Source organism: Methylobacterium sp. J-026, assembly GCF_022829585.1.
GTDB lineage: Bacteria > Pseudomonadota > Alphaproteobacteria > Rhizobiales > Beijerinckiaceae > Methylobacterium.
Window position 1 is genome coordinate 1 of the sequence record NZ_JAKSYC010000229.1, and the last position, 51305, is coordinate 51305.

44 protein-coding genes, 1 tRNA gene and 2 pseudogenes are annotated in these 51305 nt (G+C 70.8%); 25 read left to right on the plus strand and 22 right to left on the minus strand.

Translation table 11 applies throughout. From position 1 onward, the window contains the following. On the plus strand, positions 1–558 hold a 558-nt coding region (locus tag MKK69_RS19720), incomplete at its 5' end, for a transglutaminase-like domain-containing protein (protein ID WP_243970621.1). Between the two features lie 16 nt (positions 559–574). On the opposite strand, the gene MKK69_RS19725 is transcribed toward MKK69_RS19720, so the two are convergent. Next, on the minus strand, positions 575–1342 hold the full coding sequence (locus tag MKK69_RS19725; RefSeq protein ID WP_243970623.1) for a Crp/Fnr family transcriptional regulator: 768 nt from the start codon (positions 1340–1342) through the stop codon (positions 575–577). A gap of 546 nt (positions 1343–1888) precedes the next feature. Here MKK69_RS19725 and rpsA point away from each other — a divergent pair. The 3 genes and pseudogenes from rpsA (at position 1889) to MKK69_RS19740 (ending at position 4507) form a co-directional block, all read left to right on the plus strand. Then, complete coding sequence (gene rpsA, locus MKK69_RS19730; RefSeq protein ID WP_243970625.1) at positions 1889–3601, plus strand: 30S ribosomal protein S1; 1713 nt, start codon at positions 1889–1891, stop codon at positions 3599–3601. 219 nt (positions 3602–3820) lie between these two features. After that, positions 3821–4071, plus strand: a pseudogene (locus tag MKK69_RS19735) (FitA-like ribbon-helix-helix domain-containing protein). Further along, positions 4068–4507: pseudogene (locus MKK69_RS19740) on the plus strand (PIN domain-containing protein). Before MKK69_RS19735 ends, MKK69_RS19740 begins: the two co-directional pseudogenes overlap by 4 nt. Positions 4508–4516: 9 nt before the next feature. Here MKK69_RS19740 and MKK69_RS19745 read toward each other — a convergent pair. Then, the gene (locus MKK69_RS19745; protein ID WP_243970627.1) at positions 4517–4690 is read right to left on the minus strand and encodes a hypothetical protein; all 174 of its coding nucleotides are present in this window, start codon (positions 4688–4690) and stop codon (positions 4517–4519) included. Positions 4691–4839: 149 nt separating this feature from the next. Here MKK69_RS19745 and sppA point away from each other — a divergent pair, with 149 nt between their 5' ends. Genes sppA through MKK69_RS19760 form a run of 3 tightly spaced genes read left to right on the plus strand, consistent with a single transcriptional unit; the run spans position 4840 to position 6552 of the window. Then, positions 4840–5802, plus strand: coding sequence for a signal peptide peptidase SppA (sppA, locus tag MKK69_RS19750; protein WP_243970629.1), 963 nt, complete (start codon positions 4840–4842; stop codon positions 5800–5802). Positions 5803–5852: 50 nt separating this feature from the next. Continuing rightward, positions 5853–6164 carry an integration host factor subunit beta gene (locus tag MKK69_RS19755; RefSeq protein ID WP_091785957.1) on the plus strand — a complete coding sequence of 104 codons (312 nt, stop codon included), beginning with the start codon at positions 5853–5855 and terminating at the stop codon, positions 6162–6164. Between the two features lie 19 nt (positions 6165–6183). Beyond that, complete coding sequence (locus MKK69_RS19760; protein ID WP_243970697.1) at positions 6184–6552, plus strand: LapA family protein; 369 nt, start codon at positions 6184–6186, stop codon at positions 6550–6552. A gap of 2 nt (positions 6553–6554) precedes the next feature. Here MKK69_RS19760 and MKK69_RS19765 read toward each other — a convergent pair whose 3' ends face one another. The 9 genes from MKK69_RS19765 to MKK69_RS19805 all read right to left on the minus strand — a co-directional run bounded on the left by MKK69_RS19765 (position 6555) and on the right by MKK69_RS19805 (position 16874). Beyond that, the gene (locus MKK69_RS19765) at positions 6555–7235 is read right to left on the minus strand and encodes a phosphoribosylanthranilate isomerase (RefSeq protein ID WP_243970631.1); all 681 of its coding nucleotides are present in this window, start codon (positions 7233–7235) and stop codon (positions 6555–6557) included. Positions 7236–7263: 28 nt separating this feature from the next. Next, positions 7264–8370: a DUF2125 domain-containing protein gene (locus MKK69_RS19770; RefSeq protein ID WP_243970633.1), complete on the minus strand. Its 1107-nt coding sequence runs from the start codon at positions 8368–8370 to the stop codon at positions 7264–7266. Positions 8371–8508: 138 nt separating this feature from the next. Continuing rightward, entirely contained in the window at positions 8509–8955 is a 447-nt protein-coding gene (locus MKK69_RS19775) for a hypothetical protein (protein ID WP_243970635.1), read from the minus strand. Between the two features lie 137 nt (positions 8956–9092). Further along, on the minus strand, positions 9093–9872 hold the full coding sequence (locus MKK69_RS19780) for a lysophospholipid acyltransferase family protein (protein ID WP_243970637.1): 780 nt from the start codon (positions 9870–9872) through the stop codon (positions 9093–9095). A 76-nt stretch (positions 9873–9948) separates the two neighbouring features. Continuing rightward, on the minus strand, positions 9949–10467 hold the full coding sequence (locus tag MKK69_RS19785; RefSeq protein WP_243970638.1) for a hypothetical protein: 519 nt from the start codon (positions 10465–10467) through the stop codon (positions 9949–9951). An 88-nt stretch (positions 10468–10555) separates the two neighbouring features. Further along, the gene (locus tag MKK69_RS19790) at positions 10556–13753 is read right to left on the minus strand and encodes an efflux RND transporter permease subunit (protein ID WP_243970640.1); all 3198 of its coding nucleotides are present in this window, start codon (positions 13751–13753) and stop codon (positions 10556–10558) included. Between the two features lie 107 nt (positions 13754–13860). Continuing rightward, the gene (locus MKK69_RS19795; RefSeq protein WP_243970642.1) at positions 13861–15015 is read right to left on the minus strand and encodes an efflux RND transporter periplasmic adaptor subunit; all 1155 of its coding nucleotides are present in this window, start codon (positions 15013–15015) and stop codon (positions 13861–13863) included. 143 nt (positions 15016–15158) lie between these two features. Further along, on the minus strand, positions 15159–15479 hold the full coding sequence (locus tag MKK69_RS19800; protein WP_243970643.1) for a rhodanese-like domain-containing protein: 321 nt from the start codon (positions 15477–15479) through the stop codon (positions 15159–15161). Positions 15480–15590: 111 nt separating this feature from the next. Next, the gene (locus MKK69_RS19805) at positions 15591–16874 is read right to left on the minus strand and encodes a glycosyltransferase family 4 protein (protein WP_243970645.1); all 1284 of its coding nucleotides are present in this window, start codon (positions 16872–16874) and stop codon (positions 15591–15593) included. Between the two features lie 141 nt (positions 16875–17015). Between MKK69_RS19805 and MKK69_RS19810 the strand changes: the two genes are divergently transcribed. The 3 genes from MKK69_RS19810 (at position 17016) to MKK69_RS19820 (ending at position 18386) form a co-directional block, all read left to right on the plus strand. Beyond that, positions 17016–17092 (plus strand) — tRNA-Pro (locus MKK69_RS19810). Positions 17093–17332: 240 nt separating this feature from the next. Then, on the plus strand, positions 17333–17989 hold the full coding sequence (locus MKK69_RS19815) for a carboxymuconolactone decarboxylase family protein (RefSeq protein ID WP_243970647.1): 657 nt from the start codon (positions 17333–17335) through the stop codon (positions 17987–17989). Between the two features lie 97 nt (positions 17990–18086). After that, complete coding sequence (locus MKK69_RS19820; RefSeq protein WP_243970649.1) at positions 18087–18386, plus strand: hypothetical protein; 300 nt, start codon at positions 18087–18089, stop codon at positions 18384–18386. Positions 18387–18532: 146 nt separating this feature from the next. On the opposite strand, the gene MKK69_RS19825 is transcribed toward MKK69_RS19820, so the two are convergent. From MKK69_RS19825 to MKK69_RS19865, 9 genes are all read right to left on the minus strand, one after another. Next, the gene (locus MKK69_RS19825; RefSeq protein ID WP_243970651.1) at positions 18533–18706 is read right to left on the minus strand and encodes a hypothetical protein; all 174 of its coding nucleotides are present in this window, start codon (positions 18704–18706) and stop codon (positions 18533–18535) included. Between the two features lie 138 nt (positions 18707–18844). After that, positions 18845–19669 (minus strand): alpha/beta hydrolase, encoded by an 825-nt coding sequence (locus MKK69_RS19830; RefSeq protein WP_243970653.1) that lies wholly within the window; start codon positions 19667–19669, stop codon positions 18845–18847. An 89-nt stretch (positions 19670–19758) separates the two neighbouring features. Beyond that, entirely contained in the window at positions 19759–21066 is a 1308-nt protein-coding gene (locus MKK69_RS19835) for a hypothetical protein (RefSeq protein WP_243970655.1), read from the minus strand. Further along, a complete protein-coding gene (locus tag MKK69_RS19840) occupies positions 21063–22841 on the minus strand; it encodes an alpha/beta hydrolase family protein (protein WP_243970657.1) in 1779 nt (592 codons plus the stop codon). Before MKK69_RS19840 ends, MKK69_RS19835 begins: the two co-directional genes overlap by 4 nt. Next, entirely contained in the window at positions 22831–25266 is a 2436-nt protein-coding gene (locus MKK69_RS19845) for a glycosyl hydrolase 2 galactose-binding domain-containing protein (protein ID WP_243970659.1), read from the minus strand. The genes MKK69_RS19840 and MKK69_RS19845 overlap by 11 nt, the downstream gene beginning before the upstream one ends. A 9-nt stretch (positions 25267–25275) precedes the next feature. Next, a complete protein-coding gene (locus MKK69_RS19850; protein WP_243970661.1) occupies positions 25276–26211 on the minus strand; it encodes a DUF1839 family protein in 936 nt (311 codons plus the stop codon). 39 nt (positions 26212–26250) lie between these two features. Next, a complete protein-coding gene (locus MKK69_RS19855) occupies positions 26251–27207 on the minus strand; it encodes an amino acid--[acyl-carrier-protein] ligase (RefSeq protein ID WP_243970663.1) in 957 nt (318 codons plus the stop codon). Further along, on the minus strand, positions 27207–28370 hold the full coding sequence (locus MKK69_RS19860; RefSeq protein WP_243970665.1) for an acyl-CoA dehydrogenase family protein: 1164 nt from the start codon (positions 28368–28370) through the stop codon (positions 27207–27209). The genes MKK69_RS19855 and MKK69_RS19860 overlap by 1 nt, the downstream gene beginning before the upstream one ends. Then, positions 28367–28621, minus strand: coding sequence for an acyl carrier protein (locus MKK69_RS19865; RefSeq protein WP_243970667.1), 255 nt, complete (start codon positions 28619–28621; stop codon positions 28367–28369). Before MKK69_RS19865 ends, MKK69_RS19860 begins: the two co-directional genes overlap by 4 nt. A 374-nt stretch (positions 28622–28995) precedes the next feature. Between MKK69_RS19865 and MKK69_RS19870 the strand changes: the two genes are divergently transcribed. From MKK69_RS19870 to rpoN, 15 genes are all read left to right on the plus strand, one after another. Next, the gene (locus MKK69_RS19870) at positions 28996–30138 is read left to right on the plus strand and encodes an acyltransferase family protein (RefSeq protein WP_243970669.1); all 1143 of its coding nucleotides are present in this window, start codon (positions 28996–28998) and stop codon (positions 30136–30138) included. Positions 30139–30602: 464 nt separating this feature from the next. After that, on the plus strand, positions 30603–31772 hold the full coding sequence (locus MKK69_RS19875) for a glycosyltransferase (RefSeq protein ID WP_243970671.1): 1170 nt from the start codon (positions 30603–30605) through the stop codon (positions 31770–31772). Positions 31773–31783: 11 nt separating this feature from the next. Further along, positions 31784–33979: a GumC family protein gene (locus MKK69_RS19880; protein WP_243970673.1), complete on the plus strand. Its 2196-nt coding sequence runs from the start codon at positions 31784–31786 to the stop codon at positions 33977–33979. Between the two features lie 20 nt (positions 33980–33999). Continuing rightward, a complete protein-coding gene (locus tag MKK69_RS19885) occupies positions 34000–35196 on the plus strand; it encodes a glycosyltransferase (RefSeq protein WP_243970699.1) in 1197 nt (398 codons plus the stop codon). Positions 35197–35240: 44 nt separating this feature from the next. Then, positions 35241–36377, plus strand: coding sequence for a glycosyltransferase family 4 protein (locus tag MKK69_RS19890; RefSeq protein ID WP_243970674.1), 1137 nt, complete (start codon positions 35241–35243; stop codon positions 36375–36377). Further along, complete coding sequence (locus tag MKK69_RS19895) at positions 36358–37605, plus strand: glycosyltransferase family 4 protein (protein WP_243970676.1); 1248 nt, start codon at positions 36358–36360, stop codon at positions 37603–37605. The genes MKK69_RS19890 and MKK69_RS19895 overlap by 20 nt, the downstream gene beginning before the upstream one ends. Positions 37606–37715: 110 nt before the next feature. Beyond that, on the plus strand, positions 37716–38939 hold the full coding sequence (locus MKK69_RS19900; protein WP_313900872.1) for a glycosyltransferase family 4 protein: 1224 nt from the start codon (positions 37716–37718) through the stop codon (positions 38937–38939). Next, positions 38936–40459, plus strand: coding sequence for a lipopolysaccharide biosynthesis protein (locus MKK69_RS19905; RefSeq protein ID WP_243970680.1), 1524 nt, complete (start codon positions 38936–38938; stop codon positions 40457–40459). The genes MKK69_RS19900 and MKK69_RS19905 overlap by 4 nt, the downstream gene beginning before the upstream one ends. Before the next feature lie 123 nt (positions 40460–40582). After that, the gene (locus tag MKK69_RS19910) at positions 40583–41833 is read left to right on the plus strand and encodes a hypothetical protein (RefSeq protein ID WP_243970682.1); all 1251 of its coding nucleotides are present in this window, start codon (positions 40583–40585) and stop codon (positions 41831–41833) included. Between the two features lie 144 nt (positions 41834–41977). Further along, positions 41978–43567 (plus strand): putative bifunctional diguanylate cyclase/phosphodiesterase, encoded by a 1590-nt coding sequence (locus tag MKK69_RS19915; RefSeq protein WP_243970684.1) that lies wholly within the window; start codon positions 41978–41980, stop codon positions 43565–43567. Between the two features lie 160 nt (positions 43568–43727). Beyond that, a complete protein-coding gene (locus MKK69_RS19920; RefSeq protein ID WP_243970686.1) occupies positions 43728–44393 on the plus strand; it encodes an SCO family protein in 666 nt (221 codons plus the stop codon). Positions 44394–44553: 160 nt separating this feature from the next. Further along, the gene (locus MKK69_RS19925; protein ID WP_243970687.1) at positions 44554–46143 is read left to right on the plus strand and encodes a glucan biosynthesis protein; all 1590 of its coding nucleotides are present in this window, start codon (positions 44554–44556) and stop codon (positions 46141–46143) included. Between the two features lie 82 nt (positions 46144–46225). Continuing rightward, positions 46226–46480 (plus strand): hypothetical protein, encoded by a 255-nt coding sequence (locus tag MKK69_RS19930; protein ID WP_243970689.1) that lies wholly within the window; start codon positions 46226–46228, stop codon positions 46478–46480. Between the two features lie 4 nt (positions 46481–46484). Continuing rightward, positions 46485–46865 (plus strand): hypothetical protein, encoded by a 381-nt coding sequence (locus tag MKK69_RS19935; RefSeq protein WP_243970691.1) that lies wholly within the window; start codon positions 46485–46487, stop codon positions 46863–46865. 436 nt (positions 46866–47301) lie between these two features. Then, positions 47302–48876 carry an RNA polymerase factor sigma-54 gene (gene rpoN / locus MKK69_RS19940; RefSeq protein ID WP_243970693.1) on the plus strand — a complete coding sequence of 525 codons (1575 nt, stop codon included), beginning with the start codon at positions 47302–47304 and terminating at the stop codon, positions 48874–48876. Positions 48877–48924: 48 nt separating this feature from the next. On the opposite strand, the gene MKK69_RS19945 is transcribed toward rpoN, so the two are convergent. Then, the gene (locus MKK69_RS19945; RefSeq protein WP_243970695.1) at positions 48925–50949 is read right to left on the minus strand and encodes a M23 family metallopeptidase; all 2025 of its coding nucleotides are present in this window, start codon (positions 50947–50949) and stop codon (positions 48925–48927) included. A 107-nt stretch (positions 50950–51056) separates the two neighbouring features. Continuing rightward, a partial coding sequence (locus MKK69_RS19950; RefSeq protein ID WP_409564846.1) for an ABC transporter substrate-binding protein occupies positions 51057–51305 on the minus strand: 249 nt, incomplete at its 5' end.

A 51305-nucleotide genomic window follows, 5' to 3' on the forward strand; every position in this document is an offset into this window, starting at 1 on the left:
CCGGACGCGGTGCTGATGTTCCTGCTCGGCTCGCGCTACTGCGACACCGACAAGCTCTCGCAGACCGCCTGGTCGCTGTTCGGCTCGACCCCGGAGGGCTGGGCCCGGGTCCAGGCGATCGTCGACTACGCCCACGAGCGCCTGCGCTTCGACTACCAGCGCGCCGATGCCACCCGCACCGCCCATGACGGCTTCATGCAGCGCGAGGGCGTCTGCCGCGACTTCGCCCACCTCGCCATCACCCTGTGCCGGTGCATGAACATCCCGGCCCGCTACGCCACCGGCTATCTCGGCGACATCGGCGTGCCCAAGGACCTGGCGCCGATGGATTTCTCCGCCTGGTTCGAAGTCTATCTCGACGGGCCCGGGGGACCGCGCTGGTACACCTTCGACGCCCGCCACAACTGCCCCCGGATCGGCCGCATCGTCATGGCCCGCGGACGCGACGCCACCGATTGCGCCCTGACGACGAGCTTCGGCGCGGCGGCCCTGGTGCGGTTCGACGTCCACACGGACGAGGTCCCCGGCGCCGCCGACACGCTGGCCCGGGCTGCCTGAGGCGGTCCGCGCTGCGTCAGACGGGGTCGGCGGCCTCGCGGATAGGCACGACGCTGCGATCCAGGTTCAGGAAGGTCGGGTCGAACTCGGCCACCGCCGCCAGTTCGTCCCAATCCTCGATCGTCAGCGTACCGCCGCTCAGGCTGACGAGGCCGCGCGTCCGCAACGTCCGCAGCACCCGATTCAGGTGGACGCTGGTGAGGCCTAAGGCGTCGGCCATCTCCGCCTGCTTGGGCGCCATGGGACAGCGCAGCCCGCTCGCTAGACCCACGGCGCGCTGACGGAGATAGAGTTCGCAGAACAGGTGGGCGACCCGGCCGAGGGCCTGCCGCCGGCCGAGGCTGGTGATCCGTTCGCGATAATGCGCGGCATCGATCAAGGTCTCGCGCCACATCGCGCCGGTGAGGGTCGGGTATCGCCGGAAGACCCGGTGCAGGGCGTCGTGCGCGATGAACGCGATCGTGCAGGACGTCAGGCTGGCGATGTGATGGTCCATCCGGTGGAGGTGCAGGCTCTGCAGATCAGGCATGTCGCCGGCGACATAGAACGACAGGATCTGCCGCCCCCCCTCCGACAGGGCGGCATAGCGCGACACCCAGCCCTGGAGCACGAGGCAGCATTGGCTCGGCTGGTCGCCGAACCGGACGATGTCGTGCCGGGCCGGCAGGCTCCGGATGCTATGGGGCAGGTTCAGGACCGCGGCCCGCTCGGCCTCCCCCAGGCGCCCGCTGCTGTCGAGTTTCCGTGCCAACATCTCCATCGGCGTGCTGTATCCGGCGGGCATCGGACGCTCAGCCTTCCATTTTCCGGGATGCGGGACGCAGGGTATTCTGATGCCTTAGACGTGCATACTGCTATCGAAGCGACGCACGGTTCGTTCTCCGATCGCCGGCTCTCAGGCAAGCCGCTGACGGCGCCGACCCTTCCTCGACTGGGCGATCGTGTCCAGGGGGCGCGTGTCGCCGCGTCCGGACCATGCCTCCATGGACCCGAGGTCGTACAGCGCTCCCGCGGCAGCCGGCAAGACCGCCACGGCTTCGTCATCACCCGCCGCGGCAGCGAAACCGCCTTCGGTTGAAGTCCCGGTACTGTTGCTGTAAGGCACCCGGTGTCTTTCCGGACCCGCTCTCGCGCGCTCGTCTTCTGGCGCGCCCGCTGAGCCGCCGGACGGACCGTCCTCGTCATCCGTATCGACGCGTCGGCAAGCCGGTTCTTTTGGGACCGGTCGCCTCTCCCGGAAAATGCAGGGGGTGGCCGCGGCGGACGGGGGTGTCTGCAACGCGAGCCGCCGGCGCAACGGGCCTCCGAGGGAGGCCGTTCAGGAGATGGAATGACCGCAGGTACCGCTCTGGGGCATAGCCCGAGCCGCGACGATTTCGCCGCACTCCTCGAGGAGAGCTTCCTCGAGCACGAGATCACCGAAGGGTCCGTCGTCAAGGGTCGCGTCGTCGCGATCGAGAAGGACGTGGCCGTCATCGACATCGGCGCCAAGACGGAGGGCCGTGTCGCACTCAAGGAATTCACCGGCCCCGGCCGGGAAGGCGAGCTGAAGGTCGGCGACGAGGTCGAGGTCTACGTCGACCGGATCGAGAACGCGCTCGGCGAGGCCGTCATCTCGCGCGACAAGGCGCGCCGCGAGGAGAGCTGGGTCAAGCTCGAGAAGTCGTTCGAGAACAACGACCGCGTCACCGGCACGATCTTCAACCAGGTCAAGGGCGGCTACACCGTCGACCTCGACGGCGCCGTGGCGTTCCTGCCGCGCTCGCAGGTCGACATCCGCCCGGTCCGCGACGTCACCCCGCTGCTCGGCACCCCGCAGCCGTTCCAGATCCTCAAGATGGATCGCCGCCGCGGCAACATCGTCGTGTCGCGCCGGACCGTGCTCGAGGAGAGCCGCGCCGAGCAGCGCTCGGAGCTGGTGGCTAACCTCGAAGAGGGTCAGGTCATCGACGGCGTCGTCAAGAACATCACCGAGTACGGCGCCTTCGTCGATCTCGGCGGCATCGACGGCCTGCTGCACGTCACCGACATGGCGTGGCGCCGCGTGAACCACCCGTCCGAGGTCGTGACCATCGGCCAGACGGTCAAGGTCAAGATCATCAAGATCAACCACGAGACGCACCGCATCTCGCTCGGCATCAAGCAGCTTCTGGCCGATCCGTGGGAGGGCATCGCCGCCCGCTACCCGGAGGGCGCCAAGCTCAAGGGCCGGGTGACCAACATCACCGATTACGGCGCCTTCGTGGAGCTGGAGCCGGGGATCGAGGGCCTGATCCACGTCTCCGAGATGAGCTGGACCAAGAAGAACGTCCATCCGGGCAAGATCGTCTCCACCTCCCAGGAGGTCGAGGTCCAGATCCTGGAGGTCGATCCGGTCAAGCGCCGCATCTCCTTGGGCCTCAAGCAGACCCTGCAGAACCCCTGGGAGGCCTTCTCCGAGAAGCACCCGGTCGGCTCCGAGGTCGAGGGCGAGGTCAAGAACAAGACCGAGTTCGGCCTGTTCATCGGCCTCGAGGGCGATGTCGACGGCATGGTCCACCTGTCGGATCTCGACTGGAACCGTCCCGGCGAGCAGGTCATCGAGGAGTTCAAGAAGGGCGACATGGTCCGCGCCCAGGTCCTCGACGTCGACGTCGAGAAGGAGCGGATCTCGCTGGGCGTGAAGCAGCTCGGCGGTGACCCCTTCGCCGAGGCCGGCGAGATCAAGAAGGGCCAGATCGTCACCTGCGAGGTGATCGAGGTGAAGGATGCCGGCGTCGAGGTGAAGATCGTCGACACCGACATGACCACCTTCGTCCGCCGCGCCGAACTCGCCCGCGACCGCGGCGACCAGCGCCCCGAGCGTTTCGCCGCCGGCGAGAAGTTCGACGCCCGGGTCGTGCAGTTCGACCGCAAGGCCCACCGCGTCCAGGTCTCGATCAAGGCCCTGGAAGTGGCCGAGGAGAAGGAGGCGATGGCCCAGTTCGGCTCCGCCGATTCGGGCGCCTCGCTCGGCGACATCCTCGGCGCGGCCTTCAACAAGAAGCGCTCCGACGACGATTGAGACCGACGGTCTCGCCGCCCGGCTCGGCCGGACGGCGGCTTCGGAAGGATCCAGAGGAGCCCGTGCGGGACACCTGTCCCGCGCGGGCTTTTTCATGCGTTTCCTGCGGCTGCCGCTTCGCTCGGAGGGCCTGATCCGCCCCCTCCCAGCTCGATCGCCTGACGTGATCGCACTGTAGAAGACTGCAATCATTACCGTCCGGGTCCGGAGGTTGGATCGATGCCGTCCATCACGATCCGCAATGTCCCCGGGCGGTGCATCGCGCCCTTCGCACCCGGGCCGCTCTGCACGGTCGCAGCACAGGGGCGGAAATTCGCAGTCTTCTCGCGCAGGCCGCCAAGCCCAAAGGTCGTCTGGAGCTAGGGTCGCTGCTGGTGTCCATCGCGCGCGAAGCCGTTGGAATGACCGAAGCGAAGCATTTCAGAGCGGTGCGCGATCAAACGGCGGTCGGACCGATGCGCTTTGAATGATCGTCCTCGATGCCAGCGTGATTTGCGAGCCCTGGAAGGTCGAACCGGATCCCAGGGTGGTCGCCTGGATCGATGGGCAGAAGATCGAAACCCTCTACCCGTCCACGATCACCATGGCTGCACTGCGCTTCGGCCCTGCGGCGATGCCGGACGGCCGACGGCGCGCGATCGATCAGGAGCGCCTGGAACGCGAGGTCCTGCCCGCCTTCTCGCGGCGGATCCTGTCCTCCGATCTGGGCGCGTCCCAGGCTTATGCCGCGCTGAGGGCACGGGCGAGGACGGCCGGCAGAGCCCTCACCGGGCGGACGGCTCTAGCGCCGCCACGGACGCTGCACGCGGCATGATGGTGGCCACCCGCGACACCGGTCCGTTCGAGGCAGACGGCCTGACCGTTATCAATCCCTCGGATGCGGTGTCGTGCTGCGATAGACGCTGACGATTCTGGTTACACTTGAGTTTCGTGCGGATTGCTCACGTCGGCGTCGCATTCGATCGGCCGTACGGCGGCGATCGACATTTTGATCTGCCCCTTGTCCGGAAACGCGACGCTGCAGGCCACGTAAGACCAGGCTGGCTCGACGGCCGGGGCCGGGTGCCGCATTTTCTTCGCGCGGCCCATATCCAGGCCTGCGGAAAATGCTCTAGAACACCGGCCTCGTACGGCTCCGGCCGCGCGTGGCAAAGGAAACCAAGGACTTGCCCGGCGCGGAGCCTCGCCTCCGCACCCCGTCACGGGGCCAGCCCAGGCAGGCAAGGGGAAGCGTGAGCATGGCAGCCGACGCCGAACTGCTGATTGACCGGCGGCGCCTCCGCCGCAGGTTGTCCCTCTGGCGCGTGCTCGGAATCGGCGGCCTGATCGTGGCGGTCGGCGCCCTCGGCTACCGGGTGCGGACCGGTACGGAAGGCGGCTTCGCCGTGCAGCCGCAGATCGCCCGAATCTCGGTCTCGGGTTTCATCGCCGGCAGCGAGTCGACCGCCAAGCTGATGAAGCGCGTCGGCGAAGCGGATGCCGTGAAGGGTGTGATCGTCTCGATCAATTCGCCGGGCGGCACCACCACGGGCTCGGAGGAGATCTTCCGCAACCTGCGGGCGCTCGCCGCCAAGAAGCCGCTGGTCGCCTTCGTGGACGGCACCGCGGCCTCGGGCGCCTACATCACCGCCATCGCGGCCGACCATATCGTCGCGCGCGAGACGAGCCTCGTCGGCTCCATTGGCGTGCTGTTCCAATATCCGGATCTCTCGGGCCTCCTCGACAAGGTCGGCGTCAAGGTCGAGTCGGTGAAGTCGTCGCCGCTGAAGGCCGAGCCCTCGGGCTTCACTCCGACCACGCCGGAGGCGCGCGCCGCCCTGGCCGCGGTGGTCGGAGACACCTATGCCTGGTTCAAGGGCCTCGTCGCCGAGCGCCGGGGCATGGATGCCGGCCAGGTCGCGGCGGTCTCGGACGGACGGGTGTTCAGCGGGCGCCAGAGCGTGCCGCTGAAGCTCGTCGATGAACTCGGCAGCGAGCGCCAGGCGGTGGCGTGGCTGGAGGGCACCAAAGGCGTCCCGAAGGATCTTCCGGTCAAGGACTGGAAGCCCGCAACGGAGAGCGGGTTCTCGCTCTGGTCCGCCGCCGGCCTCGGGGCGGATCTCCTCGGCTTCGACAGCGTCGCGGCGCGGTTGAGGAGTGTCGGAGCGGAGGCGGAGGCTGCCCGCGGCGGGCTCCTCGCCCTGTGGCACCCGGAACCCTGACCGGGCCGCCGCACGAAGCCCGCCCCGATCCCGCGAGAAGATTAGGCGCCATGATCAAGTCGGAGCTCGTCCTCAAGATCGCCGAGCAGAACCCGCATCTCTACCAGCGTGACGTGGAGATCCTGGTCAACGCGATCCTCGATACCATCTCCGACGCACTGGCCCGCGGCGACCGGGTGGAGCTTCGCGGCTTCGGGGCCTTCTCGGTGAAGCGCCGCGAGGCGCGCCGGGGACGCAACCCGCGGACGGGGGCGGCCGTTGCCGTGTCCGAGAAGGCGATCCCCGTGTTCAAGACCGGCAAGGAGATGCGCCAGCGCCTCAATGCGGCGGGCATCGGCGAGAGCGCCTCGGCCGCAGAGTAGGAAGAGAGCTGTGAGCGCGATGATCCGTTTTCTGAAGAGCCTCGTGCTGCTGCCGGTCGCCGCTCTGGTGATCCTGCTGGCGGTGGCCAACCGTGCACCGGTCCGGCTCTCCTTCGATCCGTTCAACGCGGACGCGCCGGTGTTCAGCGTCGACCTGCCGCTCTACGCGATCCTATTCGGCGCGGTGGCTCTGGGGATCGTCGTCGGCGGTATCTTCACGTGGCTGGGCCAGGGCAGGACCCGAGCCCGGGCCCGTCATCACCGCCGGGAGGCCGTGCGCTACGAGCGCGAGGCGTCACGGCTACGGACCTACGCGCCGGAGAGCGAAGTGCCGGGCCCCTACACCGTGCCGAATACCGGCCGCGCGGCGCTGCCCGCGCCGCGGTAAGGTCAGCGCGCCGCCCGCGCGGCCGCCACGAAGGCCGCGATCCGCTCCGGATCCTTGACGCCGGGCTCCGATTCAACCCCCGAAGAGACATCGACGGCGCCGAGGCCGGTACAGGCCAGGGCCTCGGCGACGTTGGCGGCGTCGAGCCCCCCCGACAGCATCGTGTCCCGCGGCAAGTCCAGGCCAGCGAGGATCGTCCAATCGAAGCGCCGGCCATTGCCGCCCGGCAGGATCGCCCCGGGGGGCGCCTTGGCATCCAGGAGGATCCGGTCGGCCACGGCCGCGTAGGCGGCCAGCGGCGTGAGATCCGCGGCCGTCGCGACGCCGATCGCCTTCATCACCGGACGCCCGGTCAGGGTGCGGATCGCCGCGACCCGCTCGGGAGTCTCACGCCCATGCAACTGGATCAGGTCCGGATCCACGACCTCGACCGCGCGAATCAGGAGGACGTCGTCCGGATCGACCAGCAGCACCACGCGCTCGGCCCGCCCCCGGGCGCGGGCCGACAGCGCTGCGGCCCGCGCGAGGTCCACATGGCGGGGGCTGCGCGGGAAATGGACGAGGCCGATCCAGTCCGCGCCCGCCCCTAAGGCGGCATCGAGGGTGTCCTCGGTGCTCAGCCCGCAGATCTTGACGCGGGGCGGGAAGACGGTCTCGGAGGCCATCGGCACCTTATAGCGCATGATCCCGCCCGCCGCGCGCGCGCCGGCGTCAATACAGCGCCGGCACGTGGACGTTGGGGATCGGGAAGCCGCTCAAGACGAGCTTGCCGTCGACGAGGCGGAGCGGGGGCAGGTCCTTCAGCGGCACGGTATCGGCCTGCGCGTCCGGCTGCGGGCGCCGGCTCAGCCCCAGCAGGCCGCCGACGAGCTGGCCGACCAGGGCGCCCCGGTCCGAACCGAAGCGCTGGCCGACGAGATTGCCGACGAGCGCATCGATCCCGGCCGCCCGCAGGTCGATCTGGCCCGCCGGCCGGTGGGCGGCATCGAGGGCCAGCGTGCCCTTCGCCTGGACGCGCTGCGGCCCCTTGGCCAGGGACAGGGCCGTGATGTCCAGGGTGCCGCCGGCCTGACGCCAGCGCTCCAGCTCCCGAGGCAGCGGCCCGGTGCGCAGCACGGTGGCCTGGGCCAGCGTCGCGTCGAGGGCGAGGTCGGCCGGATCCTGGGTGCCGGTGAGGGCGTCGAGCTGCGGAACCGCGGCCTGCGCGAGGCGCAGGCTGACATCCACCGCGCCCTCGGACGCGTAGCGGCCGGGATCGGGCCGGGCATGCAGTTCCAGATGCTGGCCCGAGATGGCGATGGGTCCCGGATCGGCACCCGCGACGGTGACCGTCGGATCGTCGATCACCACCGAGGCCCGGGTGAACCCGTCCGAGGCACCGTGGAAGCTGCCCTGCAGGGCGCGCCAGGCGGCGTCACCGATCAGGGCGCCCTGCTCGACATGGAACGGACCGGCGCTCTCGAACACGACGAGACGCGGCTGATAGACCTGCGCCACCGCGATGCTCGGCCCCAGACGGAAGCGACCGTCCGACCGCTCCAGGGTCACGGTGCTGCAGCGCAGCTCGATGCGGAAAGGGTACCCGGTCAGCGATCGGTCGGCGCAGGCCCAGTTGCGGCCTGCGGTGGCCTCCCGCGCCATCCAGCCATCGATCTCACTGGCCGCCCGGCTACGGATCCAGATCCAGCCGATCGACCACGCGACCACCACGACGGCGAGGAGGATGTAGGGCAGGAACAGCCCGCGCCGCGACCGACCTGCGACCCGCCCCGGGGGCGTCTGTGCCGCGCTCTCCGGCCGCGTCCGATCCTGCGCCATGCGTTTCGCTCCGCACCCCGGTCCCGTCGGGGCATTCCGACCCCGGCTTGAAGCCATGCAAGGGGCGAAACTGGGGCGGCGGCTTTCCCGTTCGATGGTTGCCCGGACCGGACCGCGCGAAGACTCGGGTTTTCCGGCTCAGACCTGAGCCGGCTCCGCCGTATCCACCCGCAGGTCCGCCACGATCGCCACCCGCTCGGCCTCGTTCTCGGCAAGGCGATGCACATGCATCTCGGTGGCGCCGCTGTGCCGGACACGGTCCAACCAAGTCCGGCGGAGATGGTCGCGCGGGCTCTCCTTCGAGGTGGCGACCGACAGCATCTCGGCGATTCCGGACACGTCGCGGCGCACCGCGATCACCACCGCCTGCGCCATCTCGTCGAGGTCGAATCCCCCGGCCGGATGGACCCCGACCACGTAGCGACGGCCGGAGCGGCCGCGCCAAGCCGAGAGCGGGAGCGCGGGCGTGCCGCGCAGGCCGGCTGTCGTCTTGAGACGTTCTTCGCGCACATCCTGCCTCCGGCTGCGATCGTCCTTCAGGTCGCGGAGCGCGGCCGACCAGGACAGGGCTCTTCTGTTCGCCATTTGTTCCAACCTAGCGCGGTCTATCCACAGCCGTCAAGGACGACGTCGTTAGGTCGGAAAATGGGATCTGTACCCGTTATCCACAAGCCTGCACCGCCCGTGCGTGAGCGTTCCTGTACGCCGGTGCAGGCGGGACTTCAGTGGCGCCGGGCCGCCACCGCGCGGACCTCGGTGTCCGGAATCGGCTGGCCGGCAGCGGCCGATCCGCCGAGGCCGCCCTCCACGAGGGCGTTCGAGGCCGCCTCCAGGCGCTCCTGCGCGAGGGCCTGGAATTCCTGCCGGGACAGGCCCGGGGGAATGATCGGCAGGAACGCGATGACCGCGGTACCGGGCCGGCGGACGACGCTGTTGCGCGGCCAGAACAGGCCGGTGTTCAAGGCCACGGGAAGGCAGGGCACCTGCAGGGCCGTGTAGAGGTGCGACAGGCCCTGCTTGTAGGCCGGCGGCGCCCCCGCCGGACGGCGGGTCCCCTCCGGGAAGATGATCAGCTGGCGGCCCTGGCGGATCGCCGCCCCGGCGGCGGCGTTCATCAGGCTCATGGCCCGGTTGCCCTTGGACCGGTCGATCGCCACCATGCCGCTGCGCGACAGGTACCAGCCGATCAGCGGGATGAACAACAGCTCCCGTTTCAGGATGTAGGCGAAGTTCGGCAGCACCGTACCCAGCGCCAGGGTTTCCAAGGCCGATTGGTGCTTGGCCGCGACGAGGAGCGGCCCCTCCGGGATGTTCTCGAGGCCTCGGAACTCGACCCGCGTGCCCGCGACCACCCGCAGCAGCCACAGGGTGATCTGTCCCCAGAGGCGCGCCAGCCCCAGCACCGCCCGCCCGGAGATCAGCGTCGGCAGACCGCCGACCGCCAGGACGGTCGTGACAGCGTAGAAGCAGATGTTGAAGGCGAGGGAGCGCAGGGCGAGCATCGGAATCCGAGGGGTGGCGGCCTCCCTGTAGCGCGCCCGGACGCCCGGGGCCAAGGGCGCCCGGCGCCGGTGCGCCTCACGCGGCCCCGGCCGGGCGGTCGTCCCGGGCGGGACCGGCCCCGCGACCGGCGACCAGCCAGTAGACCAAGCCGGCGCAGGCTCCGGCGACGAACAGGATCAGGGTCAGTCGCGCCTCAGCGGCCAGGCGATTCGGGTCGAGGCCGGCCTCCCCGGACCGCGTCGCGCCCCGGGCAAACCAGGGGAGGGCGGCCGTCAGCGCCCCGCAGCCGGCGCCGTACCACAGAAGGCCGCGCCGCCCGAGGATCTCGCCGCCGAGGCCGATGAGCGCCGGGGGCACGACCAGCAGCACGAACAGCGCCTTGGCGAGGCCGGCGATCAGCAGCGCCAGCGATTCCGGCGGCAGGCCCGCGGAGATGTCGGACAGGGCCATGTCGAGCCCGGCGAGCGCCCCGCCGGTCAGCCATGCCTGTGCGGTCGGGTCGACGAGGAGCGCCAGGGCCAGGACGGCGAAGCCCGCCGGGACGGCGAGGAGGAGGGCGAAGGCCCCGAGGAACAGGCGGCCGAGGGCGTGCATGGTCCGAGCCTGTACACCCGGCGGGCTTGTCCGTCGCGCGCGTGCCGCGCCCGATCCCCACGGATCCGGCGCGGCTGCGAACGGCGTATCAGCCGTGGGCGGGCGCGGCGTCCCCGTGATCCCCGTGCGTGTGCTTCTTGCGGAACCGGCCGAGCCAGTTCGAGAGGTGCCGGATCACCACATAGAAGACCGGGGTCAGGAACAGGCCGAAGAAGGTCGCACCGATCATCCCGAAGAACACCGCGGTGCCGAGCGCCTGGCGCATCTCGGCGCCGGGACCGGTGGCGATCACCAGCGGCAGGGTGCCGAGGATGAACGCGAAGGCGGTCATCAGGATCGGGCGCAGGCGCAGGCGGCAGGCTTCCACCGCCGCCTCCACGGGGCCGCGGTGCTCGCGCTGCTCGATGTCGTGCGCGAATTCCACGATCAGGATCGCGTTCTTGGCAGCCAGGCCGATCAGCACGATCAGGCCGATCTGGGTCAGGATGTTGTTGTCCTGCCCCCGGAACTGCACGCCCGCCAGCGCGGCCAGCACGCCGGTCGGCACCACCAGCAGGATCGCGAGCGGCAGGGCCCAGGATTCGTACTGCGCGGCCAGCACCAGGAACACCAGCAGCACGCCCAGCGCGAAGACGGCGCCGGCGGTGCCGCTCGCGGCCTTCTGCTGGAAGGCGATCTCGGTCCAGTCGTAGGCGAAGCCGTCGGGCAGGGCCTTCTTGGCGATCGCCTCCATGGCGTCGAGGGCCTGTCCGGTGGAGACGCCGGGCTTGGCCACGCCCTGTACCGGGACCGAGTAGTACAGGTTGAACCGCTGCACGATCTGCGGGCCGGTCACGTCGCGCACGGAGGCCAGCGTGCCCATCGGAACCAGCGCGCCGGTCGAGGAGCGCACCTTGATCTGCGAGATGTCCTGGATCGAGGTGCGGAAGGCGGCGTCGCCCTGCAGGCGCACCTGGTAGATCCGGCCCAGGGTGTTGAAGTCGTTGACGTAGGTGCCGCCGAGATCGGCCTGGACCGACGAGAACACGTTGGCCAGCGGCACGTTCAGCATGCGCGCGATGGTGCGGTCGATGTCGAGGAAGAGCTGCGGCGTCGAGTTGTCGAAGGTCGTGAAGACGCGCTGGACATCGGCGCTCTGGTTGGCCTGACCGATCACCTCGCCGGCCGCCGCCATCAGTGGCCCGATATCCGAGGATTGGCGGCTCTCGATCTGCATCTTGAAGCCGCCGCCATTGCCGAGGCCGCGGACGGGCGGCGGCGGAATGACGATCACCCGCGCCTCCTGGATGTCCGCGGTGGCCTTGAGCACCTCGCCGGTGATCACCCCGGCACTGCGCCCCTGACCGGCGCGTTCCTTGGCCCCCGTGAGGGTGAGGAACATCACGCCGGCATTGGTGGTGTTGGTGAAGGTCGCCCCGTCGAAGCCCGCGATGATCACCGCGTTGGCGACGCCGGGCACCGTCCTGGCCTGCTTGGCGGCCCGCAGGATCACCTCCGTGGTGCGGTCGAGGGAGGCGCCGGAGGGGAGCTGCACGACGCCGATCAGGTAGCCCTGGTCCTGGTCCGGGATGAAGCCCGTGGGCGTGGTCTGCGCGAGGTGCAGCGTGCCGGCGATCACGGCGGCATAGACCAGCAGCATCACGCCGATGCCGACGATCCCGCCGGTGAGGACGCGAATGGCCCGGCCGTAGGCGTTCGACGTGGCGTCGAAGGCACGGTTGAAGCCGTTGGCCAGCCAGGCCACGAACCGCGTCAGGAAGAACTTCGGCTCCTTGCGGGCGTGGTGCGGCACGAGCAGCAGCTTGCAGAGCGCCGGCGACAGGGTCAGCGAATTGAAGGCCGAGATCAGCGTCGAGGCCGCGATGGTCAGCGCGAACTGCTTGTAGAACTGGCCCGAGATGCCCGGGATGAACGCGGTCGGCACGAACACCGCGGCGAGCACCAGCGCGATGGCGATGACCGCGCCGCCAACCTCGTCCATGGTCTTGTGGGCGGCGTCGCCGGGGGAGAGCCCCTCGGCCATGTTGCGCTCGACGTTCTCCACCACCACGATGGCGTCGTCGACCACGATGCCGATGGCCAGCACCAGCCCGAACAGGGTTAGGTTGTTGAGCGAGAAGCCGAAGGCCGCCATCGCCGCGAAGGTACCGATTAGCGACACCGGAATCGCGATCACCGGGATCAGGGCGGTCCGCCAGCTCTGGAGAAACACCAGCACCACGATGACGACCAGGCCGACCGCCTCGAACAGGGTCTTGTAGACCTCCTGGATCGACTCCTCGATGAACTCGGTCGGGTTGTAGGCGATCCGGTACTCGACGTCCGGCGGGAAGTTCTTCTTGACCGTCTCCATCACCTTCTTGACCGAGGTCGCCGCGTCGAGCGCGTTTGTGCCCGGCCGCTGGAAGGCGCCGATGCCCACCGCCGGCGTGTCGTTGAGGTAGGAGTTGGTCGTGTAATCCTTCTGGCCCATCTCGACGCGGGCGATGTCCTTCACCCGGACGAGGCGCCCGTCCTGCGCCTTGATGATCACCTCGGCGAACTGCTCGGGCGTCTTGAACCGCGCCTGCGACTGCACAACGAGCTGGAACGCCTCGCTGGGTGCCGCCGGGGGGCCGTTGAGCTGGCCGGCCGCCACCTGGACGTTCTGCTCCTGCAGCGCCGTGGTGACGTCGGTCACCGACAGGCCGTAGGCGGCGAGCTTGTTGGGATCGACCCAGATCCGCTCGGCGTATTCGTTACCGCCGAAGATCGTGATGTCGCCGACGCCGTCGAGGCGCAGCAGCTCGTCGCGGATGTTCAGGTAGATGTAGTTGGCGAGGTAGTTCTGGTCGTAGGTCTTGTTGGGCGAGAGCAGGTGCACGACCAGCATCAGGTCGGGCGAGGCCTTGCGCACGGTGACGCCGAGGTTGCGCACGTCCGGCGGCAGGCGCGGCTGGGCGACCGAGAGACGGTTCTGCACCAGCACGTTGGCGATATCGAGGTTGGTGCCGACCTTGAAGGTCACGGTCAGCAGCATGTTGCCGTCGTTGGTCGACAACGACGTCATGTACAGCATGTTGTCGACGCCGTTGACCTCCTGCTCGATCGGCGTCGCGATCGTGGCGGCGACGGTCTCGGCGTTGGCGCCCGGATAGGAGGCGCGCACGGTCACGGTCGGCGGCACGATCTCGGGGTACTGCGAGACCGGCAGGGTCTCGTAGGCCACGAAGCCGAGGATCAGGAAGACGATCGACGTGACCGACGCGAAGATCGGCCTGTCGACGAAGAAGTGGGCGAAACGCATCGGTCAAACCTCTGAGGCCCGCCGGTCACCCGGCCGGGGCCCTGCGTCATCGGTGCGGCGCGCGCCGTGCGGCGCGCTCGTAGGCAGTCGCGGCGAGCCCGTCGGGCTCACGTCTTGCTCGGGGGCAGCTCGACGGTCTCGGGGGTCACCTTCGCGCCGGGCCGGACCCGGGCGATGCCGTTGACCACCACCGTCTCGTCGCCCTTCAGCCCGGACTGAATCACCCGGTAGCCGTCGACCTTCGGGCCGAGCACCACGTCCTTCTGCTGTATGACGTTGTCGGCGCCGACCAGATAGACGATCCGCTTGTCCTGGTTGGCGGCCACCGCCTCGTCGGGAATCATCACCCCCTGGAACGGCTTGGTGGCGGGCATCGACACGATGCCGAACAGGCCGGGCTTGATGAACAAATCGCCGTTCGGCACCGTGGCCCGCAGCAGGATCGTGCCGGTGGCGGTGTCGACCCGGTTGTCCACGAAGTCGAGGGTGCCCTTGCGGGTCGGTTTCGCCTCGCCCGACAGCGAGATCAGGATCGGCACGCCCTTGCCCTGCTGGGTCTGGCCCATGCCGATGCCGAGGCTGGTCTGATATTTCAGGAACGCCTTCTCATCGACCGTGAAGCTGAAATAGATCGGGTCGAGCGACACGATCGTCGTCAGCATCGTCTGGTCGGCGCTGACGATGTTCCCCTCCGTGACCAGCCGCCGGCTGATCCGGCCGTTGATCGGCGCCTTCACCTCGCTGAAATCGAAGTTGAGCTGGGCGTTGTTCAGCGCGGCCTGGGCGCTGTCGACATCCGCTTGGGCGGTCTGCGAGGCCTGCCGGCGCTGGTCGGTCACCTGCTCGGAGATGTTTCCGCTCTTCGAAAGGGTCTGCGCGCGCTCCAGGTCGGTCTGCGAGAACGACTGGCGCGCCTTGGCCGAAGTCAGCGCCGCCTGGGCCTGCTCCAGCGCGGCCTTGTAGGGCCGCCGGTCGATGACGAACAGGACGTCGCCCTTCTTCACCGTCTGGCCGTCGGTGAAGTTGATCTTCTCCAGGTACCCGGTGACCCGCGCACGGACCTCGACGTACTCGATCGGGTCGAAGCGGCCGGTATATTGGTCCTGCTCGACGATCTGACGCACCACCGGCTTCGCCACGGTGACCTTCGGCGGTGGACCGCCCGGGGCCTGGGCGTGCGCGGGCGTCGCGAGCGAACCTGCGGCGAGGCCGGCGGCCAGTCCTGAGAGAACGGTGAGGAGGCTGGTAAGCCGGCTGCGCATCGGGTCCTGCTGTCCATTGGCCGACCGAGGGTCGCGCCGAGCTTGACGATAGTTCCGCCGCAGACGCGCCGTAACCCGCGGGCAACGATGTTGCTTGTGCGCGAGCGCACATGACGGCGGCACAGTCCGGATTGATCCGGCCGCTACGCGATCGTTTCCCCCGCCCCGTACCAGTCCTTGAAGCCGCCCTTGTAGTGGCGGGTGATGTCGAGACCGGCATTCTGCGCCGCGATCAGCGCGTGGACCGAACGCACCCCGGAGGCGCAGGAGAAGACGGGCTGCCGCCCGTCCTCGGCGACGAGGGCAGCCACGGCCTCCGGATCGAATTCGGAGAGCGGATGCGAGACGGCGCCGGGAATATGTCCAGCGCTGTATTCGTGCGGTTCGCGTACATCGATGATCAGCATTGTGCCGTCATCGAGCCCGCGCTTGACCGTATCACGATCGAGGTCGACCACCTGCATCGGCAGGATCTCCGTTCCACCCGAGATTGTTCGGCCGACAGGCTGCATCCGCCTCGCAGACCGACGCTTTTCCTTATTGATCGGGCCGGGGCGGCGCAACTCGGGCCATGGTCAGAGCGCCGCCAGGGTCGGTCCGACCGCGTCGAAATGGGCCGTCCAGTCCGGCGGCACGTAGGCGTCGAGTCGGGCGGCCAGGTCCCGCCGCAGCGGCGACGCCGGAGCGGCCAGCGCCTCGATCGCCGCGAGCCAGCCCGGACCGTCGAGGGGATCGCGGAACAGGGCGAAGCCGTCGGCGATCTCCCGATGGACGGGGATGTCGGAGGCCACCACCGGCAGCCCGGAGGCCGCAGCCTCGACCAGCGGGATCCCGTAGCCCTCCGTGAACGACGGCATTAGCAGCGCGGTGCAGCTGCGCATCAGCGCCGCCAGGCCGTGGGTGGACAGCCCCGTGGCCTCTATCACGTGGGCGCGCACGCCGGGGCACCGCTCCAGCATGTCGATGGCGCTCTCGGCCTCCCAGCCGCGGCGCCCGACCACGACGAGGCGCGGCGCGGCGGCGCCGTGGCGCTCGGCCAGGAGCCGCCAGATCTGGAACAGCAGCAGGTGGTTCTTGCGCGACTCGATCGTGCCGCACACCAGGAAGGTCGGCCGGTCTGGCCGGAACCGCGGCCCCGCGCCCCCGAAGGCGGCCTCGACGCCGAGATGGCCCACCGCCACCGGCGGCCGGCCGAAGCCTTCGGCGGCCAGGTGTTCGAGGGTGCGCCAGCCGGTATCGTCCGAGTTCACCAGGATCGCAGCGGCGTGCCGCCCGATCGTGCGCAGGCGCGCCCTGTGGCGCTCGGCCTCGCCGGCGCGGCCATATTCGGGATGGGTGATCGGGATGAGGTCGTGGACGAAGAAGGCGGCGCGTACGTCCCGGCGCGTGTACAGCCAGTCGAAGCGCCGGGGATCGTCGAGGCGCAGGTGCGAGGTGTGGAGATAGAGCGTGTCGCGGGGGAGCGCGGCCACCGGACGGCCGCGCAGCACGATATCGGCCGCCGTCCGGGCCTGGATCCGGCGCCGCGCATGGGTGCCGGTCCGCCGACCCGAGGCCTCAGACGCCGCATCGAGCCCGGCTGCGCCGCAGCGCGAAGCCAAGCGGCGGTAGATCGGATCCGCCTGCGCCTCCCGGTCCTCGATCCAGCCGGCCGCCACGGCCTCGACGATGGCGAGGGACCGGTCGCGGTCGAGGACCCGCGGCCCGAACGCCGTGGAGACGACGCCGAAGCCGGTTCGGTCACGACCGAGGAAAGCGCGGGCGTAGGCGAGATCGACGCGATCGATTCCCGAGGGGCTGGCGTGGCGCAGGCGCGTGACGAGGCGCGTGAGATCGAAGGCGATCGGTCGGTCGGTCATGATCCTTGGGCGAAACCGGGGGCAGGCGCTCCCCGTAGCGGCCGGAGACGGCGAGCGCCAGCGCGTCCGGCCCGGAGCAGCGGTTCGAAGGGGTTGCACCGGCGGGGCACGAAGGCTATGAGCCCGGAGCCCTTGGGGCATCGGAGTGTAGCGCAGCCCGGTAGCGCACCTGTCTGGGGGACAGGGGGTCGTCGGTTCAAGTCCGGCCACTCCGACCATTTTTGATTTGCTCTGGCAATGCGTTAGCAGAGGCGGTCTTCGGGCCGCCTTTCTCATGTCTGAACCCCGGATGGCTCACCGCCATCCGAGGATCACGACGGAGCCGGAGACCGCCACGGCCGCGGCCCTGACGGTGGGCGGCTCGCGCCACGCCGGGCGACTGGATCTTCGCAGGGGCATGGCGGACTATCCCCGCCCAGAGAGGCGCGCCAGAGCGTGCCCGTACCAGGGAGGGATCGATGGGCCTGTTCGGAGCCAAGGGGCATGCGGCCGCGGCCATCGTAGCGGCGGCCGGCGGATGGCTGGCGGTACAGACGTCCTGGGGCGCGCCTGGCCAGGAACCGCGGTTCCCGCAACTGACGCTGGATCAGCTCACGCCGGCCCAGCGTCCGGTCGGCGAGATGATAATGAAGGTCTCGAGTGTCGGGATCGGCGGACCGTACAACCCGATGATCCGCAGCCCCGAGATGGCGCAGCGGATGTACGACCTCCTCGATTACCTGCGCTGGCACACCTCGGTCCCGACGCGGCTGAACGAGTTCGCCATCCTGATCCAGGGGCGCCTCTGGCGCTCGCAGGTCGAGTGGTATGCCCATTATCCGCTCGCGATCAAAGCCGGGCTCTCCGAACAGGTCGCGGCCGACCTCAAGGCGAACAGGCGGCCGGAGGGCATGACGCCCGACGAGGCCGCCGTGTACGACTTCTGCATGGAGCTCTCCACGAAGCAGGCGGTCTCCGACGAGACCTTCGCGCGCGCCAAGGCGGTGCTGGGTGACCAGGGCGTCGTCGACCTGACCACGCTCACCGGCACCTATGTGACGATCGCCATGCTGCTGAGCATGGCGCAGGAGGGCGTGCCCCCCGGGAAGGAGCCGCCGTTCAAACCGGGCGAGTAAGCGGCAGTTGCATGAGAGTGTGGCGCCTGGGTTCGGCGGGCTGAACTTCGCTGAGCGTCAGCCGTTCCCGAGGCGCAACACTCGTACGGATGAGCTCATGACCCGCACTCTCGTAGCCCTGGCGAGCGCCGTCGGCATCGCCCTGGCCGGTCCTGCCGTGGCGCAGGTGGTCACCGGCGGCGCCGGCAACACCGGCGTGGCCCCGCCGGCCACCACGGGCGGTGTCGCCCCCGGGGCACGCGATCTCGGGCCCAGCCCGATCACCCGGGGGAACGAGGCCAATTCGAGCAACTCGTCCGTCCCTGGCACAACGCCGGATGTGAACATCGGTGGCACGCCGACCGGTGGGCCGCCCGGTACCGGAGGCACGTCGGGCGGCCCGTCGCTCGGCCGATAAGGCCGCCCGGATATGCGCCTCACGGAACGCGTAAAGCGCCGTGATGGCGCCCAGGTCGACATCGAGGCCATCGGGCGCCGCAGCAAGGAGCGCCGGTGCCGTGCGAGGCCGGCGCGGGCGCGACGCCCGGAATGCCCGGTGACCCGCTACTCGTCGGACGCACCGGCCGCCTCACCGCCGACCACGGCGGCGGCATAGGTCATCTCGCGCGCGGCGCGCTGCAGTTCGGAATGCGCGATGCTGTCGGCGAGCTTGATGAGGCTCACGAGCAGCAGCGCGAGCAGCAGAAAACGGCGGAGCGTGAGCGCGGCGACGGGCATGGGGAGCGCCTCGTGGAGACGCCTGAACGCTATCCGAGCCGCCGCGCGATGGCTGCAACGGCGAGAGCACAGCGGCACGAAATGACAACGGCCATGATGTGGCGGCGATCCGGCGCGACGGTGACGACGGCCCGTGCGCTACGGTCCGGCATGCGCGCCCGCCACGAACCGCGCGACGTCGTCCGCGGTCGGGGCCATGAGGCTGAAGGGAAAGCTCAGCGACCGGACGATCTGGCCGTGACCGAGCCCTGCATAGATGTGCATCTCCTGACGGGCGTGGTCGTCGCGCAGCCGGTCCGCGAGCGCCATCGTTCCGGACGGCCGGACGTCCTGGTCCGCGGCGCCGGTCAGCAGCAGCAGCGCCGGGTGCGGGCCGGCGGCGTGATTGATCGGCTGCAGGGTGGGGTCGGCGCCGGTGAAGACCTGCGCGTCCAGCGGATCGGTCAGCGCGGTGACCGCGTAGGGTCCGGCGAGGCCGACGATTCCGGCCAGATCCTCCGGGCTGGATCCGGCCTGCTTGAGCCATGTCGCGTCGAGCCCCAGCATGGCCGCGGCCCAGGCGCCGGAGGAATGGCCCGCCACCACGACGCGGTGGGGATCGCCTCCCAACTCGGGCGCGTGGGCGATGGTCCAGGCGACCGCCGCAGCGTTGTCGGCCAGGATACCGGACAGGCTGGCGGCCGGGAAGTGCCGGAACTCGGGGATCACCACGACGAAACCCCGGCGCGCGAAGGCGGCGCCGACATAGGCGACCTCCTCCTTGGAGCCCGTCCGCCACCCGCCCCCGTAGAGGAACACCAGGACCGGGCTCGGACCGGGCACGCTCGGCCGGTAGATGTCGGCCTCGTGCCGGATCCCGGGGGCGTAGGCGAGGTCCCGGTCAACGTGGACCTCCACCGGGGCGAGGAGGTTCAGGAGCACCAGGGTCGCGCTGACGAGCTTGTCGCAGAGGAGGCTCAACATGGGATGCGCACCGCCCTCGACGCCGGGTCCGGGCACCGGACCAAAGCTCCGGCGGCCGCTTTCGCAAAGGAATGTCGCCCCATCGCCACTTACAGCACCTCCAGCACGCCGAGCCGGTCGGTGACCTGGAGCGGGACGCGCCGATCGGGCGGAAGCGCATGCACGCTCACGGAGCCGTCATCCGCGAAGCGATGCAGTCGCAGCGCCCGCGGCTGCTGCGACAGGCGGATCTCGACCGCCCGCGGGGGAGCGTCGGGTCGGGGGGCGCGGCTGCGCCGGTCCCACCCGTCGAGCCCGAGCCAGACCGGCACCAGAACGGCGCCGTCCCGCCGGGCGAAGCGGGCGGCCACGAGGTCGGGGGTCGCGGCGGGGGCCGCGACCTCGACCGCCCCGGCGAAAGGCGCGCCGGCCGCCTCGCCGCCACCGAACAGCCGGACGAGGCTGCGCAGGGCCGCGAAACCGGGGGTCGGCCGGCCGTCATGGGCGAGGAGGCCGAAGCGGCTCTCCGGGTCGCCGTCGCCGTGATCGAAGCTGGAGATGAGTTCGTAGAGGTAGGTCCGGCGCACACCCTGCAGGTAGCTCCACAGGAGCAGGCGCGGGATGTAGCGCGCCCGGATGCCCTCGGAGACCGGCAGGTGGGCGCTGCCGGTGGCGAGCGCCGTGTGGTAGCCGTTCTCGGTGGCGATCACGGGCGCGGGCCCGAAGACCGGCCGGGCTGCCGCGACGAAACGGGCGAGGCTGCCGCCGCCGCTCGTCTCGGGGTGCTCGGCCCCCGGATAGGCATGGATGTTGGCGAGATCGACCACAGCCGCGAGATCCTGCGCGGCGGCGACGTTGCCCTGAATGTAGCTCGGTCCGGCGACCCTCACGGATCGATGCCGGGCATCCGCACGCACCGCCCGGAACAAAGCCGCCTGATGGTCGGCGGAGAGGCGTGGCAGGTCGGGCCGGCCGGCGATCGGGGGCTCGTTGCCGCCCTCGGCCACGACGAGCCCGCCGCCGGCCCAGCCGGCGAACTCCGCGAAGCGCTCCGGGGGAACCCGCGGCCCCGGCGTCAGACCGTCATAGAAGACGAGGCTGAAGCGATAGCCGCGTTCGGCCAGGGCGGCGATCCGCGCGAACTGCCCGGCGGGCTCGCCGCCGGTGAGTACGATGTCGTCGCGCAGATGGCGCAGGCCGAGCTCGTCGAGAGCGGCCGCGCAGGCGGCGAAGCGCTCGACATAGGGGCTGCCGCCGTGGCCGAGATGCACGTTCACGCCGATGGAATCGATCAGGTCCTCGCACCGGTGCAGGGGCGCGGCTGAGGCCCCCGTGGCCAAAGAGCCCGCTGCCAGGGATCCAACCGCCAGGGACCCTGCGGCCATCGTCATGGCCGACCGGCGCGTGAAGGCCGTCATGTCGCGACCATGTGCCAGGTGGCCACGGCTCGATCCGGCTTCCTGGAGCGCGCCGCGGGAACGCGCCGTGCCGCGCGCAGGAGGTCGCGCACCGCGAGGCCGAGCACCGCCTGCGCCGCGGCCGAACCGAGGTTGTGGTCGGCATCCGGCACGATCGTCACCGGGGCACCGAGGCGCCGTCCGGCGCGGCTCGGCGAGCGTCCGAGGTGTCGGCGCAGGGCGGCCAGGCCGGGATCGCCCGCGCTGTAGACCAGGCGGATCTCGGCGCCGCGGCGCCGGATCGCGGCCACGCGCCGGGCGACCGACCCGCCCGGAGCCTGCACCCGCCAGGCGCGTCGGACCCGCCGCAGCGCCGCGTCGAACCCGCGCCGGGCCAGGACACCGGCGATCGCCCCGACCCGGATCTGGCCGCGGAACAGGCGGCGCCACGTGGCGCCCTGGGTCAGGAGCGCTGCGTAGGTGGCGGCGCTGCCGTAGGTCTGGCGGATCACGCTGTCGACATCCTGATCCGGATCCCAGTCGAAGCAGTGGAGGTTGACCAGCAGCGCCCCGTCGATCCGCGGATCCCGGCAGAGCGCGTGGAAGGCCGCGTAGGCCCCGCTGCAGCCGCCGACGAGCACGATCGGCCCGCCTTGGGCGAGATGGTCGACCGCCCGGACCACGTCCGCGTAGCCATCCGGGGCGAAGAGCGGCCGGCCGCCGTCCGCACGCCCGGCGCTGTCGCCGATCCCGCCCAGGTCGAGGCGGAACGAGCCGACGCCCTCGGCGGCGAGATTCCGGGCGAGCCGGGTGGTCTGCCGCCCCCACCCCGAGCGGACGGTCATGCCGGTGGAGACGAAGAGAATTGTCGGCGTGCCGGGTTCCGGCCTGTGCGGGGTGCAGCGGATGCCGAACAGGCCCGAATCGAGCCGGATCGGCTCCTCGGTCCAATCCGCGCCCGCCAGGCGCGCCGGGGGCGGGACCGTCGCGGCCGCCTCCGCCGGGGCGACCCCGTCCGCCACGAAGGCGGTGATGCGCTCGAAATCCCCCTCCGGCACCTTCACGAAGATCGGATCGCCCACGAGATGCGCCAGGCCTAGGAAGGGTCCCGCCTCAACGGCGCAGCCGATCGCGCCAAGGCGGGCAGCCAGCGCCGCCGGGTCCGGGGCGAGGAGCAGCACGCGGGGGGCCGGGGGCTTGGCGATCCGCGCGAGATTCAGCCCAGCGAGTTCGGCCAGGAAGGCCGCATCCATGCGGAAGCCACCGACGGTGAGACCCTCCAGCTCCGGGGGCGGAGCGGAGCCGTCCGGGAGGCGCCCGATCGTCTGCGCCCGCATCCGCATCTCGCGCAGGTAGGCCCGTCCGGTGGCGACCGGCGCGAGCAGGACGAGGCGGTCCACGGGCTCCGCCTCCGCGGCCAGGGCCGCGAAGGTCGCGCCGAGCCGTAGGCCGACGAGGACGATTTCGGCGACGCCGGCCGTCTCGCGCAGGAACCGGATCGCCTGGCCGATCGCCGCGACGGAGGCAGCGACCCCAGCGGCATCGAGATCGGCGGAATCGCCCTCGCCCGGGGCGTCGAAGCGCAGGGTCGGGCAGCCCGCACCGGCGAGCCTCTCGGCCAGCGCCCGCCAGGGGCGGTACGCGGCCATCTGCTCGAAGCCATGCGCGCCGCAGAGGACCACGCCGCGCCGCCCGGGTGCCGGATGAAACCAGCCGAACAGGCCCGCAAAGGTCACCGGATAGGGATCGAGCGGGCCGGGGGCGGGGGCGATCATAGCCCGGGCTTCAGATGTCATGACCGAACTCCGCGCTCTCGCTGCTGTTGATGGCCCGGACGCTGCCGCGGGGGAGCCGGGTCCGGCCGGGGAAGGCGATCAGCCGCGCCGTCCCCGGCGCCAGATGGAAGCCGGTATCGGCGGGGCGTGCGCCGGGGGCCTGGATCTGGACGCCGAGGGCGAGGCGCTCCGTGGCGATGCGCAGGGCCGGACCCGACTCGGTCATCACCGGCTCGGCACGAAGCCCGATGGCGCCTTGGGCGATCGGGCGCGGGCCGGGGAAGTGGAAGCTCTCGGCCATGATACCTCCGTCCGCCCCGGTCAGGCACGCATGGGCGACATCGTGGATCCGCGGCCCGAACCGGTAGCTGTCGGTGGCGTCGAAGAAGCGGCCGAGCAGTTCGGCGGAGGTCAGGGTCAGCGCGGCGCGAGCACCAAGCGTTACGCCGCGCTCGGCCCGCGCCGCGACCCGGCCGCCGCAATCGGCGAACGTCAGCGTGACGGTCAGCGCGCGGATGTCCGCAGTCTCGTTGAGGACGTGGAGGTGCAGGCCGTCCAGACCCTCGTCGGTGAGGAGAACCTGCACCGGGCGAAAGGCGCGCTTGAGCGCGTACCATGCGGATTTCGGCTGCTGCCGCCAGTCGATCACGCCCCAGCCGGCCCCCGGCCCGAGATCGCGCAGGGCCAGGACGAGGCCGCCCGCGGTCGGCGAGCGCGGCCGGCGCCACTCCGCGAATGTCGCCTCCATCACCTCGGCGACGGCGGCACGCCCGAGTTCGAGATAGCGCTCCGGGTCGTCCAGGCGCAGCGCGGCCGGATCGACCCCGTAGAGGAGGCCGACGTAATGGTCGCGGACGGTCTCGAAGTCCCAATCGGCACCCCGATCGCGGGGGATGCCCGCCGCCCAGGCCGGATCGGTCGGATCGACGGGCCCGGGGGTCCCCGGCTCGGGCGGGTTGGCGAAGGCGAGGCACTCGCTGGCGAATCCGACCTCGGCCCGGCGGGCATCCGCGAGGGGCCGGCGATAGGCACCGACGCCGAAGTAATGCGTGCAGCCTGCGCGCGGGGAGAACGGCAGGGCCCCGCCGGAGGGCGAGTTGGGCACGACCACGAGGTCGGGCCGCTGGGCCGCCGCCAACGTCGCGAGGGTCGTCTCGCAGAAGGTGTCGGCCCAGACGGCACGCGGGGCGCCGAGCATCGCGGCCTGCTGCCAGACCTCGCTGCCTCCGCACAGGACGCAGAGCGACGGCGCGGTCTGGGTGCGGTCGAGGAACGCCGTGACCTCCCGGGCGAGGCCGGCGGCGAAGTCCGGATCGTCGTGCGGATAGTCGAAATTGGCCAGCATCAGGTCCTGCCAGACCAGGATGCCGAGTTCGTCGCACTGATCGTAGAAGTCGGTCGATGGATAAAGCGTCGTGCCCGGGACCCGCAGCATGTTCATGCCGGCTTCCCGGGCCAGCGCGAGCAAGGTCCGGGTTCCATCCGAGCTCAGCCCGACGAGGTCCGGCGGCGTCCAGTTGGCGCCGCGGCAGAAGACCGGCACGCTGTTGACGGCGAGCGACAGGCCCTCCGCGAAGGGGCGGGTCAGCGACAGGGATCGGAAGCCGACCCGGCCGAGATCGACAAGCGCCCCATCGACCCGCGCCTCGACCCGGTGGAGATGCGGCGCGCCGTGGGTATGCGGCCACCACGGGGCGACCCCGGGCAGCACGAGTTCGCCGGCGAACAGGCCGGGCGCGATCTCGGAAAGCGGCGTCTCGCGCCCGTCGCACAGGAGCACCGCCGCACCGGCCCGGCCCTCGATCCGCAGGCGCGCGGCCAGGCGACCGGTATCCCCATCCAGGGTCGCACGCAGGTCGGCGGACGCGAGTCCGGGGCGCACGGCCTCGACGGTGATCGGCCGGTAGGGGCCGACGAGGTCGATCTCCGGGCACCAGCCCGGCATGAAGCCGAGGGCGCTGGTGCGCATGTGGCGCAGCGATCCCGGCGTGATCATCCGCGGCCGCCAGCGCCCGCGCTTGGCCGGCCTGTCGAGCGCCGGGCGCAGAGCGCGGAAGCAGAGCGCGAGATCGGACTCGGCGCCGAGTTCGGCCTCGACGGCGTGCGGCTCGAACATCGTGCGGGCGCTGAGGAGCGGGGCGCCGTCGAGCCAGACCTCGGCAAGCGTCGCCAGCCCCTCGAACCGCAGGCGGACAGGGCCGGGACCGGCGAGGCGGGTCCGATACCAGACGTCGCGGTCGTGGATCGGCGTGGGGGCGGTCTCGGTCCAGCGCCCGGCCGCCGTGAGGGCGGACGCGGCGGTTCCGGGAACGTGGGCCGGGATCCAGTCGGTGATGCCGCCGAGATCGCCCGGACCGGCGCAGGCCCCGGGCGGCGTCAGGGCGAGCCGCCAGGGGCCGGCCAAAGCCTCCGGCGCCCGCCCGTCGACGCTGCGGATGAGGGCCATCGGGCGACCCTAGCGGCCGAGGGCGCCGTCGAGGGACGCGAACACGCGCTCGTAGGTCGCAGCCAGACGGTCGAGGCGCGGGGCCAGTCCCTCGGCCTGGCGGCGGTGGAAGGCACGGGCGAGCTGGAACTGGAACGCCTTCGCCTCGCGGCTCAGGCCGGCGGCCGCCTCCGCGGCGGGCGCAAAGGCGCCGGCGCCGGACGCGTCGAGCCAGGTGAGGTGGCTCGCCAGCATCTCGAAATTCGCGCCGAGCTGGCGGGTCGTGTTGAACGCGTAGGCGTGGAACACGCCGAGCGGCTGGCACACAAGCGCCCCGGCCGTGGCCGCCAATGCCTCGCGGAACGCCAGGATCGGGTTCCGCTCCGGCGCCCGGGCGCGATGCTTGGCGAGCAGGTCCAGGGCAACGCCCGGAAGCTCCGACGCGGGCAGGGGCGGGGCGACAGTCTTCACGAACTCGGCGTAGGGCGGCAGGGTCGCGGGGCCGAAGATCCCGGCATAATCCGCCCCCGAGAGGCGGAAGCGGCCGGCATTGTGCAGGTAGTCGAGTTCGCCCGCCGCCGGGTCGAGGGCGAGGATGCCGATCGTCGTCTTGCTGTGGTCGCGCCCGTAAGTGGTGCCATGGGTGTCGGGCAGGTAGATCGCGTCGACCTCGACCAGCACTGGCCGGCCGGCCGCCATCTGGGTCAAGGCGTGCGCCTCGAGACCGGCGTAGACCGCGAGTTCCAGCACCTCCAGGCCGTAGAGCCGCTCGATGTCGCCGGGCGGCGGCTTGAAGAAGGTGAACTGGTCGCCCTCGAAATCCTGCCGGAGCGTGAAGCCCAGCATCGCCTCCGGGACGAGGCCGCGACCGTGCAGCAGCTCGATCCAGAGGTCGACGTAGCAGTTGGTCTCCGGCCAGTCCCGGACCCCATCGTGGAGCGGATGCGGCACGTAGGGGCCTGCCATTCCGAGCCCCGAGGGCAGGCGCAACGCGGCGGTCACCGCTCAGCCCCAGAGCGCGGTGCGCACGGAATCGGGCCATGCGGCGAGGTCGAGACCGTGATGCTTCAGGAGCGCCAGGGTGATCCGCTCCAGGCCGAAGCCGACGCAGGCGGTGTGGGCGACGCCCCCGTCCGCCTGGCGCAGCTCCCAGGTGCTGCCGAAATGGTCCTGGTGGTAGTTGAAGCTCAGGCAGGCGGTCGGCTTCTCGACGCTGTTGACCGGCACGTTCAGCTCGAACTTGAGGCCCTGCGCCCGCTGGTTGTTGGCGAGCATCCGGCCGGCCCGCCCGAAGAACGGGTCGTTGGCGGCGTCGATGGCGACCGGCAGGCCGAGATCACGCATCATCGCGGTGCCGCGCTCCAGCCAGGATTCGCGGAAGGCCAGCACCTGCTCCGGGCTGCCCATGCGCACGTATTCGCGCATCCGGAACAGCTGCATCCGGGTCGGCTCCAGCGAGGGCTCGCGCCGGAAGCAGTAGGATTGCAGGTCGAACAGGCGCCCTTCGGCGGGCAGCGCCCCCCGGGCGGCGGCCACCGGATAGAGCGGGTAGCAGGCGGCCGGCGTCAGGACGACGTCGGTGGCTTCCTGCTGCCCGGTCCAGTCGCGGCCCTCCTCGACGCAGGCCAGGATCTCGGCGTGGCCGGCGCCGTCGCCGCAGAAGCTGTGGATCGTGCCGGCGAGGTTCGGAAAGCCCTTGAGATAGCCGCTGCGCTCGAAGGCCGGCCGGCTCATGCCGGGCGGGAAGCGCATCACCTCGGCGTCGTCGGCGGCGCCGAGGCGCGAGATTAGGCGGTCGAGGGCCTCGACCACGCTCTCGAAGGCGCCGCTGCGGCCATAGAGGCCGTCGACGCCGGTGCGGATCAGCAGGCCGTGGTCGAACAGCCGGTCGAGGAAGGTCGGGCCGCCCTCCGGCTCCTCGTCGAGGATGAGGTCGCCCTGGGGAGAAGAGATCGATTCCATCACGCGCTCATGAGCTGGCCGCTGCCCTTCTGCACGAGCAGGAGCTTGGCGGTGTTGGCGAGGATGCGGTCGTTGCCGATCATCAGCGGCGCCGAGAGGACGTCGCGCAGGGATCGGCCGAGGCTGTAGGGGGTGTCGTTCTTGTAGCCGGAGAGCCCGACGATCGAGAGGGCGCGCCGCACGATGTCGACCGCCATGTCCGAGACGGTGACCTTCAGGTTGTTGAGCATCACGCTGAAGCCCAGAGACCCGATCGTGTCGGCATCGCCGTGCGCGTCCTCGAACCGGCGCAGGGCCGACACGACGGTGCCGCGCATGGCCTGATGGGCGTTGACGACCTCGGCGAGCCGCAACGCCGTGGGCGGCACCTTGCCGGGGGCGCGGCGCGCCTCGGCCTGGACGAAGGCCCGGGCGCGGTCGACCGCGTAGGTGGCGATGCCGTACCAGACGCTGCTCCACAGCAGGTGCGACGAGGCCAGCATCGAGACGGCGGCGATCTCGGCGAAGGGTTTGGGCAGGATCTGCTCGACCGGCACGCCGCGGGCCTCCAGCCGGAAGCCGTCGCTGCAGGTGCCGCGCATGCCGAGCGTGTCCCACTGGCTGGTGCGGTCGAGCGAGATCTGATCGGCCATAAGCGCGACCAGCACCTGGTCGGAGGTCGCGGCCTCCGGGTGGCGCCGGGCGGTGGCGAGGATCAGGTCGGCCTGGGCGCCGTAGGAGATCACGGAGGCGTCCTTGCCCAGCGAGAAGGTCTCGCCGGTCGTCTCGACCGCGCAGAGGGAGTTGCGCAGGTCGCCGCCGATGCCGGCCTCGGTGGTCGAGGAGGCGACGAGCAGCTGCTCGCGGGCGATCCGCTCCATCAGCCGGCAGTGCCACGCGCTGTCGAGCCCGTGGGTCACGAGGCTCGACACCTTGATGTGGTGCATGGCGAAGACCATCGCGGCCGCGCTGCAGGCATGGCCGAGCGTGCTGCAGACCTCGGCGATCTGCACAAGCCCGGCGCCCTCGCCGCCGAACTGTCCCGGGATCTGAAGGCCCAGAAGGCGCTCGTCCTTCAGGGCGGCGACCGCTTCCGCGGGGAAGCGGCCCTCGCGGTCGACGGCATCGGCGTGGCGCGCCGCCACCGCCGCCGCCCGCTCTGCACGCGCGGCCAGGGTGCTCATGCGGCTTCCTGCCGGACCAGGGTGGACACCGCTTCGCTGATCGCGCGGATCGACGAGAAGGACTTGCGGTTAAGGAGCTCGTCGGGGAACTCGATGTTGAAGCGCTCCTCGAGCGCCAGCATCAGCTGGACCGAGCCGAACGAGTCGAGGCCCATGTCGAACAGGCTTGCGTCGTCGGAGAGCTGATCGGACTTCCCCGCGAAGGCTTCGTTCGAGCCCAGGATCTCACGGATGTCTTGGGAGATGTTCAAGGGGGAACTCCTTAATTCAGTGCGCGGCACTTTATTGATCCGCCCCGCTGGGCGTCAAATATTCTATTGATTAATAGTAAACAATCACACGATGCGCAGCGCGAAGCTGGGAAGCGTGGCCATGAGCAACCGGACTGCACCGGTTTGGCTATAATGGACGTCGGCGCCTTTATAATGACTTTCCATCGCATATTGACGCGTGTTTCAGCCCGGACATGTGGACAACACTGTTCCGATCCCCGTGTCGGGCCGGGCCTGGGCAGCTTATTCAGCACGAATCGCGAGTCTCCGTGACTCGGCGGAGCCGGTTCCGGCATGGTGGCACGTCCTCGCCCCACCCCGGCGGGCGACCTCCCGCGGCTAGCCGGCGCGCCATGCTCTACAATCTCCAGATCCTGCGTGCCCTCGCGGCCTACCTCGTCTTCCTGACGCATTTCGGCCTCTACGCGGGACCGGTCCTGCCGCGGCCGGATTTCCTCGCCTTCGGCGCGGCCGGCGTCGACGTCTTCTTCGTCCTGTCCGGCTTCATCATGTTCGTGAGCACAGGCGCGCGTTCCGCCCGAGGGGAGGGGGGGCCGGCGCAGGCGGGCGCGTCGCGCCGGGACCGAGGCGAGGGGATCGGCGCCTTCCTGGTGCGGCGGGCCGCGCGCGTCATTCCGGTCTACTGGCTCGTCACCCTGGGTCTCGCCCTCATGGCGCTGGCGGGCCTGAGGCCGATCGGCATCATGGAAGTCCGGCCGGAATACCTGCTCCAGTCGCTGCTGTTCCTGCCGTTCTCACGGGGCGGCTACGTCGAGCCGCTGAATTCCGTGGGCTGGACGCTCAATTACGAGATGTTCTTCTACGCGGTCTTCGCCGGGCTGCTGCTGGTGCCGACCCGGGCCATGCGCGCCCTCGCGGCGGTCGCGATCTTCCTCGGCCTGAGCCTGCTGGGGCAGCTGCCGGTTCCCGGACTGTACTGGGCCTATTACACGAAGCCGATCGTGCTCGAATTCGCCGCGGGCATCGGCCTCGGCTATATGTATTTGCGCTTCGGCGCTCCGCCGGCCGGCTTCCCGGTCCGGCGCGTGGCCGGCACCGCCGTCGTGATGGCCGGACTGCTCGTCCTCGGCGGCCAGGCCGGCGCCTACGCCCTCGGCGCGCAGCCCGAATTGACGGGGTTCGTCCGCCCCCTGGTCTGGGGCTCCGCCGCCAGCCTGATCGTCGGCGCGATGCTGCTGCTGGAGCGGGGGGGCATCACCCTGCGCTCCCGCTGGCTGCTGTCCCAGGGGAACGCCAGCTACTCGTTCTATCTGGTCCACAACCTGCTGCTCCACGCCGCCTCCAAGGTCGCGGCTGTTCTCCCGGTCGCAGGCGGCGTACGGGCCGTGCTGATCTTCCTGCTGGCCTTCGCCGCTTCCGCGGCGGTCGGGGAGGTGCTGTACCGGCGCGTGGAAGCCCCGATGAACGCGGCCCTCCGGCGGCGCTTCGACCGCCGCCCGCTCCCCGCACCGTTGCCGAGCGCCCTGACGCCGTAACGGCGATCCCGACATCCGACTGCGCATACGCGATTCACGGCGGGGATCAGCGGCCGTGGATGGGGGGAGGGCGGGCACGTGGCCGTCCTGGACCGCCACACGCGCCGACCATGCGATGATCCCGAACGCGAAGCGTGACGGCGCTGGCCCGCACACGATGGGGCAGGGCCGTTGCTGTCCTGCCGGGCGATGCTGTCCTGTGCCCGCGTCCGGCCGATGAGACCACCACCGACGGATGCGGCCCAACCAATATATTAACCATACTTACAAATGAAAATTAAGTCTGTTACCGATCACGGTCGCCCGCATAAGCACTAATTTCCGCGGCGGCTCCCGTATTCACTCCTTTTTTAAAGGCGATGTCCCATCTAGGGTCCGGTCTGTGCCTCTGCTCACCGTTTCCTGTGAGGTCGGCCGGCGGAAACTCTTTCTCCCGGCCGCGGCGCGTCGACGAGGTAGCTGTGATGCGTGTCGCGATTGTTCACGACTGGCTGTACGTCGTCGGAGGGGCCGAGCGCGTCCTGGAGCAGTTGCTGAAGCTCTACCCGGACGCGGACGTCTTCACGCTGTTCGACTTCCTGCCGGCGGCGGACCGGACGCGGATCGGCTACGAGAACGCCCGGACCAGCTTCATCCAGCGCCTGCCCTTCGCGCGCACGCGGCACCGGGCCTACCTGCCGCTGATGCCGATCGCGATCGAGCAGTTCGACCTGTCGGCCTACGACCTGATCATCTCCAGCAGCTACGCCGTGGCCAAAGGGGTGCTGACCGGGCCCGATCAGTTGCACGTCTCATATGTGCATTCGCCGATGCGCTACGCCTGGGACCTGCAGCACACCTACCTGCGCGAGAGCGGCTGTGACGCGGGCGTCAAGAGCCTGGTCGCCCGCCTCATCCTGCACCGCATGCGCCTCTGGGACGTGCGCACGGCCTCCGGGCCGAACGCGATCGTGGCCAACTCCGCGTTCGTCGCGCGGCGCATCCAGAAGGTCTACGGCCGCACCGCCGAGGTGATCCATCCGCCGATCACCCTGTCGAGCCAGCGCTTCGATGGCCCGCGGGGCAACCACTTCCTCGTGGCGAGCCGGCTCGTTCCCTACAAGAACGTGGAGGCGGTGGTCCGCGCCTTCGCGCTGCTGCCGGATCTCCACCTCGTGGTGGCCGGCAGCGGCCCCGATGCCGCCCGGCTGCGGGAGATCGCCGGGCCCAACGTCTCGTTCGTGGGCTTCGTCTCCGACGAGGGACTGCGCCAGCTCATGGCCACCGCCCGCGCCTTCATCTTCGCCGCGGAGGAGGATTTCGGCATCATCGTGGTCGAGGCCTCCTCGGAGGGCACCCCGGTCCTCGCCCTCGGCCGCGGCGGTGTGCGCGAGACGGTCCAGACGCGCGGCCCGCAGCGGACCGGCATGTTCTTCGACACGCCCGATCCGGAGGCGATCGCGGCCTGCGTGCACGGCTTCATGCAGCAGGAACACCATTTCACCCGCGAGGCCTGCCGGGCGCAGGCCGACCTGTTCTCGGCCGAGCTGTTCCGGAGCCGGTTCTCCCGCTTCGTCGATGAGCAGATGGCCCTGCACCGGGCGGCCTGCGAGCCCCGGACACGCACCCTCCCGCGCCTCGAAGCAGTGGGCTGAGACCGATGTCCATGTCGCTCGTCACCGTCGATCTGGCCGACCGGACCCCGGTGCGCGCGGTCGCGCCTGAGCAGCCGCGGGGCGCATCGCTCGCCGCGCCGCTCTTCCGGATCTGGCGCCGCCGCTACCTGTTCGCGACGGTCTTCGCCCTGGTCATGGGTCTCGCGATCGCCGCGCTGATGAACATCACGCCGCAATACGTGGCGACCGGCTCGGTGATCGTGGCGGAGGCCGAGCCGGGCGCCCACAACGCCTCCATGGCCTGGATCCAGAAGATCGGCGACCCGGCCGACATCGAGAGCCAGATCCTTGTGATCCGTTCGCCGCGGCTCCTGCGGCTTGCGATCGATGCCGGCCTTGCCGCCCCCGTCCTGGCGGAGTGCCGCTACGCCGCCGGCGGCGGGCGGCCGGGGCCCATCTCCGAGAAGAAGGACGCCGCCTGCACGAAGCTCACGAGCGACCGCAACGCCTTGGTCGAGTACCTGCAGAAGCGCTACAGCGTCCTCAGCTCCGGCCGCTCCCGGATCATCACCATCGGCTACCGGTCGCCCCTGCCCGAGACCGCGCAGACGATGACCAACGCCCTGATCGAGGCTTTCCTGGACGACCAGCGCGAAGCCCAGGCCTCGAGCCGCAAGGCCGCCTCAGACTGGCTGCACACCGAGATCAACCAGCTCGACGCCTCGATCCGCGCGGACGAGACCCGGATCCAGACGTTCCGGCGCCGCAAGGGCCTGGTGAAGGGCACGAACGCGCCGATCAGCGCCGAGCGTCTGACCAGCATCAGCCAGCAACTCTCCGCCGCCGAGGCCGCCAAGGCCGACGCCGCCGCGCGTCTGGGCGAGATCGAGAGCCGGGGCGCGCGCGGCGCCGAGACCGCGCCGGCCGTCCTGGCCAGTCCCACGATCGGGGCCCTCAAGCAGCAACTGAGCGGCGTCGCCGCGCAGCTCGCCAACCAGAGTACCCTCCTGGGCGCGAACCACCCGGCCATCCGGGCCCTGACGACCGAGCGGGCAAGCCTGCGCGAGCGCATCGATCAAGAGGTCAGGAACGTCACCCAGGGGCTGCGCAAGTCCTACGACGCCTCGAACGCGCTGGCCCAGGCGCTGCGCACCCAATTGGACAATGCCAAGACCGAGGCCGCGGCCGCCATGGACGACGAGGCCTCGATCGAGGGGATGGTGCGCAACGCTGAGATCCAGCGGACCCGCTACGCCGACCTCGTGAAGCGTGCCGGCGAGCTGGAGACCGAGCGGCGCATCCTCACCGGCAGCACCCGGCTGGTCAGCCTGGCGGAACTGCCGCAGGAGCCGTTCTCGCCCAAGGCCGTGCCGTTCCTGGCGGGGGGCATCGTGCTCGCCGGCGTGCTGGCGGCGGCGGCGGCCCTGCTGCGCGACTACACCGACCAGCGGGTCCGGACCCCGGGGCAGCTCATGGCCGGCACCGGCGCCCCGGTCTTCGCCCAGCTCCCCCGTCTGGAACCCCGCGGGCTGATGGGCCGCCTCTCCGACCGTCGGAGGGACCTCGACCTCCCCGAGGCCCTGGCACGGGCCCGGGTCGATCCGGTGATGCAGACCGTGCTGCGCAATCTGCACGCGCACCTCGTCCTGGCGGGCGGGGGCGAGTCCCGGGTCATCCTGGTGACCTCGTCGAAACCCCGCGAGGGCAAGTCGTTCACCGCCTTCGCCCTGGCCGGCATCGGCGCCGCGAGCGGGCGCCGGGTTCTGGTGATCGAGTGCGACCTGCGCCGACCGAACTTCGATGCCTCGCTCGGACTCGGGCGCGGGCCGGGCCTCGTGGGCGTGCTGCGGGGCGAGATCGCCCCCGCCGAGGCCGTCGTCTCGGCCGGCCGGTTCGACGTGATCCCGGCCGGCACGCCGACCTCGGAATCCACCGACCTGCTGATGAGCGAGCGCATGGTCGAGTTCCTACGCTGGACCCGCCGCTACGACCTCGTCCTCCTGGATTCCCCGCCGACCAGCGTGCTGATGGACGCCTCGATGCTCGCCCGCCACGCGGACGGCGTGCTCTGCTGCGCGCGCTACGGCCGCTCGCAGCTGTCGGACATCGTCGAGACGGTGGGCAACCTCCGCCGCGCCGGGGGCGTCGTGCTGGGGATCGCCATGACGATGGTCCGGGCGGGACGCCAGCCGACCTACGATGTGATGCGGCTTCCGGAGCCCCGCCACGCCGGTGACGCGCGATGACCGAGGCCCTGTCCGTCGGCATGCTCGCCGAACCTGCGCCGCTTGGCCCTGCCCGAACGGCCGAGCCCCGGAACCGCCCCCGCGTCCTGTTCGTGACTCATACCGGGACGATGTCGGGGGCCGAGCTCGTCCTGCGCGATGCCGTGGCCCCCTGGGCGGGCTCGACGGCGTTCCTGTTCGAGGACGGCGCCTTCGCCGGCATCCTGCGCGGCCTCGGCCTCGAGATCCGTCTCGCCCGCCCGGGGGCGGGCCTGTCGGGCCTGCGCCGGGACGCCTCGGTCCTGCGGGCGCTGCCCAAGCTCGGGCGGCTCGCCGGCCTCGCCCTCGACATCGCCCGCGCGGCGCGGACCTGCGACGTGGTCTATGCCAATTCGCAGAAGGCCTTCCTGCTGTCGGCTCTGCCCGCGCGGCTGGTCGGGCGGCCGATCATCTGGCACCTGCACGACATCCTCGACGGCGCGCATTTCGGCCGGGCTCAGCGGATCGTACAGGCGCGGCTGGCCAATCTGTGCGCGACCCGGGTGGTCGTGCCCTCGCGGGCTGCGGCGGACGCCTTCATCCGGGCCGGCGGCCGTGCATCCCGCGTGAGCGTCGTGCCGAACGGTCTCGATCTGGATGTTGATCCGCGATCCCCGGCGGCCCTGCGGGCGGAACTGGGGCTGCCGGCCGGACCGCTCATCGGGGTGTTCAGCCGCCTCGCACCCTGGAAGGGGCAGGACGTGGTCATCGAGGCGCTGGCGCGCCTTCCCGGCCTGCGCTGCATCGTCGTGGGCGCGGCGCTGTTCGGCGAGGACGCCTACGCGGCGCAGCTGCACGCGCTGGCCGCGGCGCACGGCGTCGCGGACCGGGTGCTGTTCCTCGGCCAGCGGTCGGACGTGCCCCGGCTGATGCAGGCGGTCGACGCGGTCGTGCATCCCTCGGTCGATCCCGAACCGTTCGGCCGGACCCTCGTCGAGGCGATGCTGGCCGGGATCCCGGTGATCGCCACCGATACCGGCGCCGCCGCCGAGATCCTCGACGGCGGTGCGGTCGGCACCCTCGTGCCGCCGCGGCGGCCCGACCGCCTCGCCGCCGCCCTCGCCGTGCTGCTCGACGACCCGGACGCCGTCGCGGCGCGCACCCGTCTCGCCCGGGACCGGGCGCTGACCCTCTACGGCGCGGATCGGATGCGGGACGCCCTGACCCAGCTGATCCTCGACGCCGCCGCCCGCCCCTGACCGATGGGCCGTCATCAACCGCGATCGGAGCTTTCGGAGCCGCCATGCCGCGCGTCCTCGTGAACATGCCGACCCAGTTCGGCGGTCGTCCGTCGGGCGTCGCCCTCGTCGCCTTCCGGGTGATCGCCGGCCTCATCGAGCGCGGCACCTTCACGGTCGTGCTGCGCTCGCCCTGGACCCGCGCGCAGCTGCCCGAGGCGATCCGCGACCGGATCGAGGTCGTGACCGTGCCGCGCCCGCGCATCATGCTGTTGGACGTCCTGCGGCAGGCCGTCACCGTCCCGCGGCTGTGTCGAGCCTTCAACATCGACGTGGTGCTCAACGCCGATCCCTACGGTGCGGCCTTCGGCGGCCGGGCGCGGGTCAGCGTCGTCCACGATCTCTACTTCCGCACGATGCCCGGCCGAAGCCGCTCGCGCGAGGCGCTGACCACCGATCCGATCTTCCGCCTCGTCCTGGCCAACAGCGCCCGGGTGATCGCCGTCTCGGAGGCGACGCGGCGCGATCTCGGGCGCTTCTACCCGACCCTCCGGGACCGGACCCACACCGTCCCGTCGGCCGCGATGATCGACCCCGATGCGGTCGATCCGGCACCGGAACTCCCGCCGGGACCCTTCGTGCTGGCGGTGGGCAACGCCATGTACAACAAGAACTTCGCGACGCTGGCGCGGGCCCTGGCCGCGCTGGGCCGCCCGGAGATCGGCATCGTCCATGTCGGCGAGGATCCGGACGAGGCGATCGCCGAAGCGCTCGGCGGCGCACCGGTCCGGCTGACGCGCCTGTCCCGGATCGGCGAGGGCCGGCTCGCGGCGCTCTATCGAAACGCCCTGTGCCTGTGCGTCCCGTCCTTCGCGGAGGGGTTCTGCCTGCCCGTGCTGGAGGCGCAGGCGCTGGGCTGCCCGGTGATCTGCTCGAACCGGTCGGCGACCCCCGAGATCGCCGGCGCGGGCGCCCTGACCTTCGACCCCACCGATGCCGGGGCGCTCACCGCGTGCCTGCGCCGCCTGCTGGACGAGCCCGGCCTGCGCGCGGCGCTGATCGACCGCGGCCGCGACAATGCCGGCCTGTACGATTGGGCCGAGACCGCCCGCCGCTACGAGACGCTGCTGCTCGACGCGCTCCGGGATTCCGCCCGCGCGGAACCGGCCGGAAAGGTGCCGCATGCGCATCCTGCACCTTAGCTCGCTCTACCCGCCCGAGCAGGTCGGCGGGGCCGAACTCATGGTCGAGACGCTGGCCCGCCTGCAGGCGGACCTCGGCCACGCGGTCGCGGTCGCCTGCGCGGCCCGGCAGGCCGCAGCCCCCGTCGTCCAGGACGGCGTCACCGTCTATCGGACCGGGTACGGGACCCCGTTCCACATCCTCGACTGGCCGCAGCGCGGGCGCCTCGACCGGATGCGCTACAAGCTCGCCACCCAGTGGAACCGCCAGACCCTCGCCCGGATGGCGGCGGCGGTGCGGGACTTCGCACCGGATCTCGTCAACACCCACTCGATCTCGGAGCTGACGCCGGCGCTCTGGCCGATGCTCCGCCGGCTCGGCGTGCCGGTGGTGCATACACTGCACGACTTCACCAGCCTGTGCACCAACGGCGCGATGGTGCGGGACGGCCGGGCCTGCACCGGCCAGCACCTCAAGTGCCGGATCTACGCGGCGCCGCACCGGCGCTGCCAGCGCGCGGTCTCGGCCGTCACCGCCGTGGGCTCGGACATCCTGGCCCGCCACCTCGCCGCCGGCTTCTTCGATGCGGTGCCGCCTTCGCTGCGCCGGGTGATCTGGAACCCGATCGCGCCGGGCGCACCGTCGACCCGCCGGCTGCTCGCTCCGGGGGCACCGGTGACCTTCGGCTATCTCGGCCGGATCGAGGCGTCCAAGGGCATCGACGTCCTGCTCGACGCCTGCCGGAGGCTGCCGCCGCAGGGCTGGCAGCTCACGATCGCTGGCCGGGCCTTGGACGGACTCGACCGCTACCGCGCCAGGGCTGACGGGCTGCCCGTCTCCTTCGCGGGCTTCGCCGGGCGCGACGCCTTCCTCGACGGGATCGACTGCCTCGTGGTCCCGCCGATCTGGCCGGAACCCTTCGGCCGCACCGTGGCGGAAGCCTACGGTCGCGGCGTTCCGGTGATCGGCACGGCGGCCGGCGGCATCGGCGAGCAGATCGGGCCGGGACCGTGGCTCGTGTCCCCCGGCGACGCCCCCGCGCTCGCGGCCGCGATGGCCCGGATCGTCGCCGAGCCCGGCCGCCTCGCCGAGGGACTCGGCCGGGCCGCCACCATCCGCGCCGGGACCGATCCGGACGCCGTGGCGACCGCCTATCTCGACCTCTACGCGGCGGCCCGCGACGCCGCCCGCCCCGAATCGCGCTCCGCGCCCACGGAGCGCCCGCAGCTCAGCGAGTGCCGCCCATGATGACCCCGTCCCTGTCCCAGCCCTATGCCCGCGTCGCGTCCGCCACCCCGGCCTCCGAACGGCGCGACCGGCCGGTGGACGGCGCCGCCCTGCGGGCCGCGACCGGGCCCCTGCGGATCCTGCATCTCAGCGCCCTCTATCCTCCCTACATCGTGGGCGGCGCGGAGCGCTCGGTGGAGCACCTCGCCGAGGAGCTGGCGGCGGCGGGCCACACCGTGGCCGCGGCCTGCATCGCCCGGGAGCCCGAGCCGAAGGCGGTGCGGGGCGGCGTCACCGTCTACCGCATGGCGCACCACAACGATTTCTGGCTGGAGGACTGGCCCAAGGCGAGCCGGTTCGGCCGCGCCTGGGCGAAGCTCAAGCAGCAATGGAACTTCGCCGTCGCGGCGGAATTCGGCCGCGTCCTCGACGATTTCCGCCCCGACATCGTCAACACCCACTCGCTGCTGGACGTCTCGACCCTGGTCTGGCGGGAGGCGGCCAAGCGCGGGATCCCGATCGTCCATACGGTCTGCGAGTACGACCTGATCTGCGGCAACGCCGCCATGTTCCGGGACGGCAAGCCCTGTGAGCGCTGGCACCTCGGCTGCAAGGTGGTCAACGCGGCCAAGCAGATCACCAACCGGTCGGTGGACGCGGTCGTCAGCGTCGGCACCGAGATCCTCAAGACCCATGTGAACCACGGGCTGTTCGCACATCTGGCGCCCGAGCGCCGCCGGGTGATTTTTTATTCGTGCACCGTCCCCGAAGGAGACCCGGAGGCGCGGCGCCGGATCGACCGGACGGGCCGGCCCATGACCTTCGGCTATCTCGGCCGGATCAACACCGAGAAGGGGGTCGGCACCCTGATCGACGCCCTGCGCCGGATCGGCCCCGGCGACTGGCGCTGCCTCGTCGCCGGCCAGGCGATGGACGATTCGATCGCGCGGTTCAAGGCGCAGGCTGAGGGCCTGCCGGTTGAGTTCGTCGGCTGGGCCAAGCCCGCCGACTTCCTCAGCGAGATCGACGTGCTGGTCGTGCCCTCGTTCTGGGCCGAGCCGTCCCCGCGGACGATCTACGAGGCCTACACGATGGGCGTACCGGTGATCGGCGCGGCCTCGGGCGGCATTCCCGAGCTGATCGGCGAGGACAACGCCGACTGGCTGTTCACCCCGGGCGACGATGCCGACCTCGCCGAGCGCCTGCGGACCGCGATCGCCCGCGGCCGCACCGACCTGCCGGACGAGCGCGCCTTCCAGCACGTCATCCGCGAATCGACCTCCGAGCGCGTCGCCGAGAAGTATCTCGACCTCTACGCCGAGCTCGTCGCCGAGCGCCGGGCGGCCCGTTCGTGACCGCCGGCACGCCGACGCTCACCGAGGCCGGGGCGGCCGCGGACGCCTCCGAGATCGTCCCGGGGCTCCCCTCCGGCGCCGAGGTCACCGGCCGCTCCTTCGACGCGGCCCGCTGGGTGGCGCTCGCGTCCGTGGGCAACGTCGTGCTGAGCTTCGGGGTGTTCCTCGTGCTCGCCCGGCTCATCGCCCCCGCCGAGTTCGGCATGGTGGCGATCGCCGTCGTCTTCATCGACATCCTGCAGATCGTGGCGCGCTGCGGCCTGCCGGATGCGGTGGTTCAGCGGGTCGACCTCGACGAGGACTTCGCCGCCACCGCCTTCTGGGTGATGCTGGCCGCCGGCGGCCTCTGCGGCGGGGCGCTCGTGGCCCTGTCCGGCCCGATCGCCTGGGTGTTCGATCTCCCGGAACTGCGCCCGGTCCTATGCGCCCTCTCGGCCTGCTTCGTGATCACCGCCGCGGGGGCCATCCACGAGGCCCGCCTGCAAAGGAGCTTCGGGTTCCGCAAGCTCGCCCTCCGGGCCCTGGGCTCCAACCTCCTCGGGGGCGGGGTCGCCCTGGCGATGGCGTTTGCCGGCTACGGCGTCTGGAGCCTCGTGGTGCAGCGCCTCGTCGCCGCGACCGCGACCACGCTGCTCACCTGGGCGGCGTCCCGGTGGATGCCGGCCCGGCGCCTGGACCTCGCCGCCGCCCGCGCCCAGATCGCCTTCGGGTCGCGGGTGTTCTGCACCTACCTCCTGCTCGTCCTCTCGATCCGCAGCCAGGAGGTGATCGCCGCCTACTTCCTGTCGGCCGCCGATGTCGGATACCTGCGCCTCGCCTGGCGCTGCATCGACCTCGTCAGCCAGGTGGCGGTGATCCCGCTCACGACGGTGGGCCTGACCACCTATGCCCGCCTCCAGGATCGGCCGACGGAGCTGGCCACCGCCTTCTACGGTTTCACCGAGGCCTCCTCCTTCGTGGCGGTGCCGGCCTTCTTCGGCATGGCGGCCGTCGCCCCGACCCTGATCCCGTTCCTGTTCGGCGATCAGTGGCACGAGGCCGCCCCGGTGCTGCGGATGCTGGCGCTTCTGGCGCCGGAATTCGTCGCGACCTCGATGCTGTGGATGATCTTCACGGCGCTGGGGCGCAACGGGACGGCCCTGCGGCTGGCGGGCGCCCAGTTCGGCCTCGGGGCCGTGGCCGCCCTGGTGACCGCGCCCCTGGGCCTCGCGGCGCTCGCCGCCGGGCACGTGCTGCGGGCCTACCTGTTCACGCCGGTGATCGTCGCCGGGATCGGACGGCTCGTCCCGATCGGCAACCGGAGCCTGGCCCGGGCGCTGCTGCCGGTCACGGCCTGCTCGGCCGCGATGGCGGGCCTCGTGCTGGTGGTCCAGGAGCCGATCCACGCCGCACTGGGCGACCGGATCGGCCTGTTCGGCGCGGTCGGGATCGGCATCCTGGCCTATGCCGGCCTCGCGCAGCTGTTCATGCGTGACACGGTCAGCACCGCCCTCGGCTTCTTCCTGCGCCGGACGACCTGATCTCCACCCTCCGCCAACCTTTGTGCGCGAGGATGGCCGCCCGGGGGGGGGGCGCCGGGCCGGCTTGTCCGACGCCGGCTTGTCCGGTGGCGGCTTGCCTCGGCGTTCGAACGGATCGGGACCATGACGGGACAGGCGTTGCCGATCGGAGTGGGTGCCCCGGCTGTGTCGGTCGGGGCCGACCGCGCCGCCGTGTTCGTGCTCGGGGTGGCGCTGCAGTTCAACGTGCTGACCTCGAGCTTCGGCCTGCCGTTCCAGCGCCTGTCCGACCTCCTGCCGTTCCTCCTCATCCCCTTCCTCGGGATGCGCCGGGCCGTCATCGCGGAGGTCCTGCGCAACGTCGCCCCGCTCGCCGGGATCGTCGTGCTGATCGGTGCCTCCCTCGTGCTCAAGGCCCACAAGGAGGCGGGTGACGTCTACCTGACGCTGGTGCTGCTGCTCTACGTCGTGCAAGCCTTCATCCTGCTCGTGCATTTCCAGGACCGGCGCATCGAGAACGCCTTCTGCATCGGCCTGCTCGTGGGCCTCCTGGCGTCCCTGGCGGTCCTGCTGCTCGCCTCCTCGGGCCTGTCGCTGGAACGCTACGGCCTCGCGGTGCCGACCGACGGGCTCGACGAGGAGCTGAAGCTCTTCGTCGAGGACAAGCAGGGCGGCCTCTGGGCATCCGGAAACGAGACCGGCCACGTCTTCGGGCTGTGCGGTGTCGCCGCCCTGGTGCTGAGCCTGCGCTACCGGCTCAAGGCGATCTATCTCGTCTATTTCGGAGCCCTGCTGGCGAGCTTTCCCCTGACCAACAACAGGGCCGGCCTGTTCATGCCGCTGCTGGTCTTCGCCCTGCTGATGCGGCGCAACCTCCGGGCCTCCGCGGTCCTGAGCGTGCTCGGGATCCTGGGCGCCGTGCTGATCGCCTGGTCGCTGACGGGGGAGCTCCCGCTGCCCAACACCCTGGCGCAGGCGATCGAGCGCCGCTTCGCGGAGGACAACAACGTCACGAGCAACTTCGACGAGCGGTTTCTCTCGGGCATCACCGCCCTGCGCCTCGTCGTCGCCTACCCGTTCGGTCTCGGCGAGGTCGCCCGCCGGGAGGAGCTGCGGGCGCTGACCGGCCTCGTGACGCCGCATAACGGCTTCGTCTCCATGGCACTCCAGAGCGGCGTGGCCGCCGCGCTGCTCCTGATCGCCGGTCTCGTGCGGATCCTGCTGGACCCGGCGCGAGCCGGCCCGTTCCTGACCTACAGCGCCCTGTTCCTGATCCCGTCGATGATGTTCGAGGAACTCTCGGTCAATCAGTACTTCCTGTTCTTCATGGCCTTCGCCCTGGCCTCCCTGGCCCGGCCGGGCGACCCCGGACCGCGGCCTGCAGGGACGAAATGACGGGGTCGGCCGGCCTACATATTTGGACAGCATCGCCACATCACGTCTCGGATTTCTAAATCTTCACGATTTGATGAGGGTCGAATTTACAGCGCCTTAGCACTTGGCATGCTTCCATTACGGACCGAAAACTGGACGCACGATATGCCGAGCGAGACGTCAAATGCGTGGGGCCGCGGCGAGCTCTACGAGACCCTGTGCCTGCTCGTCATCGGCGCGGGGATCTGGTTCGTCGGCGTCACGCTCGGCACCTTCGACTCCCTGACCGGCTTCGTCTTGGCCTACGGCCTCAACGACCTGCTGATGCTGGCCGCCTGCATGGGCGTTGCCCTGTGCGGGGCCGTCATCCGCAAATCGATCCTCCTGCGCCGGCTCATGCTGGAGCGCGACGCGGCGGCCGCGCAGGCCGAGGCGATCGCCCGGCACGACGGGCTGACCGGACTGGCCAACCGCCGCCGCTTCATCGATGCCGTCGCGCGGGCGCATGCCACGGCCGGTGCCGAGCCGTCCTCGGCGGTCCTGCTGATCGACCTCGACCGGTTCAAGCCGGTCAACGACCTCTACAGCCATGCGGCCGGCAACGCGGTGCTCTGCGCCGTGGCCGAGCGCCTCCACCAGCTGCTGCCGTCCGGCGGCGTGGCGGCGCGGCTCGGCGGCGACGAGTTCGCCATGCTGGTCCCTGTGGAGCACGGCAGCGAGGGCCTCATGCGCCTGGCCCAGGCGGTGATCTCCGCCATCTCCGTGCCGGTCAGCTGGAACCAGAACGATCTCAAGGTCGGCGCCACGGTCGGCGTCGCCGTCGTCGCCGCGGACCACGCGGATTCCGACGCGGTCCTGCACGCGGCCGATCTCGCCATGTACCAGGGCAAAAAGGACGGGCGCGGCAATTACCGCTTCTTCCGCAGCGCCATGGACGAGGAGCTGCGCGCCCGGGCCCGTACCGAGGCGGAACTCCGCGTCGCGATCGAGACGGGCGCGATCGAGCCCTATTACCAGCCGGTCGTGTCGCTGCCCGAGAAGGAGATCGTCGGCGTCGAGGTGCTGGCGCGCTGGCGCCATCCGATCCGCGGCCTGATCGGCCCGTCGGAATTCATCCCCGTCGCCGAGGAGACCGGGATGATCGCCGATCTCAGCTACAACCTGATCCGCCGGGCCTGCCTCGATGCCCGGGCCTGGCCCTCCCACCTGATCCTGGCGGTCAACATCGCCCCCCACCAGTTCCAGGATGCGTGGCTGGCCGAGCGCATCCTCGCGATCCTCACGGAGACCGGATTCCCGCCCCGGCGCCTCGAGGTTGAGATCACCGAGAGCGCCCTGATCCAGGATCTGGAGGCGACCCGCGCGACCCTCCTGTCGCTCCGGCAGCTCGGCGTGCGCATCGCGCTCGACGATTTCGGCACCGGTTATTCGAGCCTGTACCACCTGCGCAAGCTGAAGTTCGACAAGCTGAAGATCGACCGGAGCTACGTCGACGCGATCACCATGAGCGACGAACGCGCCAAGCTGGTCGATGCCATCATCAAGCTCGGCACGAGCCTCGGCCTCACCACGACCGCGGAGGGGATCGAGACGGATGCGAGCCTGGACTGGCTGTCGGACCAGGGCTGCCATTTCGGCCAGGGCTACCTGTTCGGGCGGGCGATGCCCAAGGCCGAGATGGACGCGGTCCTGAACGGTGCCGAAGCGGCGGAAGAGCCGCAGGTCCTGATCGCGGCCCTGGCGCAGGCCTCCTGAAGGCGCGCTGCAGTCGGCGCGACGGCATCGGACAAGACCCGCCTCCGGTTCGCTGCGCCCCGGGGCGGGACCGAGCCGTCCGACGACACGATCGGGATGCGGCCTCGCGCCGGTCGATGGGCGCCCCATATTCGGGCCTCGACGCGCCGCAGGTCATAGCATGGCACCCAGCCCGATCGCCCTTATCGCCTCCGCCGTCCTTGTCGGCATGGTCGCCGCCGGAACGGGGGCGATCGTCCTGCAGCAGGGCGCGCGCTTCAGCCATCCGCGCCGGGTCGGCGGTGCCTTCGCGATGGCGGACCTCGACGGCCGTCCGGTGAGCCAGGCCGATCTCCTGGGCAGGCCGACCGCGCTGTTCTTCGGCTTCACCCATTGTCCGGACGTCTGCCCGACGACGCTGGCCAGCCTCTCGGGGGCGCTGGGCCAGATGGGCCGTGACGCGGACCGCCTGAACCTGGTGTTCGTCACGCTGGACCCGGAGCGCGACACCCCCGACAGCCTGCGCGACTACCTGGCCTCGTTCGATCCGCGCATCCGCGCGTTCACGGGCACGCCGGATCAGGTCGCCCGGATGGCGGACGCCTACCACGTCGCCTACCGGCGCGTGCCGCTGAAGGACGGCGACTACACGATGGAGCATTCGGCCACCGTGGCGCTGTTCGACAGGACCGGGCGCATGGTCGGGGAGATCGGCTATGGCGAGGACGAGGCGCGGGTCCTGTCCAAGCTGATCACGCTGGCGCTGCCCGGCCAGTGCGCCCCCGGCGGCGGCGCAGACCTCTGGGCGAGCGACGGCGCCACCGGCACCTGCGGCCCGCGCAGCTGATCCCAGGGCCGACACGGATCGGACCGGCGCTGTTCCCGCGCGGGTGCCCGTTGCAGCTTGCGGCGGGTGGCCGTCAGGTCCCGTGTTGCAACGCCCTCGGGCTCGGCTCTACAGGGCGGCGCGGGCCAGCGAAGCTTGGCCGAATCCCGGGGGTCTCACCTTGATCACGCGTCGCGTCCTGACCGCCCTCGGGCTCCTCGCCCTCACGCCGTTCCCGGGCGCCGCCCGGGCCGCCTCCGGCGGGCCGCGGCTCGGGCCGCCCGAGCCGATGGATCTCGACCGGCTGAAGGACCTCGCCCGCAGCCTGCGCGACCAGCCCTACGCGCCGCCGCCGGAAGCGCCCGGCGCTGCGGCCCTCGATGCCCTGACCTACGGACCGCTGCAGGAGATCCGCTATCCGCCCGGCCGGGCCCTGTTCGCCGACAGCCCGTACCCGGTGACCTTCTTCCACCTCGGCAACCTGTTCCGGCATCCCGTGAGCGTCTACGCGCTGGAGGGCGGACAGGCCCGCGCGGTGCTCTACGCCAACGACCTGTTCACCTACCCGCCGGGCAATCCGGCCAAGGATGTCCCGGACGGCGCCGGCTTCGCCGGGTTCCGGTTCCAGAAGGCCCCGGCCGGGCAGCCCGGCGACGACGCCGACTGGCTCGCCTTCCTGGGGGCCTCCTATTTCCGCGCTGGCGGCGACGGGCAGCAATACGGCGCCTCGGCCCGCGGCATCGCCATCGACACGGCGCCCGGGGCCGGCGGGATCGAGGAGTTTCCGGTCTTCACGCGCTTCTATGTCAGCCCGGCCGCGGAGGGTGCGGTCACCGTGCTCGCCCTGCTGGAAGGGCCGAGTCTGACCGGGGTCTACCGGTTCGTCGCCCGGAGGGAACCGCACGTCGTCATCGACGTCGCCTGCACGGTCTACATGCGCCGGTCCGTGGAGCGGTTCGGGATGGCGCCGCTCACGTCGATGCTCTGGTACTCCGAGGGGATCAGCCGCTTCCGCGCCAGCGACTGGCGCCCAGAGGTCCACGATTCCGACGGGCTGCTGATGCAGACCGGGGCCGGCGAGATCATCTGGCGCCCGCTCAACAATCCGCCGCGCCTCAGCGTCAGCGCCTTCGCCGACCGGTCGCCCAAGGGCTTCGGCCTGCTCCAGCGCGACCGGAGCTTCGACCACTACATCGACGACGGCTTCGAGGAGAACCGGCCCGATATCTGGGTCGAGCCGCAGGGGGATTGGGGCTCGGGCAGCGTCCAGCTCGTGGAGATCCCGACGCACCAGGAGACCGACGACAACATCGGTGCGATGTGGGTGCCGGCCGATCCGCCGAAGGCGGGGGATGAGCGCAGCTTCGCCTACCGCCTGCGCTGGACCGTTCAGGAGCCGGTCGCGACCGATCTCGCCCGGTGCGTCGCCACCCGGGCGACAAAGGCCGCCTGGCTCGCCGAGGCGGATCGCCGCCCCGGCCGGGCCAACCTGGTGCGGCAATTCGTGCTGGAATTCGAGGGCGCGGCCCTGGCCGGGCTCGATCCCGAGAAGGCCGAGGTCGCGCTGACGCTCACGCGCGGCAGCGCCGAAGAGGTCGGCGCGACCTGGGCGCCCTACGGCAAGCCGAGCCCCTGGCGGGTCTTCCTGAAGGTCTACGCCGAGGGGCCGGAGCCGGTGGAGATGCGGCTGCTGCTCAAATCCGGCGGCCGGCTGCTCTCCGAGACCTGGGCGTACCAGCTCTATCCGGAAGCGCCGGGCACGGTCCTGTAGGCCCCCGGCGGATCGGACACATTGCCGGGACCGGGCCGGCCTTATTAGAGAAGTCTGGTCCCGGGCCGCCGCCGCGGCCGGGATGTCCACCGCCGCAGAGGTCGTCATGGACGGCGAAGGCCCGCCCGGCCCGCACCTGCCCGAGACGCTGACGCGCCTCCTGAAGGCACCCAAGAACGCGATCTGGCCGACGCCCGAGGATCGGCACCGCCCGCGCCTCGGCCGGCAGCGGCCGCGCAAGCCGAGCCGCGCCATCCTGGGTGTCTGGCTCTGGGCGATCCTCTACAATGTCATCGGCTTCGCGATCCTCGCGATCCTGTGGCGGACGATGCACTGACCCGATGACCCGAGCCACCCATCCCCGTCCGCGCCTCACGCGCCCGACGATCGCGGCGCTGCTGTCGCTCACCTTGGCCACCGGATCCGCGGCGGCGCAGGCGCAAGGCGACGCCCTCAACGCGGATGACGGCACCGGTGCGGTGAAGGTCTGCGCGCCGGTGGCGATGCCGCGGTGGCGCTCCATGAGCCCGGTACCGAAGACTTGGACGTTCCTCGATTGCATGGCCTTCTCGGGCGAGATGGGCGCCACCCATTTCCAGCTCGGCTGCCTGTTCACCAACGTCACGCCCTACGCGCAGAAATACGCCTGGGGGGCGATGGTGCAGATCGACAAGTCGGCGCTGGCGAAATCCCAGCCCCCGGTCCCCAATTGCGGCTGGTGAGCGGCCCGGGCACGCGGCGGGGGATTGCCAGTCGAGATCCGGCGCCAGAGGGGATGCCGGTCCGGTGCAAGCGAGCAGGTTGCATCGAGAGCGTCGTGCGGCGCGCGCCACGCAACATCCGCCCTGAAAAGCGCCCGTAACGTGCTTCACGCAAGCCGGGCAGAATCAGCACGCCAGGATCAGTCCCGCGCGGCCGCGCGCGTCAAGCGCAAAGCTTCTTTAAAGGCCGGACCTCAGACTAGCCACGCCCGCCGCCGGTTTGTCCGGCGCGCCACGCGACGCGCATCGCCGTCACATGGCCAGGGACAAACCCACCGACCCGCTTTGACGCGCGGCGACGAAGGGGCTACAGAGATCAGAGCGATTTAAGCAAGATTCATGCCGCCGATCCTCGGCGGCTGCCGGCAAACCGCGCAGGAAGGACATCGGGGCCTCCATGAGTTTGGTGCAACGGCTGGAAGTGCGTCAGGGCCAGGCCCTGGTGATGACGCCGCAGCTCCTGCAGGCGATCAAGCTCCTCCAACTCTCGCAGCTCGACCTCGCGGCCTATGTCGAGGCCGAACTGGAGCGCAACCCCCTCTTGGAACGTGCCGAACCCGAGCCATCCGGCACGGATGAGGCTGCCGATCCGGCCGGCCAAGCCGAGGACCCGGCCGGCGATGGTTTCGAGGCGGCCGAATCCGAATCGTGGCTGTCCGCCGAGCTTAATCCGAGCCGCGGCGAGATCGAGACCGATTTCGACACGCGGCTCGACAACGTCTTCCCCGACGACGTGCCGGCCCAGGCGCGGGAGGGCGGCGGCGGCGACATGCTCTCGCTGACCCCACCCCCCTATGGCAGTACCGGCGGCAGTTTCGACGCGGAGGCCCCCGATTTTGAAGCCACCCTCACGGCGGAGGTCTCGCTGCGGGAGCACCTCGCGGGCCAGCTCGATCTCGCGACCCGCGACCCCGTCGAGCGGCTGGTAGGCGGGTTCCTGATCGATGCGGTCGACGAGGCGGGATACCTGCGCGAATCGGTCGAGGCCGTGGCCGAGCGCCTCGGCGCCGACCCGGCCCTGGTGGCGCGGATCCTCACGCTGGTGCAGACCTTCGATCCGCCCGGGGTCGCCGCCCGCGACCTCGCCGAGTGCATGGCGATCCAGCTCCGGGACCGCGACCGGTTCGACCCGGCGATGCGCGCTCTGGTTTCGCGCCTCGACCTCGTCGCCAAGCGCGATTTCGGGGCGCTGCGCCGCCTGTGCGGGGTGGATGACGAGGATCTGGTCGAGATGCTCGGCGAGATCCGCCGCCTCGATCCGAAGCCCGGCCGGGCCTTCGGATCGAGCGCCGTGGAGGTTCTGGTCCCCGACGTGTTCGTGCGGGCGGCACCGGACGGATCCTGGCTGGTCGAGCTGAACAGCGAGGCCCTGCCGCGGGTCCTGGTGAACCAGAGCTACTATGCCCGGGTCGTGCGCGGCGCCAAGGCCGAGGGCGACAAGGCCTTCCTGTCCGAAGCGCTCCAGAACGCCAACTGGCTCACCCGCTCCCTGGAGCAGCGCGCCCGCACGATCCTGAAGGTCGCCACGGAGATCGTACGCCAGCAGGACGGCTTCTTCGTCTACGGCGTGACGCATCTGCGGCCGCTGAATCTCAAGACGGTGGCGGAGGCGATCGGCATGCACGAATCGACCGTCTCGCGGGTCACCTCCAACAAGGCGATCGGCACCAGCCGCGGCACCCTGGAGATGAAATACTTCTTCACCGCGGCGATCCCGGGGGCGGCCGGCACGGCGGCCCATTCCTCGGAGGCGGTGCGCCACCGGATCAAGCAGTTGGTCGACGGCGAAACGCCGGACGACGTGCTTTCCGACGACGCCCTGGTGCAGAAGCTGCGCGGGGAGGGGGTCGACATCGCCCGCCGCACGGTGGCGAAGTACCGGGAATCCCTGCGGATCCCGAGCTCGATCGAGCGCCGCCGCGAGCACTTCGCCCACGGTGGCGGCCACCACGCCGCCCTGGCGCTGCGATAGAGAGATCGGCCCGGCGCGCGGGCGCGCGCCGGGCTGGGCCGGGTCCCGTCAGCGCACGACCGCGTCCCGCTGGGCCAGCGCCGTGGCGCTCTTCGACTTCTGCATGGTCGCGTCGATCTGCTCGCGCTGACGCCTAAAGTCAGCGAGCAGGCGGCCATCGAGTTCCCGGCCCCGGGGGACGCGGATCTTCATCGGATCGACGAAGTGGCCGTTGATGATCACTTCGTAGTGCAGATGAGGCCCGGTCGACAGGCCGGTGGAGCCGAGATAGCCGATCACCTGACCCTGCCGGACCTTCACGCCCTCCCGGATGCCGCGGCCGAACCGCGACATGTGATTGTACGTGGTGACGTAGCCATTGACGTGCTGGACCTCGACCCGGTTGCCGTAGCCCGAGGTCATCTCGGACCGGATCACCACGCCATTGCCCGCCGCCATGATCGGCGTGCCGATCGGGTTCGCCCAATCGACACCCGTATGCAGCTTGGCGTAGCCCAAGACCGGGTGGCGCCGATAGCCGAAGCCGGAACGCATGATCCCGTCGGCGATCGGCTTGCGCAGCAGGAACTTCTTGAGCGACCGCCCCTGGTCGTCGAGGTAGTCGATCGTGCCGTCGTCGGGGGATTGGAAGCGGTAGACCTTGCGCGTCTCGCCGCCGAGCGTCAGCGCCGCGTAGAGCAGGTCCGGACGGTCGGCGCTGGCCTCGTCGTCATATGTGTAGAACACGTCGAGGCCGTCGCCGCTGGCGATCCGACGCTGGAAATCGAGGTCGTAGCTGAACACCCGGACGATGTCCTCCACGGTGGCCCGCGGCAGGTCGTGACGGGCAGCCGTCTCGTAAAGGCTCTGGTAGAGGCGCGGACCCGAGCCCGAATCGGCATCCTCGTCCTCGCCGGACTCGGCCTGGGGCTGCGGCTTGGGGGAGGGGGCCTCCTCGGCGGGGGGCGGCACCGAGACGAAGGCGCCCCGGTCGTTCAGGGCGGCGATCCCCTCGATGCCGGACTCGCCGTACAGCACCACGCGGGTGACCTGACGCGGGTCGCCGGGATGGGGGCCCGGGGCGACCTGGACGCGCATCGGCTGGCCCTCGTTGAGGGCGGCGGTCCGCGCCTTACCGCCGAGGGCCGCGACGATTCCGCGGATCGCCTCGTCGCCGGCGAATCCGGTGGCCTTGAGCACGCTCTCCACGGTCTCGCCGCGCTTGAGCGCCAGATCGCGCTCCTCCACCAGGGGCGCCTCGTTGGGCTTCAGTTCGACCTTGGCGACCTTGGTGACGTTCTCCGGGACGACCAGCACCTCGATCGCCTTGAACGGGTTCGCCTCCTTCGGCGCGGCCCCGTCGCCGTCGCCGGCCGCGCCCTGCTGCAGGGTGCGTGACAGCATGATCTGCGGCGCGATCGGGATGGCGGCCCGGCGGCCCGCCTCGGCGGTAATGCGGCGCTCCTCCTCGACCTGGGCGGTGACGTCGTCATCGGTGAGCGCGGGGGCGCTGGCATCGACGGCGGCGTCGGCCAAGTCGCGCTTGACCACCGTGACCTCGGCCCCGGGGGCGTCGGCGGCGGCATCGGGGGCACGCTCGAGGGGCTCATCGGAGACGAATTTCATGGGGTCGAATCGCGGCGGCTCGCCCGCATAGACCCCGGTCGTCATCGACAGGGGCGTACTGAGCCGCACGAACGCCTTGGCCTTGATGATCTCGCGATCCCCGAGTCGGACCGTCACGGGCGCCCGGAAACTCTGCTTGGCCGAGGCGATCATCAGGTTGCGCACCAGCCGGTCGCCCTTGCGGGCGAGGTTGGCGCCGCTCTCGCTCGGCTGCGGCCGAGGCACGACGGTCGCCCGTTCGGGGATGGCCGCGAAGGAGACGTCACCCTGCAGCGAGACGTGAAGCGCCGCCGCGATCAGGCCGGCACCGGTCAGGCCGGTGAGGGAGCTGGCGCAGAGCCAGCGCAGGTTGACCGCACGCCGGTCGATCTGGGTGGCGGCCGCCCCGAGTTGATCGAGCGGCGCGTGAAGTCCGCGTCCGGGAGCGGAGGCGGCCACGTCGCTGATCTTGAGTCGCTCGCGCTTCACTCGACGGCCCTGAGAAGACGATGGCGAACGGAGCGCCTGATGGATTCGAAGGTCCGCGGCCGGTCGCTGCCAGGCCGGAGGCGACGGGCGCGACCGGCCCATCCATCTCACGGCGCAGCGTGTCGAGATTGAGGCACTTCACAGCTGTCGGCGCGTCTCACAGGGAGCCGCGCGGCCTGAGGCCGGATCGCGACGGGTGCGACAGGCCGCCTGCGGAACGGCTCGGTGAGCACCAGCCCCTGCGCGACCTTGGTGCCGAGCGAGTGCACGTCGGAGGAGAACACCAGGAGGCCGGCCAGAGCCTGCCCGCCCTCGGTGATGCCGAACTCGCCGGCCTGCTTGATCGAATTGATCGT

Excerpts from the sequence above, each read along its gene's own strand:
- MKK69_RS19920 (WP_243970686.1), top strand. The coding sequence starts at position 43,728 with ATGGCACCCAGCCCGATCGCCCTTATCGCCTCCGCCGTCCTTGTCGGC.
- MKK69_RS19800 (WP_243970643.1), bottom strand. The coding sequence starts at position 15,479 with ATGCAGGTGGTCGACCTCGATCGTGATACGGTCAAGCGCGGGCTCGAT.
- MKK69_RS19860 (WP_243970665.1), bottom strand. The coding sequence starts at position 28,370 with ATGAGCACCCTGGCCGCGCGTGCAGAGCGGGCGGCGGCGGTGGCGGCG.
- MKK69_RS19855 (WP_243970663.1), bottom strand. The coding sequence starts at position 27,207 with ATGGAATCGATCTCTTCTCCCCAGGGCGACCTCATCCTCGACGAGGAG.
- MKK69_RS19825 (WP_243970651.1), bottom strand. The coding sequence starts at position 18,706 with ATGCCCGTCGCCGCGCTCACGCTCCGCCGTTTTCTGCTGCTCGCGCTG.
- MKK69_RS19915 (WP_243970684.1), top strand. The coding sequence starts at position 41,978 with ATGCCGAGCGAGACGTCAAATGCGTGGGGCCGCGGCGAGCTCTACGAG.
- MKK69_RS19795 (WP_243970642.1), bottom strand. The coding sequence starts at position 15,015 with ATGCGCAGCCGGCTTACCAGCCTCCTCACCGTTCTCTCAGGACTGGCC.
- MKK69_RS19835 (WP_243970655.1), bottom strand. The coding sequence starts at position 21,066 with ATGACGGCCTTCACGCGCCGGTCGGCCATGACGATGGCCGCAGGGTCC.
- MKK69_RS19820 (WP_243970649.1), top strand. The coding sequence starts at position 18,087 with ATGACCCGCACTCTCGTAGCCCTGGCGAGCGCCGTCGGCATCGCCCTG.
- MKK69_RS19885 (WP_243970699.1), top strand. The coding sequence starts at position 34,000 with ATGCTCGCCGAACCTGCGCCGCTTGGCCCTGCCCGAACGGCCGAGCCC.
- MKK69_RS19890 (WP_243970674.1), top strand. The coding sequence starts at position 35,241 with ATGCCGCGCGTCCTCGTGAACATGCCGACCCAGTTCGGCGGTCGTCCG.
- MKK69_RS19785 (WP_243970638.1), bottom strand. The coding sequence starts at position 10,467 with ATGCACGCCCTCGGCCGCCTGTTCCTCGGGGCCTTCGCCCTCCTCCTC.
- MKK69_RS19870 (WP_243970669.1), top strand. The coding sequence starts at position 28,996 with ATGCTCTACAATCTCCAGATCCTGCGTGCCCTCGCGGCCTACCTCGTC.
- MKK69_RS19875 (WP_243970671.1), top strand. The coding sequence starts at position 30,603 with ATGCGTGTCGCGATTGTTCACGACTGGCTGTACGTCGTCGGAGGGGCC.
- MKK69_RS19805 (WP_243970645.1), bottom strand. The coding sequence starts at position 16,874 with ATGACCGACCGACCGATCGCCTTCGATCTCACGCGCCTCGTCACGCGC.
- MKK69_RS19895 (WP_243970676.1), top strand. The coding sequence starts at position 36,358 with ATGCGCATCCTGCACCTTAGCTCGCTCTACCCGCCCGAGCAGGTCGGC.
- MKK69_RS19930 (WP_243970689.1), top strand. The coding sequence starts at position 46,226 with ATGTCCACCGCCGCAGAGGTCGTCATGGACGGCGAAGGCCCGCCCGGC.
- MKK69_RS19815 (WP_243970647.1), top strand. The coding sequence starts at position 17,333 with ATGGGCCTGTTCGGAGCCAAGGGGCATGCGGCCGCGGCCATCGTAGCG.
- MKK69_RS19770 (WP_243970633.1), bottom strand. The coding sequence starts at position 8,370 with ATGGCGCAGGATCGGACGCGGCCGGAGAGCGCGGCACAGACGCCCCCG.
- MKK69_RS19725 (WP_243970623.1), bottom strand. The coding sequence starts at position 1,342 with ATGCCCGCCGGATACAGCACGCCGATGGAGATGTTGGCACGGAAACTC.
- MKK69_RS19790 (WP_243970640.1), bottom strand. The coding sequence starts at position 13,753 with ATGCGTTTCGCCCACTTCTTCGTCGACAGGCCGATCTTCGCGTCGGTC.
- MKK69_RS19935 (WP_243970691.1), top strand. The coding sequence starts at position 46,485 with ATGACCCGAGCCACCCATCCCCGTCCGCGCCTCACGCGCCCGACGATC.
- MKK69_RS19765 (WP_243970631.1), bottom strand. The coding sequence starts at position 7,235 with ATGCGCTATAAGGTGCCGATGGCCTCCGAGACCGTCTTCCCGCCCCGC.
- MKK69_RS19840 (WP_243970657.1), bottom strand. The coding sequence starts at position 22,841 with ATGACATCTGAAGCCCGGGCTATGATCGCCCCCGCCCCCGGCCCGCTC.
- MKK69_RS19760 (WP_243970697.1), top strand. The coding sequence starts at position 6,184 with ATGATCCGTTTTCTGAAGAGCCTCGTGCTGCTGCCGGTCGCCGCTCTG.
- MKK69_RS19850 (WP_243970661.1), bottom strand. The coding sequence starts at position 26,211 with ATGGCAGGCCCCTACGTGCCGCATCCGCTCCACGATGGGGTCCGGGAC.
- MKK69_RS19910 (WP_243970682.1), top strand. The coding sequence starts at position 40,583 with ATGACGGGACAGGCGTTGCCGATCGGAGTGGGTGCCCCGGCTGTGTCG.
- MKK69_RS19880 (WP_243970673.1), top strand. The coding sequence starts at position 31,784 with ATGTCGCTCGTCACCGTCGATCTGGCCGACCGGACCCCGGTGCGCGCG.
- MKK69_RS19830 (WP_243970653.1), bottom strand. The coding sequence starts at position 19,669 with ATGTTGAGCCTCCTCTGCGACAAGCTCGTCAGCGCGACCCTGGTGCTC.
- rpsA (WP_243970625.1), top strand. The coding sequence starts at position 1,889 with ATGACCGCAGGTACCGCTCTGGGGCATAGCCCGAGCCGCGACGATTTC.
- rpoN (WP_243970693.1), top strand. The coding sequence starts at position 47,302 with ATGAGTTTGGTGCAACGGCTGGAAGTGCGTCAGGGCCAGGCCCTGGTG.
- MKK69_RS19745 (WP_243970627.1), bottom strand. The coding sequence starts at position 4,690 with ATGGGCCGCGCGAAGAAAATGCGGCACCCGGCCCCGGCCGTCGAGCCA.
- MKK69_RS19780 (WP_243970637.1), bottom strand. The coding sequence starts at position 9,872 with ATGCTCGCCCTGCGCTCCCTCGCCTTCAACATCTGCTTCTACGCTGTC.
- sppA (WP_243970629.1), top strand. The coding sequence starts at position 4,840 with ATGGCAGCCGACGCCGAACTGCTGATTGACCGGCGGCGCCTCCGCCGC.
- MKK69_RS19775 (WP_243970635.1), bottom strand. The coding sequence starts at position 8,955 with ATGGCGAACAGAAGAGCCCTGTCCTGGTCGGCCGCGCTCCGCGACCTG.
- MKK69_RS19845 (WP_243970659.1), bottom strand. The coding sequence starts at position 25,266 with ATGGCCCTCATCCGCAGCGTCGACGGGCGGGCGCCGGAGGCTTTGGCC.
- MKK69_RS19755 (WP_091785957.1), top strand. The coding sequence starts at position 5,853 with ATGATCAAGTCGGAGCTCGTCCTCAAGATCGCCGAGCAGAACCCGCAT.